At 72.7% G+C, this 54,888-nt stretch carries 58 protein-coding genes (1 of these 58 only partly in view); 29 read left to right on the forward strand and 29 right to left on the reverse strand.

Features of this window, described 5'->3' with window-relative positions; all coding sequences use genetic code 11:
* The 3 genes from BGO91_RS01705 to BGO91_RS01715 all read left to right on the forward strand — a co-directional run.
* Positions 1–720 (forward strand): glycine--tRNA ligase (locus BGO91_RS01705; RefSeq protein ID WP_290471152.1); only part of this gene is annotated, 720 nt, incomplete at its 5' end.
* Positions 721–836: 116 nt separating this feature from the next.
* Entirely contained in the window at positions 837–3,413 is a 2,577-nt protein-coding gene (locus tag BGO91_RS01710) for a bifunctional lysylphosphatidylglycerol flippase/synthetase MprF (RefSeq protein WP_021757986.1), read from the forward strand.
* 47 nt (positions 3,414–3,460) lie between these two features.
* Positions 3,461–4,519: an NAD-dependent epimerase/dehydratase family protein gene (locus BGO91_RS01715; RefSeq protein WP_290471153.1), complete on the forward strand. Its 1,059-nt coding sequence runs from the start codon at positions 3,461–3,463 to the stop codon at positions 4,517–4,519.
* 16 nt (positions 4,520–4,535) lie between these two features.
* On the opposite strand, the gene BGO91_RS01720 is transcribed toward BGO91_RS01715, so the two are convergent.
* The 11 genes from BGO91_RS01720 to BGO91_RS01770 all read right to left on the reverse strand — a co-directional run bounded on the left by BGO91_RS01720 (position 4,536) and on the right by BGO91_RS01770 (position 14,710).
* Complete coding sequence (locus tag BGO91_RS01720; protein ID WP_290471322.1) at positions 4,536–5,441, reverse strand: serine hydrolase; 906 nt, start codon at positions 5,439–5,441, stop codon at positions 4,536–4,538.
* 129 nt (positions 5,442–5,570) lie between these two features.
* Entirely contained in the window at positions 5,571–7,544 is a 1,974-nt protein-coding gene (locus BGO91_RS01725) for a M13-type metalloendopeptidase (RefSeq protein WP_290471154.1), read from the reverse strand.
* Between the two features lie 16 nt (positions 7,545–7,560).
* Complete coding sequence (locus BGO91_RS01730; protein ID WP_290471155.1) at positions 7,561–7,962, reverse strand: hypothetical protein; 402 nt, start codon at positions 7,960–7,962, stop codon at positions 7,561–7,563.
* Between the two features lie 123 nt (positions 7,963–8,085).
* Positions 8,086–8,562, reverse strand: a complete 477-nt coding sequence (locus BGO91_RS01735) for a MarR family transcriptional regulator (protein WP_290471156.1) — start codon at positions 8,560–8,562, stop codon at positions 8,086–8,088.
* 9 nt (positions 8,563–8,571) lie between these two features.
* On the reverse strand, positions 8,572–10,275 hold the full coding sequence (locus BGO91_RS01740; protein WP_290471157.1) for an ABC transporter permease subunit: 1,704 nt from the start codon (positions 10,273–10,275) through the stop codon (positions 8,572–8,574).
* On the reverse strand, positions 10,272–11,189 hold the full coding sequence (locus BGO91_RS01745; RefSeq protein WP_290471158.1) for an ABC transporter ATP-binding protein: 918 nt from the start codon (positions 11,187–11,189) through the stop codon (positions 10,272–10,274). Before BGO91_RS01745 ends, BGO91_RS01740 begins: the two co-directional genes overlap by 4 nt.
* A gap of 85 nt (positions 11,190–11,274) precedes the next feature.
* The gene (locus BGO91_RS01750) at positions 11,275–12,162 is read right to left on the reverse strand and encodes a hypothetical protein (protein ID WP_290471159.1); all 888 of its coding nucleotides are present in this window, start codon (positions 12,160–12,162) and stop codon (positions 11,275–11,277) included.
* Between the two features lie 9 nt (positions 12,163–12,171).
* Positions 12,172–12,489, reverse strand: coding sequence for a hypothetical protein (locus BGO91_RS01755; protein ID WP_290471160.1), 318 nt, complete (start codon positions 12,487–12,489; stop codon positions 12,172–12,174).
* Positions 12,490–12,564: 75 nt separating this feature from the next.
* A complete protein-coding gene (locus BGO91_RS01760; protein ID WP_290471161.1) occupies positions 12,565–13,332 on the reverse strand; it encodes an HNH endonuclease family protein in 768 nt (255 codons plus the stop codon).
* Positions 13,329–13,940: a hypothetical protein gene (locus BGO91_RS01765; protein WP_290471162.1), complete on the reverse strand. Its 612-nt coding sequence runs from the start codon at positions 13,938–13,940 to the stop codon at positions 13,329–13,331. The genes BGO91_RS01760 and BGO91_RS01765 overlap by 4 nt, the downstream gene beginning before the upstream one ends.
* Entirely contained in the window at positions 13,937–14,710 is a 774-nt protein-coding gene (locus BGO91_RS01770; RefSeq protein WP_290471163.1) for an MBL fold metallo-hydrolase, read from the reverse strand. The genes BGO91_RS01765 and BGO91_RS01770 overlap by 4 nt, the downstream gene beginning before the upstream one ends.
* 63 nt (positions 14,711–14,773) lie before the next feature.
* On the opposite strand from BGO91_RS01770, the gene BGO91_RS01775 reads away from it, so the two are divergent.
* Entirely contained in the window at positions 14,774–16,108 is a 1,335-nt protein-coding gene (locus BGO91_RS01775; RefSeq protein WP_290471164.1) for an MATE family efflux transporter, read from the forward strand.
* A 200-nt stretch (positions 16,109–16,308) separates the two neighbouring features.
* Here the strand turns inward: BGO91_RS01775 and BGO91_RS01780 are convergent, their stop codons facing one another.
* Both BGO91_RS01780 and BGO91_RS01785 read right to left on the reverse strand, forming a co-directional pair.
* Positions 16,309–17,517, reverse strand: a complete 1,209-nt coding sequence (locus BGO91_RS01780; protein ID WP_290471165.1) for an amidohydrolase — start codon at positions 17,515–17,517, stop codon at positions 16,309–16,311.
* 198 nt (positions 17,518–17,715) lie between these two features.
* Complete coding sequence (locus BGO91_RS01785; RefSeq protein ID WP_290471166.1) at positions 17,716–18,786, reverse strand: LacI family DNA-binding transcriptional regulator; 1,071 nt, start codon at positions 18,784–18,786, stop codon at positions 17,716–17,718.
* 86 nt (positions 18,787–18,872) lie between these two features.
* On the opposite strand from BGO91_RS01785, the gene BGO91_RS01790 reads away from it, so the two are divergent.
* On the forward strand, positions 18,873–20,126 hold the full coding sequence (locus BGO91_RS01790; protein WP_290471167.1) for an MFS transporter: 1,254 nt from the start codon (positions 18,873–18,875) through the stop codon (positions 20,124–20,126).
* Positions 20,127–20,395: 269 nt separating this feature from the next.
* Here the strand turns inward: BGO91_RS01790 and BGO91_RS01795 are convergent, their stop codons facing one another.
* A complete protein-coding gene (locus tag BGO91_RS01795) occupies positions 20,396–21,442 on the reverse strand; it encodes a lactonase family protein (protein WP_290471168.1) in 1,047 nt (348 codons plus the stop codon).
* Between the two features lie 38 nt (positions 21,443–21,480).
* On the opposite strand from BGO91_RS01795, the gene nucS reads away from it, so the two are divergent.
* From nucS to BGO91_RS01810, 3 genes are read left to right on the forward strand one after another with little or no spacing between them, the layout of a single operon-like run.
* Positions 21,481–22,176 (forward strand): endonuclease NucS, encoded by a 696-nt coding sequence (gene nucS, locus BGO91_RS01800; protein ID WP_290471169.1) that lies wholly within the window; start codon positions 21,481–21,483, stop codon positions 22,174–22,176.
* Entirely contained in the window at positions 22,176–22,598 is a 423-nt protein-coding gene (locus tag BGO91_RS01805) for an SseB family protein (RefSeq protein ID WP_290471170.1), read from the forward strand. Before nucS ends, BGO91_RS01805 begins: the two co-directional genes overlap by 1 nt.
* Before the next feature lie 37 nt (positions 22,599–22,635).
* Positions 22,636–23,316, forward strand: coding sequence for an HAD family hydrolase (locus BGO91_RS01810; protein WP_290471171.1), 681 nt, complete (start codon positions 22,636–22,638; stop codon positions 23,314–23,316).
* Positions 23,317–23,396: 80 nt separating this feature from the next.
* Here BGO91_RS01810 and BGO91_RS01815 read toward each other — a convergent pair whose 3' ends face one another.
* Entirely contained in the window at positions 23,397–25,298 is a 1,902-nt protein-coding gene (locus BGO91_RS01815) for a PRD domain-containing protein (RefSeq protein ID WP_290471172.1), read from the reverse strand.
* A gap of 225 nt (positions 25,299–25,523) precedes the next feature.
* Between BGO91_RS01815 and BGO91_RS01820 the strand changes: the two genes are divergently transcribed.
* From BGO91_RS01820 to BGO91_RS01845, 6 genes are read left to right on the forward strand one after another with little or no spacing between them, the layout of a single operon-like run.
* Positions 25,524–25,832 carry a PTS IIB subunit gene (locus BGO91_RS01820; RefSeq protein WP_290471173.1) on the forward strand — a complete coding sequence of 103 codons (309 nt, stop codon included), beginning with the start codon at positions 25,524–25,526 and terminating at the stop codon, positions 25,830–25,832.
* A 57-nt stretch (positions 25,833–25,889) separates the two neighbouring features.
* On the forward strand, positions 25,890–26,156 hold the full coding sequence (locus BGO91_RS01825) for an HPr family phosphocarrier protein (protein WP_290471174.1): 267 nt from the start codon (positions 25,890–25,892) through the stop codon (positions 26,154–26,156).
* 2 nt (positions 26,157–26,158) lie between these two features.
* The gene (gene ptsP, locus BGO91_RS01830) at positions 26,159–27,835 is read left to right on the forward strand and encodes a phosphoenolpyruvate--protein phosphotransferase (RefSeq protein WP_290471175.1); all 1,677 of its coding nucleotides are present in this window, start codon (positions 26,159–26,161) and stop codon (positions 27,833–27,835) included.
* A 39-nt stretch (positions 27,836–27,874) separates the two neighbouring features.
* Positions 27,875–29,401 (forward strand): PTS mannitol transporter subunit IICB, encoded by a 1,527-nt coding sequence (locus BGO91_RS01835; RefSeq protein ID WP_290471176.1) that lies wholly within the window; start codon positions 27,875–27,877, stop codon positions 29,399–29,401.
* Positions 29,398–29,835, forward strand: a complete 438-nt coding sequence (locus tag BGO91_RS01840; RefSeq protein ID WP_021763896.1) for a PTS sugar transporter subunit IIA — start codon at positions 29,398–29,400, stop codon at positions 29,833–29,835. Before BGO91_RS01835 ends, BGO91_RS01840 begins: the two co-directional genes overlap by 4 nt.
* 13 nt (positions 29,836–29,848) lie before the next feature.
* A complete protein-coding gene (locus tag BGO91_RS01845) occupies positions 29,849–31,000 on the forward strand; it encodes a mannitol-1-phosphate 5-dehydrogenase (RefSeq protein ID WP_290471323.1) in 1,152 nt (383 codons plus the stop codon).
* A gap of 16 nt (positions 31,001–31,016) precedes the next feature.
* On the opposite strand, the gene BGO91_RS01850 is transcribed toward BGO91_RS01845, so the two are convergent.
* Genes BGO91_RS01850 through BGO91_RS01865 form a run of 4 tightly spaced genes read right to left on the reverse strand, consistent with a single transcriptional unit; the run spans position 31,017 to position 35,058 of the window.
* Positions 31,017–31,580: an alpha/beta hydrolase gene (locus BGO91_RS01850; RefSeq protein WP_290471177.1), complete on the reverse strand. Its 564-nt coding sequence runs from the start codon at positions 31,578–31,580 to the stop codon at positions 31,017–31,019.
* Entirely contained in the window at positions 31,565–33,178 is a 1,614-nt protein-coding gene (locus tag BGO91_RS01855; protein WP_290471178.1) for an amidohydrolase family protein, read from the reverse strand. The genes BGO91_RS01850 and BGO91_RS01855 overlap by 16 nt, the downstream gene beginning before the upstream one ends.
* Positions 33,175–33,798: a bifunctional 4-hydroxy-2-oxoglutarate aldolase/2-dehydro-3-deoxy-phosphogluconate aldolase gene (locus tag BGO91_RS01860; RefSeq protein WP_290471179.1), complete on the reverse strand. Its 624-nt coding sequence runs from the start codon at positions 33,796–33,798 to the stop codon at positions 33,175–33,177. The genes BGO91_RS01855 and BGO91_RS01860 overlap by 4 nt, the downstream gene beginning before the upstream one ends.
* A 12-nt stretch (positions 33,799–33,810) precedes the next feature.
* Entirely contained in the window at positions 33,811–35,058 is a 1,248-nt protein-coding gene (locus tag BGO91_RS01865; RefSeq protein ID WP_290471180.1) for an alanine racemase, read from the reverse strand.
* Between the two features lie 192 nt (positions 35,059–35,250).
* Between BGO91_RS01865 and BGO91_RS01870 the strand changes: the two genes are divergently transcribed.
* The 7 genes from BGO91_RS01870 to BGO91_RS01900 all read left to right on the forward strand — a co-directional run bounded on the left by BGO91_RS01870 (position 35,251) and on the right by BGO91_RS01900 (position 40,749).
* Positions 35,251–36,258 (forward strand): sugar kinase, encoded by a 1,008-nt coding sequence (locus BGO91_RS01870; protein WP_290471181.1) that lies wholly within the window; start codon positions 35,251–35,253, stop codon positions 36,256–36,258.
* On the forward strand, positions 36,255–37,061 hold the full coding sequence (locus tag BGO91_RS01875; protein ID WP_290471182.1) for an IclR family transcriptional regulator: 807 nt from the start codon (positions 36,255–36,257) through the stop codon (positions 37,059–37,061). Before BGO91_RS01870 ends, BGO91_RS01875 begins: the two co-directional genes overlap by 4 nt.
* Positions 37,058–37,462, forward strand: a complete 405-nt coding sequence (locus BGO91_RS01880; protein ID WP_290471183.1) for a RidA family protein — start codon at positions 37,058–37,060, stop codon at positions 37,460–37,462. The genes BGO91_RS01875 and BGO91_RS01880 overlap by 4 nt, the downstream gene beginning before the upstream one ends.
* A 158-nt stretch (positions 37,463–37,620) precedes the next feature.
* A complete protein-coding gene (locus BGO91_RS01885; RefSeq protein WP_290471184.1) occupies positions 37,621–38,724 on the forward strand; it encodes a 3-oxoacyl-[acyl-carrier-protein] synthase III C-terminal domain-containing protein in 1,104 nt (367 codons plus the stop codon).
* A 30-nt stretch (positions 38,725–38,754) separates the two neighbouring features.
* On the forward strand, positions 38,755–39,279 hold the full coding sequence (locus tag BGO91_RS01890; RefSeq protein WP_290471185.1) for an isoprenylcysteine carboxyl methyltransferase family protein: 525 nt from the start codon (positions 38,755–38,757) through the stop codon (positions 39,277–39,279).
* Complete coding sequence (locus BGO91_RS01895) at positions 39,276–40,319, forward strand: NAD(P)/FAD-dependent oxidoreductase (RefSeq protein ID WP_290471186.1); 1,044 nt, start codon at positions 39,276–39,278, stop codon at positions 40,317–40,319. The genes BGO91_RS01890 and BGO91_RS01895 overlap by 4 nt, the downstream gene beginning before the upstream one ends.
* A gap of 100 nt (positions 40,320–40,419) precedes the next feature.
* A complete protein-coding gene (locus tag BGO91_RS01900; protein WP_290471187.1) occupies positions 40,420–40,749 on the forward strand; it encodes a hypothetical protein in 330 nt (109 codons plus the stop codon).
* Between the two features lie 78 nt (positions 40,750–40,827).
* On the opposite strand, the gene BGO91_RS01905 is transcribed toward BGO91_RS01900, so the two are convergent.
* From BGO91_RS01905 to BGO91_RS01920, 4 genes are all read right to left on the reverse strand, one after another.
* Positions 40,828–41,196, reverse strand: coding sequence for an META domain-containing protein (locus BGO91_RS01905; RefSeq protein WP_290471188.1), 369 nt, complete (start codon positions 41,194–41,196; stop codon positions 40,828–40,830).
* A gap of 133 nt (positions 41,197–41,329) precedes the next feature.
* The gene (locus tag BGO91_RS01910; RefSeq protein WP_290471189.1) at positions 41,330–43,126 is read right to left on the reverse strand and encodes a hypothetical protein; all 1,797 of its coding nucleotides are present in this window, start codon (positions 43,124–43,126) and stop codon (positions 41,330–41,332) included.
* Positions 43,127–43,206: 80 nt separating this feature from the next.
* Complete coding sequence (locus tag BGO91_RS01915) at positions 43,207–44,190, reverse strand: hypothetical protein (protein ID WP_290471190.1); 984 nt, start codon at positions 44,188–44,190, stop codon at positions 43,207–43,209.
* Between the two features lie 96 nt (positions 44,191–44,286).
* Complete coding sequence (locus BGO91_RS01920; protein ID WP_290471191.1) at positions 44,287–45,480, reverse strand: MFS transporter; 1,194 nt, start codon at positions 45,478–45,480, stop codon at positions 44,287–44,289.
* A 133-nt stretch (positions 45,481–45,613) separates the two neighbouring features.
* On the opposite strand from BGO91_RS01920, the gene BGO91_RS01925 reads away from it, so the two are divergent.
* Both BGO91_RS01925 and panD read left to right on the forward strand, forming a co-directional pair.
* Positions 45,614–46,066, forward strand: coding sequence for a MarR family transcriptional regulator (locus BGO91_RS01925; protein WP_290471192.1), 453 nt, complete (start codon positions 45,614–45,616; stop codon positions 46,064–46,066).
* Positions 46,067–46,077: 11 nt separating this feature from the next.
* The gene (panD, locus tag BGO91_RS01930) at positions 46,078–46,491 is read left to right on the forward strand and encodes an aspartate 1-decarboxylase (RefSeq protein ID WP_290471193.1); all 414 of its coding nucleotides are present in this window, start codon (positions 46,078–46,080) and stop codon (positions 46,489–46,491) included.
* Positions 46,492–46,507: 16 nt separating this feature from the next.
* On the opposite strand, the gene BGO91_RS01935 is transcribed toward panD, so the two are convergent.
* Entirely contained in the window at positions 46,508–47,008 is a 501-nt protein-coding gene (locus BGO91_RS01935) for a hypothetical protein (protein WP_290471194.1), read from the reverse strand.
* Between the two features lie 69 nt (positions 47,009–47,077).
* Here BGO91_RS01935 and BGO91_RS01940 point away from each other — a divergent pair, with 69 nt between their 5' ends.
* The gene (locus BGO91_RS01940) at positions 47,078–47,440 is read left to right on the forward strand and encodes a nuclear transport factor 2 family protein (protein ID WP_290471195.1); all 363 of its coding nucleotides are present in this window, start codon (positions 47,078–47,080) and stop codon (positions 47,438–47,440) included.
* 30 nt (positions 47,441–47,470) lie between these two features.
* On the opposite strand, the gene crcB is transcribed toward BGO91_RS01940, so the two are convergent.
* From crcB to BGO91_RS01955, 3 genes are read right to left on the reverse strand one after another with little or no spacing between them, the layout of a single operon-like run.
* On the reverse strand, positions 47,471–47,845 hold the full coding sequence (crcB, locus tag BGO91_RS01945) for a fluoride efflux transporter CrcB (protein WP_290471196.1): 375 nt from the start codon (positions 47,843–47,845) through the stop codon (positions 47,471–47,473).
* Positions 47,842–48,300, reverse strand: coding sequence for a CrcB family protein (locus BGO91_RS01950; protein WP_290471197.1), 459 nt, complete (start codon positions 48,298–48,300; stop codon positions 47,842–47,844). The genes crcB and BGO91_RS01950 overlap by 4 nt, the downstream gene beginning before the upstream one ends.
* Positions 48,297–48,824, reverse strand: a complete 528-nt coding sequence (locus BGO91_RS01955; RefSeq protein WP_290471198.1) for a universal stress protein — start codon at positions 48,822–48,824, stop codon at positions 48,297–48,299. Before BGO91_RS01955 ends, BGO91_RS01950 begins: the two co-directional genes overlap by 4 nt.
* A 66-nt stretch (positions 48,825–48,890) precedes the next feature.
* On the opposite strand from BGO91_RS01955, the gene BGO91_RS01960 reads away from it, so the two are divergent.
* From BGO91_RS01960 to BGO91_RS01980, 5 genes are all read left to right on the forward strand, one after another.
* The gene (locus BGO91_RS01960) at positions 48,891–49,349 is read left to right on the forward strand and encodes a phage holin family protein (protein WP_290471199.1); all 459 of its coding nucleotides are present in this window, start codon (positions 48,891–48,893) and stop codon (positions 49,347–49,349) included.
* Positions 49,346–49,591: a hypothetical protein gene (locus tag BGO91_RS01965; RefSeq protein WP_290471200.1), complete on the forward strand. Its 246-nt coding sequence runs from the start codon at positions 49,346–49,348 to the stop codon at positions 49,589–49,591. Before BGO91_RS01960 ends, BGO91_RS01965 begins: the two co-directional genes overlap by 4 nt.
* The gene (locus BGO91_RS01970) at positions 49,581–50,585 is read left to right on the forward strand and encodes a YihY/virulence factor BrkB family protein (protein WP_290471201.1); all 1,005 of its coding nucleotides are present in this window, start codon (positions 49,581–49,583) and stop codon (positions 50,583–50,585) included. The genes BGO91_RS01965 and BGO91_RS01970 overlap by 11 nt, the downstream gene beginning before the upstream one ends.
* Positions 50,586–50,648: 63 nt before the next feature.
* On the forward strand, positions 50,649–51,320 hold the full coding sequence (locus BGO91_RS01975; protein ID WP_290471202.1) for an NUDIX domain-containing protein: 672 nt from the start codon (positions 50,649–50,651) through the stop codon (positions 51,318–51,320).
* 309 nt (positions 51,321–51,629) lie between these two features.
* Positions 51,630–52,811, forward strand: coding sequence for an RtcB family protein (locus BGO91_RS01980; protein ID WP_290471203.1), 1,182 nt, complete (start codon positions 51,630–51,632; stop codon positions 52,809–52,811).
* Positions 52,812–52,847: 36 nt separating this feature from the next.
* Here BGO91_RS01980 and BGO91_RS01985 read toward each other — a convergent pair whose 3' ends face one another.
* Both BGO91_RS01985 and BGO91_RS01990 read right to left on the reverse strand, forming a co-directional pair.
* Positions 52,848–53,894 carry a hypothetical protein gene (locus tag BGO91_RS01985; RefSeq protein ID WP_290471204.1) on the reverse strand — a complete coding sequence of 349 codons (1,047 nt, stop codon included), beginning with the start codon at positions 53,892–53,894 and terminating at the stop codon, positions 52,848–52,850.
* 309 nt (positions 53,895–54,203) lie between these two features.
* On the reverse strand, positions 54,204–54,888 hold the final stretch of the coding sequence (locus BGO91_RS01990) for a hypothetical protein (RefSeq protein ID WP_290471205.1). Its footprint extends 1,004 nt past the window's final position; the window shows 685 of its 1,689 coding nt (coding positions 1,005–1,689); its start codon lies beyond the right edge, outside the window — the gene reads right to left on this strand; its stop codon occupies positions 54,204–54,206.

The following is a 54,888-nucleotide window of genomic DNA, read 5'->3' on the forward strand; positions in this document are numbered from 1 at the left end:
ACCGACGAGGAGTGGTTCCAGACCTGGATCGACCTCTGCTGGGACTGGTTCGTCGACCTCGGAATCGACCCGGCCAACATCCGCCGGCTCGAGCACCCGAAGGACAAGCTCGCGCACTACTCGAAGCGCACCATCGACATCGAGTACAAGTTCCAGTTCGCGGGCAGCGAGTGGGGCGAGCTCATGGGCGTCGCCAACCGCACCGACTACGACCTCAAGACCCACATCGAGAACTCCGGCAAGGACCTCAGCTACTTCGACCAGAACAAGAACGAGCGCTACGTGCCGTTCGTGATCGAGCCGTCCTTCGGCCTCACGCGCGCGCTGATGGCCTTCCTGGTCGACGCGTACGACGAGGAGGAGGTGCCGAACGCCAAGGGCGGCACCGACAAGCGCACCGTGCTGCACCTCGACCCGCGCCTCGCGCCGGTCAAGGTCGCCGTGCTGCCGCTCTCGCGCAACGAGGCCCTGTCGCCGCTCGCCCGCTCCCTGGCCGACCGGCTCCGCCAGCGCCGCAACGTCGACTTCGACGACTCGGGCGCGATCGGCCGCCGCTACCGCCGCCAGGACGAGATCGGCACGCCGCTCGCGGTGACGGTCGACTTCGACTCCCTCGAGGACGACGCCGTGACCGTGCGCGACCGCGACACGATGAAGCAGGAGCGCATCCCGCTGGAGGGCCTCGACCGCTACCTCGCCGAGCGCCTGCGCGAGTTCTGAGGCGTCCCGCGGCGACACGCTCCGCCGCGCCTGTCGGGTAGGTGGGCGCGCGTCCCCGGGCCATACTCGTCTTCAGAGATCCGCACGGACCTCCCCGCCGACGACCGGAACCGAGCATGAGCAGCGCACCCACCGCGAACGAGCGACGCGCGGACGCCGACCCGGCGGACCCGCAGCCGGGACGCGGGCGCAGACCTCCGGCCGCCTTCTGGGTCGCGCTCGGCCGGTTCGCCCGCGTGGCCCCGGCGAGCATCGTGCTGGCGCTCGTCGTCATCGCCACCTCCGTCGTGACGGCGACGATGTGGAGCCCCGCGACCGAGAGCGGGACGGCCCTGGTCTGGGCGGCCGGGGTGACGACGACCATCCAGGGCGGGTTCTGGTGGACGCCGCTGACGGCGCTGTTCATACCGGAGAACGCCGTGCAACTGGTCGTGGGCGTGCTCCTGGCGCTCACCCTGATGGCGGTCGCCGAGCGGCTGCTCGGCACGCTGCGCGCGTCGATCGCCTTCGTCGCGACCGGAGTGCTCGGGATCACGATCGGCGTCGTGGGGCAGTGGGCCGCCGCGAGCATCGGCGAGCTGTGGGCCTCGGCCACCGAGTACGACTTCACCCTCGACCCGACCATCGGCATCGTCGGCGCCCTGATCACGGCGAGCGCCTTCGCCTCGGCGCTCTGGCGCCGGCGCATCCGCCTCCTGACGTTCGCGACCCTCCTGGCCTTCGTGCTCTACAACGGCGACCAGAACAACGTGTACCGGCTCTTCGCCGCCCTCCTCGGCCTCGCTCTGGGCGCGCTCCTGCGCGGCGGCCGCATCCAGCGCATCCGGCGCAGCTCGCACGGCGAGACCCGCAACCTCGTCGCGGCGATCGTCGCGATCACGGCCCTCGGACCGCTGGTGGCGCTGCTGCCGCCCGGCGGCCTGGGACCGTTCTCGTTCATCGCCACCCTGTTCCAGCACCAGCAGCTGGACACCGCGAGCGTGCTGCAGCAGTGCGACCAGGTCTACACCTCGAACTGCCGGCTGGAGCTCGCGGTCGTCTCGGTGCAGGGGCTCGGCCCGCTGCTGCTGACGCTGCTGCCCCTGGTCCTGCTGCTGGTGACCGCGATCGGCCTGCGCCGCGGGCGGCACTTCGCGCTCATCCTGGGCATCGTGGTGAACGCCGGGATGATGGTCCTGCCCTTCACGGCCCTCCCCGACGGCGACCTGCGCATCGACGTGGACGGCATCGACGCCCTCGCCCCCGCGATCGAGGCGCTCGCCTGGCTGCTGGCCGTCGTCGTGGTGCCGCTGGCCTCGATCATCCTGCTGCTGCTCACCCGCCGGCAGTTCCAGATCCGTGCACCCCGGGAGGCCGTGGTGCGGTTCACGCTGCTCGCGGTCTCCTCGTTCGTGCTGCTGGGCGTGGCGTACCTCGTCGCCGCGCTGGCCTCCCTGGTCGAGTTCGTGCCGGACGCGACGATCGGCGACGTCTTCGCCTCCACCCTCCGGCGGTTCGTGCCGTCCGGTTTCGAGTCGGTGCTCGGGCAGGTCATCGTGCCCACCACGCCGATCGTCATCGTGCTCTACCAGTGGGTCGGTCCGGTGTTCTGGCTGATCTTCGTGCTCGCCACGCTGCGGCTCTACCGCGCCACGTCGACCGGGCGCACCGTCGGCGACGAGCTGCACTTCCGCGAGCTGCTGCGGGCGGGCGGAGGCGGCACGCTCGGCTTCATGGGCACCTGGCCGGGCAACGTCTACTGGTTCAGCGAGGAGAACGACGCCGCGGTCGCCTACCGGGTGATCAACGGCATCGCCATCACCCTCTCCGACCCGGTGTGCCGGCCGGAGCGGGCCGAGCGCACGATCATCGAGTTCATCGGGTTCTGCGACGCGAACGGCTGGACGCCGGTCTTCTACAGCGTCCACGGGGAGTACCTGCCGGTCTTCGAGTCGCTGGGCTGGCAGTCCGTCTCCGTGGGCGAGGAGACGCTCATGCACCCGCAGACCTTCGACATGCAGGGCAAGCCGTGGCAGAAGGTGCGCCAGGCCCACAACCGCGGTCTCAAGGAGGGCATCACGACGGTGTGGTCCACCTGGGACGACCTGCCCCCGCTCTACCAGACCCAGATCGCCGCGATCAGCGAGCAGTGGGTGGCCGAGAAGGAGCTGCCCGAGATGGGCTTCACCCTCGGCGGGATGGCCGAGCTCAAGGATCCGGACGTGCAGCTCTACCTCGCGTTCGACCCGTCCGGAGCACTCCAGGCGGTCACCAGCTGGATGCCCAGCTGGCGCGACGGCCGGGTGGTCGCCTACACGATCGACTTCATGCGCCGGGCCGACGGCAGCATCCCGGGCATCATGGAGTTCATCATCGCGTCGGCCGCCCTGCGCATGAGGGAGGAGGGCGTGGAGGTGCTGAGCCTGTCGGGCGCACCCCTCGCCAGCAAGCCGGTGGCGCCCGGTGAGGAGCCCGGAGAGCCCGACACCATGGACCGGCTCCTCGGCTTTCTCGCGAAGACGCTGGAGCCCGCGTACGGCTTCGCGTCGCTGTTCAAGTTCAAGAGCAAGTTCAACCCGACGTACGAGACCATCTACATGACGTACGCGGACCCGCTGGCCCTGCCGGCGATCGGCAGCGCCATCGGCAAGGCGTACCTGCCCGACGCCAACGCACGCGAGTACGTGGCGCTGGCGCGCACCCTTCTTCGCTGACGGCAGACACCGCCGCCCCTTCCCCGGTCCCGGCGTACGGTGGGGCCATGTCGGACACCACGCGCACGGCCATGCTCATCGGCGGCACCGGGCAGATCGGCTCCGCCGTCGCCAGGCGGCTCGCGGCGGACGGCTGGTCCGTCCTCGTCGCGCACCGGGGCGAGCACCACGGCGACACCGAGCTGTCGGAGCTGGACGTCACCAGCATCCGGCTCGACCGCGACGACACCGACGCGCTCATCGAGCGGGCGCGCGGCCACGACCTCGTGCTCGACACGGTGGCGTACGAGCCCCGTCACGGCGAGCAGCTCGCCCGGCTCGCCGGGGAGGTGGGCTCGCTCGTCGTGATCTCCACCGGGTCGGTCTACACCGGCCGCGACGGCGGCTACCTCGACATCGTGACCGGCCCCGACGACTTCCCCGACTATCCCGTGCCGCTGCGCGAGACCGACCCCACGGTCGACAACGCCGAGCGCACCTACTCGCCCCTCAAGGCCGCGCTGGAGCGCACCCTGCTCGCCGTCGACGACCTGCCGGTCAGCATCCTGCGCCCCGGCGCCGTGTACGGGCCGTTCAGCCCCGCGCTGCGGGAGTGGTACTTCATCAAGCGCGCGCTCGACGGCCGCGACCGCGTCGTGCTCTCCGACGACGGCGCCAACCGGTTCAGCACCTCCTCGACCGTCAACATCGCCGAACTGGTGGCTCTGTGCGCCGACCAGCCGGGCAAGCGCGTCCTGAACGCCGTCGACACGGACGACCTCAGCGTCGCGGACATCGCCGGAGCCGTCTACCGCGCGCTCGACCGCGACCTGGAGGTCGTCGCCTTCCCCGGCCCGCCCGTGGACGGGGTCGGCAGCACGCCCTGGACCGTCGGGCATCCCCTGCTCCTCAGCATGGCCGGCGCCGCGGTCGAGGTCGGCTACCGCCAGCAGGTGCACTACGAGGAGGCCGTCGCGGCCGCCGTCGACTGGGCTGTGCGCGAGGTGAAGGCGGCGGAGCTGCGCCAGGAGGACTGGACCGCGGCGTTCCCGGGGCTCGCGAAGCGGGCGGAGGCCGACCGGTGGTTCGACTACGCGGCCGAGGACGCGTTCGTGGCGGCACGCTGAGCCGCCACGGCGGTGCTCAGAACACGTACTCCAGCAGGTCGATGCCGACCGTGCGCATGCCTTCGATGACCGCGAGGCGCTCGGGCAGCTCGGTGTCGTCGAAGTAGGTCGAGACCGCGTAGGTCACACCGGCGTTCGGGCCACGCAGCACGCCGACCTCGCTGCGCACCCCGGCGTCGATGCCGGTCTTGTTGACGAGCAGGATGCCGTGCTCCGCGTGGCGGTGCGAGTGCGGGTCGAGCCCGAACGCGCTCGAGACCAGCGAGAAGTCGCTGTTCAGGGAGAGCCAGGAGATGACGCGCTGGCTGGTGGCCGCATCCACGACCTCCCCGCGCGCGAGCGCCGAGAACAGCCAGGTGAGCTCGTTGGCGCTGCCGACGGAGAGCTGCGGGGCGTCGTCCGGTCCGCGGTGGTCGCGGGCGAGGTCGAGCAGGCCCGTGCGGGTGAGGCCGAGCGCCTCGGTGCGGGCGCTGACGGCCTCCAGACCCACGCGGCGCAGGAGCACGTTCGTGGCGAGGTTGTCGCTGGAGGCGCCGACGAGGGCCGCGAGATCGGCGACCGGCAGGGCTGGGACCTGGAGGTGCTGCCAGATGCCGGAATCGCCGGCGGCGTCCTTCGGCAGACGGTCGAGCTGCACGAGCGGGCTGAGCTGGCCCGACTCCAGGCGCGCCGCCACCTCCACGAGCAGGAGCACCTTGCCGATGCTCGCCGTCGGCATGACGACGTGGTCGTCGACCGAGAAGAGCACGGCCCCCGTGCTGAGATCCGTCGCACGGGCCGAGACCTGCACGCCCTGGAGGGCGAGCTGGCCCAGGCTGTTGAAGCTGCGCGCGAAGGCGTCGTCCGGTGCGGCCGGCCCGCGGTGGCGGGCACGGCGGGCCGTGGCATGGCGCCGGCGGCGCTCGGACTCCTGGGTCTGCATCGTCACGTGGTTCGGGTCTCTCCTGCGAGCGTTCTTCGGGTGCGCGCGGTCCCCCCGAACACGCGTGGGGTCGATGCTACCCCGATCGGGGGCCACGTGCGTCGCCGATCGCGACGCACGCGGCGCACCTCACCAGATCGTGACGCGGGACTCCGGGTCGAGCCAGAGCGCATCGCCCTCCGTGACGCCGAACGTGTCGTAGAACGCGTCGATGTTGCGCACGATCTGGTTGCACCGGAACTCGTTGGGCGAGTGCGGGTCGATCGCGAGCAGGCGGATCACCTCGGCGTCCCGGCCCTTCTGCTGCCACGCCTGCGCCCAGGAGAGGAAGAACCGCTCGGCGCCGGTGAGCCCGTCGACCACCGGAGGCTCCTGGCCGTCGAGCGACAGCAGGTACGCCTTCCAGGCGATGCCGAGGCCGCCCAGGTCGCCGATGTTCTCGCCGATGGTGAGCGCGCCGTTCACGTGGTGGTCGGGCACCTGCTCGGGGGCGAGCGCGTTGTACTGCTCGATCAGGCTGGCCGTGCGCTTCTCGAACGCGGCGCGGTCGGCGGCCGTCCACCAGTCCTGGAGCCGGCCGTCGCCGTCGAACTTCGAGCCCTGGTCGTCGAAGCCGTGACCGATCTCGTGCCCGATGACCGCGCCGATCGCGCCGTAGTTGGCGGCCGCATCCCGGCCCGCGTCGAAGAACGGGTACTGCAGGATGGCGGCAGGGAAGACGATCTCGTTGAAGCCGGGGTTGTAGTACGCGTTGATCGTCTGCGGGGTCATGAACCACTCGTCGCGGTCCAGCGGCTTGCCGATCTTGCCCAGCTCGCGGTCGAACTCGAACAGCGCGGCGGCGCGCACGTTGCCGACGAGGTCCGTCGGGTCGATCTGCAGGGCCGAGTAGTCGCGCCACTTCACCGGGTAGCCGATCTTGGGCGTGAACTTCTCGAGCTTGTCGAGGGCGCGGTCGCGGGTGTCCTCGCCCATCCATTCGAGGGTGCGGATGCTCTGCCGGTAGGCCTCGATGAGGTTCGCGACCAGGGCGTCCATCGCGTGCTTCGCGGCGGGCGGGAAGTGCTTCTCGACGTAGATGCGGCCGACGGCCTCCCCCATCGCGCCCTCCACCAGCGAGACGCCGCGCTTCCAGCGGGCCCGCATCTGCGGCGTGCCGGTGAGGGTGCGGCCGTAGAAGTCGAAGTTCGCGTCGACGAAGTCGCCCGGGAGGTACGGGGCCGCACCGTGGATGATCTGCCACGCGAGCCAGTCCTTCCACGCGTCCAGGCGGGACTCGGTGAGCAGACCGGCGAGGCCGGAGGTGAACGACGGCTGACGCAGCACGACCTCGGCGAGCGCACCCTCCGGAGCGCCCAGGGCGGTGGCCCACACGTCGAGGCTCGCCGCGGGGTCGCCGGCGCCTCCCGAGAACAGCGCGTCGGCGTCGGCCCAGCTGTAGAGGTTGTAGGTCTTCTCGGAGTCGCGGGAGGTCACGTTGTCCCAGTGCTGGGCCGCGATCTCGGTCTCGAGGTCGAAGACGCGCTGCGCGCGCTCCGGGGCGCCCTCCAGCCCGGCCAGCTCGAACAGGCGCTGGATGTGCGCGACGAACGCCTCGCGGATGGGGGCGAAGCGCTCCTCGCGGAAGTAGGACTCGTCGGGCAGCGAGATGCCGCCCTGCTCGGCGAACACCAGGTAGCGCTCGGGGTCGCCCGGGTCGTTGTCGACGAACAGCTGGTAGAAGCCGCCGACGCCGTGGCGCTCCAGCTTGCCGAGGGTCTGCAGCAGCTCGGTGACCGAGCTCACGTCGCTCGCGAGGGCGAGCTGCGCCTCGATCGGGCGGATGCCGAGCGCGTCCACGCGCTCCTCGTCCATGAAGCTCGCGAACAGGTCGCCGAACTTGCGCTCCTCGGTGCCCTCAGGCGCCGTCTGCGCGGCTTCGATGATCTCGCGCACCGCCGCCTCCGACTGCTCGGCGAGGACCATGAACGAGCCCCAGCGGGCCTTGTCGTCGGGGATCTCGGTGCGGGCGATCCACTTGCCGTTCACGTGGCGGAACAGGTCGTCCTGCGGGCGGATCGTGGGGTCGAGTTCGTCGGAGGCGATACCGGAGGCGAGCGTCATGCCCCCAGCCTACGGCTCAGGCCGGGACGCGGGCCAGGGCGCGCAACCGGCTGGCCGAGGTGAGGAAGAGCGCCGCGAGCCCGGCCTGCGCGAGGATCGACACCCAGCCGGAGAGGCTCCCGTAACCGGCGACCGAGAACACCGCGTTCGCCAGCGCCGACACCGCGTAGACGGCGCCGAGCACGGCCGACAGCAGCCACCGGTTCGTCATCCGCCACCAGGGCCGTGCAACCTCCGGCGACTCCCCGGGACCCCGGAACATCCGGGTGGCGAGATACCAGCCGAGCACCTGCAGCACGGTCAGGATGACGGACCCGACCTCCGAGTGCAGCGCGTCGAAGAGGAGGACGAGCACGATGTCGACCGCGACCAGGACGGCGATGACGATCGCCTTCTGCGTGGGCGTGGTGAAGCGCATGGGTCCCCCTGGCGGTGCGTGTGGTGCGTGGTGCGTGCGGTGCGGTGGTGCGGTGGTGCTCGGAGCCTGGTGATGCTCCACGCCCAGTCTCGCCGACGAACGGCCCGGGGCTGTGGAGGCGGATCAGCGTGGGGCGGAACCGGCCCGCAGGCTCTCCCACTCGGCGATCATCTCGGGCAGGCGGCTCTGGAGGAAGCGGTAGAAGCCCGCCATGTCGCGCAGACGCTCGGTGGCCGGCGAGTCCGGGTCGCCGACGGCGGCGAGGCCGAGGTCGGCCTGGTCGGCGAGGGCGGCGTAGATCGGGCTGTTGCGGACCATGAGCGCGTACCAGTCGGACGGCAGCTCGTAGCGGTCGCGGCGGCTGGTGGACTGCGAGACGCGGCGGATGATGCCGAGCGTCTGGAGGTAGCGGACGGCGCCCGAGATCGCGGCGGCGCTCGCGGAGAGGGTCTCTGCGAGCTCGGCGGCGGTGAGGCCCGGCTGCTCGGTGACCGTGAGCGCCATCAGCACGCGGGCCGGCATCTTGGGGAAGCCGGCCGCGGTGAGGATCGCCGACGAGTGCTCCCGCACATCGCCGAGCGCGATCGGGTCCTTCGCCATGCCTGCTCCCTATCCGATCGCGACGTCTCGGCGGCGGATGAGCGCCGCCGCAGCGGCCAGGGCGACGACCGCGATGCCGAGCATCCAGTATCCCCCGGTCCAGTCCACGTGGCCGACGACGACCGGGACGTCGGCGAACGGCGAGAGGTGACGGATCGGGTCGGGCAGGTCGATCAGGCCGCCGAAGATGCCGATGAAGGCGCCGAGGCCGAGCGTCGCCCAGCCGACCGCGACGGTCCAGCTCGGCAGGAGCACGAAGACGAGCGTGAGGACCCCGAGGTAGACGAGCGCGACCGGGAGCTGCGCCGACGCCGCGACGAACGAGTCGCCGATACGGGCCGCGTCCTCCCCCGCCGCGACTGCCGAGAGCCCCGACGCGAGCGCCGCCGCGACGAGCACGAGCAGCACCGCGACGATGCCGACGACGACGAATCCGAAGAGCCAGCGGACCCGCGACACGGGCGTCGTGAGCATGACCTCCGCGGTTCCCGCCGCCTCCTCCTGCCGCAGCCGGATGACGGCCTGCACGGCGCACGCCGCCGCGAGCACGCCGACGATCGAGAAGATCGCCGCGATGAAGAGCTGCGTGAGCGGACCGCTGCCGCCCGCGCCGATCCGGCCGATGGCGGAGCGGATGTCGGAGAGGTTCGGGTCGTTCGCGATCGAGCTGCTGACCACGCTGCCGAGGGCGCCCGCCAGCGCACCGGTCGCGGCGCCGCCGATCGTCCAGCCGAGGATGGTGGGCCACTGCAGCCGCCAGGCGAGACCGAGGGGACCGCGCAGGGTGGGCAGCGCATCCCGTCGGCCCGCGCGCTCCGGGATGACGCCGGCGCCGGAGTCGCGCACGGTCTGGATCCAGAAGGTCACGGCGATCAGCACCGCGGCGAAGCCGAGCTGCAGCAGCAGCGGCCACCAGTCCGCGCCCGAGTACGGCGAGAACTGCTCGCCCCAGCCGATCGGGCTCAGCCAGCTGATCCAGCCCGTCACCATGTGGGTGCCGTCGCCCGTCGTCCGACCCGTCGCGTCGCCGATGCCGCGCAGCACGTACGCGACCACGACGAGGGCGGCGGCGAACCCGTTGGCGCCGCGGGAGGTGCTCATGATCTGCGCGAGCAGCAGACCGACCGCGACGAAGGCGATCCCGACGCCGCCGACGGCCGCGCCCGCCGCGAGGGATCCGCCCGCCGGCAGCCCCGCCGCGATGAATCCCAGAGCGGTCACGAGGGCGAGGGCGACGTTCGCGAGCACGCCGTGCACGACGGTCGCGACCGTGGGCAGCAGACGCCCGGCCGGCGTCGAGCCGACGAGCTCGGCGCGGCCCGACTCCTCCTCCGCGCGCGAGTGCCGCACGGCGAGGAACGTGCTCATCAGACCGGCGAGCAGGGCGAGGAAGGTGAAGATCTCGAAGAAGGTGACCGCGGCGAGCCCGGTGCCGTCGGGCAGGCCGCGCAGCAGCAGCACGGTCGGGTTGGCGATCGCGAGGCGCAGGAGCTCGGCGCGGCTGGCCTCGTCCCCGTAGGTCTGCTTGATGGCCGCCGCCGAGAACAGGGCCAGGACCGCGATGCTGACGAGCCAGATGACCAGCTGCCAGCGGTCGCGGCGCAGACGCTGGCGGAGCAGCGCGCCCAGCGTTCCTCCCGCACCACCGGAACGGGCGGGCGAGGCGGCGGCGTGATGACCGGCCGGGCGGCCGGTCGCGGTGGTGGCGCTCATCGCGGCGTCGCCTCCTCGGCGTCGTAGTGCCGGAGGAACAGCTCCTCCAGCGACGGCGGCGCGACCGTCAGGCTCTTCGCATCCAGTGCGGCCAGGGCGGTGAGCACCGGCGGGAGCGCGTCACTGTCGGCCGTGAAGGTCACGCGACCGTTCTGGACCCGCAGGTCGTGCGCGTCCGGGATGCTCGCCAGCGCCGCCTCCGCGACGCCGTCGGCCGCGAACGAGACCTCGGTGCGCGTCAGGTGCCGCAGCTGGCCGAGCGTTCCGGTCTCGACCGTCTTACCCGCGCGGATGATGCTGACGCGGTCGCAGAGCTGCTCGACCTCGGAGAGGATGTGGCTCGAGAGCAGCACGGTCGCGCCCTCCCGGGCGATGCGCGCGATCTCGGCGTCGAACGTCGCCTCCATCAGCGGGTCGAGACCGCTGGTCGGCTCGTCGAGGATGTAGAGGTCGGCGGGGGTGGCGAACGCCGCGACCAGGGCGACCTTCTGCCGGTTGCCCTTGGAGTAGGCGCGCCCCTTCTTGGTCGGATCGAGCTGGAAGACGTCGATCAGCCGCTTCTTGCGCTCGGCGTAGGCGGCCCGATCGGCCGAGCCTCCGCGCAGCCGGGAGAGCAGATCGATGGCCTCCCCGCCGGAGAGGTTCGGCCAGAGGTTCACGTCGCCCGGCACGTACGCGATGCGGCGGTGGAGGTCCACCGCGTCCGTCCAGGGGTCGCGTCCGAACACGGTCGCGCTGCCGCCCGACGAGCGGGCGAGGCCGAGCAGGATGCGGATGGTGGTCGACTTGCCCGCGCCGTTCGGGCCGAGGAAGCCGTGCACCTCTCCCGCGGCGACGGAGAGGTCCAGCCCGTCGAGGGCGCGCACGCGCCCGAACCGCTTCTCGAGGCCGGAGGCCTCAATCACTGTGTCCATGCGCGGGACTCTACGCTTTTCAGTAATTTGTGAAAAATTCTTACGAGATCCTTACGGCCGATCCGCTGCCGACGCGTCGGCCGTCTCAGGTGCCGCAGTCGATGGCGTCGATGCTCGCGTACTGCATGTCCGACGCCTCGTAGGGCACCGAGTAGACGTGCGGCTGTCCCGCCTCGAGCGCGACCGTGTCGGTGAAGTGCTCCTGGGCGGGTCCACTCTCCTCATCGCTGAAGCCGACGGTCACGCTGGCGGCCGGGCAGTCGCGCGGCGAGGTGAGCGTGAAGTCCCAGTCCTCGCCGTCGTACTCGACCTGCACGCCGTCGACGACGTACGACCCCGAGGCCGGGTCGCTGTAGCCGCCACCGGCGTCCGTGTACGGATCCTGCGACCGGACGGAGCCCACGATCGCGACGACCGCCACCAGCACCACGACGAGCAGCACCGCGAAACCGCCGAGCACCCAGCCGATGATCGCCCCGGTGGAGGGACCGCGGCGCAGGGGTGCGTAGGCGGGGTACGGCTGCGGTGCGTAGCCGGGATGCGGGGTCGCGGGGTACGAGGGCTGCGGGTAGGGGTGCTGCTGTGGGTACAGCGGCTGCGGCTGCGCGTACGGATGTTGCTGCGGGTACGGCGGCTGCTGCGGGTACGGCGGCTGCTGCGGATGCGGCTGTCCGTGAGGCGGCGCGGCCTGCTGCGGATAGGACTGCCCCTGCTGCGGGTACGACTGCCCCTGCGGAGAGTGCGGCTGCGTCGCGGGCGCCGCCTGCTGGCCCAGCGGCGCTCCGGGCACGCCCGGAGCCTGCCACCGCGAGGCCGCGACCAGCGCATCGCGGGCGGCGGTGAGGCGGTCACGGGTCTCGACATCGGCGTCGGGCACGGCGTTCAGCCGTGCGAGGTAGGCGCTCTCGACGTCGGGGGAGGCGGCGGACGGGCTCACTCCGAGGAGCGCCGCGGCCTCGACAGGGCTCAGCATGGCTCGATGCTAGTGCTCGGGATGGAGCAGCGACCCGCGCCGCGCGACCACGATCCCGACGGCGACGACGGCCGCACCGATGACGGCGACGGCGATCCCGATCCAGAGGCCGGCGTAGTCCGGTGCGAGCACGCGCTGGGTGAACTGCGTGTACTGGTGGACCGGAAGCGTGGGCATGGTGTCGGTGAACGTCGACGGGTGGTCGATGGACGACTTCACCACGAGTGCGCGCACCGCGCCCCCGATCACCAACGCCGCACCGAGCCCCAGCAGGAGCAGGACGGCGGCGGGGCTCCAGCGCCCGCGGGCACGAGGCGCATCGGTCATGAGACGAAGCTAGACGATCGGCCGGGCCAGGCGCATCCCCGAAAAGTCACATCCCGCCCGCATGGAACCGCGCACTCAGCAGGCCGCGAGGATGCGGTCGAGCGCCGCCCGCTCGGCGGGCACGACCCAGAGGCCGTAGGCCGACTTCACCGCGACCTGCCGCGCCGCGTAGGTGCAGCGGTAGGCCTTCGCGGGTGGCAGCCAGGTGGCGGCGTCCCCCGCCCCCTTCTGCTGGTTGGTCGGGCCGTCGACGGCGATGAGGTTGAGCGGGTCGTTGGCGAGCCGCACGCGGTCCTCCTGGGTGAGCGTCTGCGCGCCCGTGCGCCACGCATCCATCAGCGCCACGACGTGGTCGATCTGCACCCGCGCCGAGGTATCGGCACCGCGCTCGAACGCGATCCGGGTGCCGGTGTAGGGATCGTCGAGCGTGCCTGAGAGCACCGTGCAGCTGCCCCGGCGCACGACATCGGCGAGGTCGCGGGCGAGGATGTCGTCGCGGGTGCCGCAGCCGTTGCCGTCGACGTCCAGCCACGCCTCGCCGAACCGTGCGACGCGGTCGTAGCCGGTCTTCGGCGCGCTGCCCTTGACGGGCAGGGCGGTGAGCAGGGCGCGGGCCTCCGCCGCCGTCGGGACGCCGGCATCCCGTGCACCCGCCGCGGGAGGCAGGTCCTCGCTGGTCGCGCCCGCAGACGGGGTCGCCTCCGGGTCGAGCGCGCCCGCGCCATCCGCGCCTCCTGCCCCTCCGCCGGACACCACCGCGTAGCCGCAGAGCGCGAGCACGGCGGCGAGCGCCATCCCCGCCAGGGTCGTCACGAGCCGGGCGGGGGAACGCCTCCGCGTCACCGGATGCTGTCGCTCGGGATGCCGCGGTGCAGCCCGCGTCCGCCCAGGTGCACGCCCGGGCGCTCACTGGTGGAGATCTCGCCGAGTTCGCGCATCACCCGGCCGTAGTACGGGCTGGCGGTGGAGTTGCGGTACGCGCCCGGGTGCAGGTCGGCCTCATTGCGGAGGCGGATCTCGGCCCGCGCGGCCTCGACCGGGTCGATGATCTTGGCGCCGTTGCGGTAGCGGATGAGCCGGTGCACCCACTGGTCGAGCATCTCGGGCAGGCCGGAGGGGACACGGTCGTGCTCGGCCGCGAGGGAGACCCGGCCGCGGTCGGTCGACGCGATCGGCGCGTCGTCGCCCTCGCGGCGGCGACGCTCCGTCGAGAGCACGGAGAGCAGGTCGTCGCGGCGGTTCTGCTGCTGGGCGAGCACCTGCAGCGCGTCGAGCGCGGCGGTGTACTCCTCGTCGTAGTCGGCGTAGGCCTCCGGCTGGGCTGCGCGGTCGTTGACGAGGTCGGACCGGGCGGTGGACGCCTGCGAGCGGCTCAGGATGGTGCGCCCGCTGCGCACGCGCTCCAGACGCCAGGTCCAGGTGGCGAGGAGCTGCGGCATGAGGGTGCTCATGTGTCCACTGTAGGAAGGACCACCGACATCGGCGACCCCGACACGACCGCGGCCTCCACCGGGCCGTCGAAGCGCGCGGACGCGCGGCGCACGGCCTCCGCGGCGTCGAGCCCCAGCGCGAGGTGCGTCAGCAGCAGGCGCCGCGCCCCGGACCGCTGGGCCAGCTCTCCGGCCTCCTCCGGAGTGAGGTGCACGGGAGGCTCGCCGGGCTCGCGCCGGTCGGTCCCGGCCTCGCTCACCAGCAGATCGCAGCCGCGCGCGAGCTGGTCGAGGGCGGCGCACGGAGCGGAGTCGCCGGTGTAGACGAGGGACGCTCCGCCCGCCTCCACCCGCAGCGCGAACGCGGGGACGTCGTGCCGCACGGCCGCCCAGCGGAGGTCCATCCCGCCGAACCTCCGCCTCCCGCCGTCGCCCAGCGCGTCGAAGGCGAAGACCCGGTCGAGCTCGGGACCGGAGGCCGGGCCGAGGAACCCGGTCAGCCTCCCGCGCACCTCCTCCGGCGCCAGGACGGTGACGGCCGCGGGAGCGCCCACGTGGCCGTACCGGTACGCGTAGAAGGTGGGCAGCAGGTCCGCCGCGTGGTCGGCGTGCCCGTGCGAGATCCAGACGGCCGACACGTCGGCGAGCGCGAGGTGTCGCTGAAGCTCGGCGAGGGTGCCCGGACCGGCGTCGACCCAGACGGAGACGGCGCCGTGCTCGACCAGCATCCCGGTGCACGGCGCGCCCGGCACGGGATAGTGACTGGAGACGCCGAGGGTGGTGAGCCGCATCCGGCGATCGTAGCGGGCGCCCCGGGCCGTGTGTCGGCGTTCCGCGCTACCGTTGACCTCGCCGTGAAAGCCCTCCTCCGCCGCCCGGTCGACCGGGAGATCCTCCGCCTCGCCGTCCCCGCGCTCGGGTCGCTGATCGCGGAGCCCGTCTTCCTGCTCGCCGACTCGGCGATGGTCGGGCACCTGGGCGTCGCCCCGCTCGCCGGGCTCGGCATCGCCAGCGCGGTGCTACAGACGATCGTCGGGCTGATGGTGTTCCTGGCGTACTCCACGACGCCCGCCGTCGCCCGCCGGCTCGGCGCCGGGGACGAACGCGGTGCGGTCGCAGCGGGTGTCGACGGCACGTGGCTGGCGCTGGGTCTCGGCGTGGTGCTCGCGGCGGCGGGATGGTTCGCGGCCCCGGCGCTCGTGGGTCTCTTCGGCGCCTCCGCCGAGATCTCCGCGCAGGCGACGCGCTATCTCGAGCTCTCGATGCTCGGGCTGCCGGCCATGCTGATCGTCTTCGCCGCCACCGGTCTGCTGCGCGGCCTCCAGGACACGCGCACGCCCCTGGCGGTCGCCGTCGCCGGGTTCGCCGCCAACATCGTCCTCAACTACCTCTTCATCTACGTCGCCGGCTGGGGCATCGCGGGATCGGCCGCGGGCACCGTCGCCGCCCAATGGGGCATGGTGCTGGTCTACGTGATCGTCGTGGCGCGGCACGCGCGGCGGGTGGGCGCGCCGCTCCTCCCCCACCACTCCGGGATCGGCCGGAGCGCGCGGGCGGGCGGCTGGCTGCTGCTGCGCACCGCGAGCCTGCGCGCCGCCATGCTGCTCGCGGTGTTCGCGGCCACCCGGCTCGGCCCGGACGAGCTGGCGGCGTTCCAGGTGACGATGACGATCTTCGCCACCCTCGCCTTCGCGCTCGACGCCCTCGCGATCGCCGCGCAGGCGCTGATCGGCAAGGGACTCGGCGCGGGCAACCTCGAGCAGGTGCGCGCCGTCCTGCGCCGCTGCCTGCAGTGGGGCGTCGGCGCGGGCGTCGTGCTCGGAGCGGTGACCGTGCTGCTCAGCCCCGTCGCCGCCGGGCTGTTCACGAGCGACGCGACCGTCGCCTCCCTGCTCCCGGTCGGCCTGGCCCTCGTCGGGATCAGCGCGCCGCTCGGCGGGTACGTGTTCGTGCTCGACGGGGTGCTGATCGGCGCGGGTGACGCCCGCTACCTGGCGCTCACCGGGATCGCGAACGTCGCCGTGTTCGTGCCGCTCGCCCTCGCGGTGGTCGCCTGGGGCGGCCACGATGCGGCCGAGCTGGCGTGGCTGACCGCGGCGTTCGTGTTCGGGTACCTGGGGGCGCGTGCGGTCACGCTCGGGCTCCGTGCGCGCGGGCGGGTGTGGATGCGCGCGGGGGCGGAGTTGTAGCGGGGGCAGAGGTGTAGTGGGCCCAGGGTCAGGCCGGCCGGTCTGGCGCCGCACCTACGTCAGGCGCAGGCTCCGGGCGCAGCGGGACTCAGCCTGTCACTCCCGCGTCGCCCGGACTCCACACGCAGCGCTCGCGCAGCGCGGGCTCAGCCCGGCCCGGCGCCGCCCGGACTCCACGCGCAGCGCTGGCGCAGCGCGGCTCAGCCCAGCCACTCCCGCGCCGCCACCACGAGGGCGCGCACGCCGGTCGGGATGGTCGGCTGCGCGAGCGGAGCGAAGTACGGGGAGTGGTTCGACGGGATGTCAGTGTCGACCGTGCCCGCGGCGATCGCGGCCTGCACGACCTGCGGGTCGCCGCCTCCCAGCATCCAGTAAACCAGCGGGGCGCCGGCCGCGGTCGCGAGGTTGCCGACGTCCTCGCTGCCCGAGAGCGCGCCCGGGTCGAAGATGCGGTCGGCGCCGAACTCGGCGGTGAAGGCGGACGTCACGCGGGCGGTCGCCTCGGGCTCGTTCACGGTGACCGGGTAGCGCTCGCCCCACACCACATCCGGAGCCTGCGGCGCGCCGGACGCCTCCGACTCGGCGCGCAGGATGCGGTCGACGCCGCCGAGCACGCGCTCGCGCACGTCCTCATTGAAGCTGCGCACGCTGATCCCGAGCGTCGCCTCCGCCGCGATGATGTTGTTCTTGGTGCCGGCGTGCAGGGTGCCGACGGTGACGACCGCGGTGTCCTGCGGCGCGATCTCGCGCGACACGACGGTCTGCAGGCGCATGACGGCCGAGGCCGCCATGACGACCGGGTCGATGGTCGTCTCGGGGCGCGAGCCGTGACCGCCGCGGCCGTGGAGGGTGACCTCCATCGTGTCGACGGCCGCCATCGCGGCGCCGGAGTGCGCGCCGAGCATCCCGGCGGGCAGCGGGGTGACGTGCTGGCCGAGCACGACGTCCGGGGCCGGGACGATGTCATACAGACCGCTGTCCACCATGACCTGTGCGCCGCCGCCGTGCTCCTCGGCGGGCTGGAAGACCGCGACCACGGTGCCGGACCAGGCGTCGCGGGAGCCGACCAGCTCCTCCACCGCGCCCAGCAGGCAGGTGATGTGGATGTCGTGGCCGCACGCGTGCATGACCGGGACCGGGTGACCCGTCTCGTCCTCGGTGGTGACGGTGGAGGCCCAGGGCAGGTCGGTCAGCTCGCGGACGGGCAGCGCGTCCATGTCGGCGCGGAGGAGCACGGTCGGCCCCTCGCCGTTGCGGAGCACGCCGGCGACGCCGGTGCCGGCGATGCCCGTGTGCACCTCCACCCCCAGCGCGGTCAGCTGGTCGGCGACGATGCCGGCCGTGCGGTGCTCGGCGAACGAGAGCTCGGGGTGGGCGTGGAGATCGCGGTAGAGGGCCTCAAGATCCATACCCCTCACCCTACGCACACCGGCGCGCGCCGCGTCAGGCGACATCGCTTGACGCGGATTCGGCACGAATGCAGGGATACGGCGGCGCTTTCCCGACATTCGTGACGAATGCGCGGGCGCGCATTCGTGCCAAATGTGGGGATAGGGGCGCGCTTTCGCGAGATTTGGCACAAATGTCAGGGGGGGAGGTGGGGCGGGTCAGCGGTGGGCGGGGGCGGCGGTGGTGTTGCCCTGGTGGAATTCGGAGGTGAAGGATTCGGGGGTGATCTCGCGGCCCTCCAGCATGTCCACGACGGCGCGGCCGGCGGCGCGGCCCTTGTCGACGGCGGGCTGCACGAGGGTGGTGAGGTCGTAAGGCCAGAGGCCGTCGACGCGCACGCCGTCGAATCCGACGACGCTGACGTCCCACGGGACCTCGAGCCCGAGCTCCTCGGCGGCCCTGATGACGCCGGCGGCCAGGAGGTCGCTCTGCGCGACGATCGCGGTGGGGCGCCCCTGCGCCTGCTCGAGCAGCGCGGTTCCGGCGAGCCGGCCCTCCTCGACGAACGAGCCGCGGGTGACCCATCCCCCGACGCCCGGGAAGACGTCCTGCACCCCGGCGAGCCGGTCGACGGCTGTGGTGGAGCTGGCGGTGCGGGCCGACTCCGTGGTGAACCGGCCGCGGTTGCGGTCGCGGGTGAGCGGCAGCGCCACGACGGCCACGTCGCGGTGGCCGAGGTCGTGGAGGTGCTGCGCGGCGATGCGCGACGCCTCCCGGTTGTCCTGGCCGATGACGGGCACGCCGACGGCCGGGTCGCCCTCGATGGCGATCAGCGGGATGCCGCGCTGGCGGAGCATCCCGACCGACTCGTCGAGGCGCGGGCTGCAGCCGACCAGCACGACGGCGTCCATCGGGGCGTCCTCGATGCGCTGGGCGGCGTCGCCGGCGTCGGTGAGGATGAGGAGGCCCGCGTCGATCGCGCCGATCTCCTCGGTGATGCCGTCGAGCAGGGCGATCTTGATCGGGTCGCGGAAGGCGTCGCCGACCCGCTCCTCCATCACCACGCCGACGATGCCGGAGCGGCCGCGGCGCAAGGAGCGCGCCCGCGGGTCGGGCCCGGCGTAGTTGAGCTGCTTCGCCGCGGCGAGCACGCGGTCGCGCGTCGCGTCGGAGACCGGGCCGGTTCCCGAGAAGGCGAGCGAGGCCGTCGAGTTGGAGACGCCGGCGAGTCGGGCGACCGCGGCCAGCGTCGGCCGGACGGTCGCAGGGGCTGTGCTGCTGTCGTTCACGTGTGCTAGCTTAGTCGAATCGTTTCGATCGAAACGATTCGATGACCAAAATCCACCCGCCGCCCGCTCGATCACCAGGACAGCCGATGTCACAGCCGACCCCGACCTCTTCCACCTCCGTGCCGGCGCGCAGCCGCCGCCAACTCGTCGCCTGGCGCAACGCGGTCTTCGCCGTGTTCGTGCTGAGCGGACTCGCCACCGCCACGTGGGTCGCCCGCATCCCGGGCGTCCGCGACGACCTCGGGCTTGGCAAGGACCCGTCGGCCATCGGCCTCCTCATCCTGGGCATGTCGGCCGGCGCTGTCCTCGGGCTCGTCCTCTCCTCCCCGGTGCTCGTCCGCTTCGGGCCGCACAAGGGGATGTTCGGCTCGCTGACCATCGCCGCGGTCGGCACCGTGCTGCTCGGGCTCGGCTCGACCGTCTTCCACGCGGTGCCCCTGGTCGCGATCGGGCTCATCCTGCTCGGCCTCGGCAACGGGATGCTCGACGTCATGATGAACGTCGAGGGCACAGCCGTCGAGCGCGAGATCGGCAAGACCCTCATGCCGCTGATGCACGCGTGCTTCAGCCTCGGCACCGTGATCGGCGCGGGCGTCGGCGCCGCGGCCGCCGCCCTCCACATCGGCGTCGCCTGGCACCTGATCGGCATCGCCGTCGTGCTCGTCGTGGGCATCGCCGTCGCCATCCGCTTCATCCCGCGCGAGGCCGACCTCGGCGACGAGGGGGTGGAGACCGTGCGCATCCCCTTCGGCGAGCGCATGCGCGCCGCCCTCGCCGTCTGGGCCGACTGGCGCCTCATCCTCATCGGCGTCGTCATGCTCGGCATGGCGTTCGGCGAGGGATCGGCCAACGACTGGATCTCGCTCGCGGTGGTCGACGGTCACGGCCAGGCCAACTCGACGGGCGCCGTCGTGTTCGGCTGCTTCGTGGCGGCCATGACCGTCGGGCGCGTCGCCGGCGGCCCGATCGTGGACCGCATCGGCCGCGTCAACGCCATCCGCATCACCGCGGGGATGGGCGTCGCCGGCCTCCTGCTCTTCATCCTCGGCGGCCCGATGTGGGTCGTCGTGATCGGCACGGTGCTCTGGGGCTTCGGCGTCTCGCTCGGCTTCCCGCTCGGGATGTCGGCGGCGGCCGACGGTGCGAAGAACCCGGCCGCGCGCGTCTCCGCAGTGGCGATCATCGGCTACTGCGCGTTCCTGGTCGGGCCGCCGGTCATCGGCTTCCTCGGCAAGGACTTCGGCCTCCTGAACGCGCTCTACCTCATCCTGGTGCTGCTGCTCGCGTCGTTCCTCGCGGCTCCGGCGGTTCGCCCGCAGAAGGAGCGCGCGGCGGCCTGAGTGCGGCAGCGCGGCGGTATCCCGCTCGCTTCGTCCGGATCGTCGACGCGTTCTGGCGCAGATCTCCGTGTGAACGGCGCGACACGCCGTGCCGACCCCGCGTCCACCGTACGAACGGCGACGGCGCACGATGCGTCGCCCATCCGGTGGGCGGGTCCCGCAACTCCGGCACTCATGGCCGACGCGCCGCTCAGTTCACCGTCGGAACGGCGATCTGCGGCTCGGGAGGCCAAACCTCCGGAGTTGCCGGGCGCGGAGGCCAGGTGGGGTCAGATGAAGGCCAGGCAGACGGGGGTGGGGACGGGCGAGGCGGCGAGGAAGCGGAGGGCGCGCGTGCGCGCGTCGAAGGCGAAGACGGTGACTTCGTCGCTGTCCTGGCAGGCGGCGAGCACGCGGTCGCCCTCGGGGGCGATCACGAGGTCGCGCGGGGAGCGCCCGCGCGCCGGCTCGGTCGCGACGAGCGCCGCGCGCGAGACGTCGGGGTCGAACGAGAAGACCGCGATCGTGTCGTCGCCGCGGTTGGTCACGAAGACGGTGCCGCCGTCGTCGCTGACGCGCACGGCGGCCGGGGAGTTCTCGCCGGTCGCGCCCGCCTTGCGGGTGGAGACGGTGGAGACGCGCACGAAGCGGTCGCCGTCGCGACGCAGTACGTCCAGGGTGCTGTCGAGCTCGTTGACGACGACGGCGTGGCGGCCGTCCGGGTGGAACGCGAGGTGGCGCGGGCCGGCCGCGCCCGAGGACAGCGTGGCGTCGGGTCGGAGGACGAGGCCGCCCTCCTCGTCGAGCGCGTACCAGCGCACCTCGCCGAGGCCGAGGTCGACCACCACGATGTCGCCGCTCACCGGATCGACGCTCAGCTGGTGGACGTGGGGCGCCTCCTGGCGCGCGTCGTCGGGGCCGCGGCCCTCGTGCTGCACGAAGCCGGTGCGGGCGCCGATGGAGCCGTCGCCGTTCAGGGAGAAGACGGAGACCGACCCGCCGCTGTAGGTGCCGGCGATCAGCTGTCGACCCGAAGGGTGCACGGCCAGATGCGCGGGGTCAGCGCCTCCGCTCGACACCTCGCCGAGCCGGGCGAGCACACCGTCGCCGGAGCGGGAGAAAGCGACGAGGCCGCCGTCCGGCCCGGTCTCGGACACGGCGTACACGCGGGTGCCGTCGGGTGTCACGGCCACCCAGGAGGGGTTGCGCACGCGGGCGGCGACGGACACGCCCGTCACGTCCGACCCGTCGAAACGCGCGGCGAGGACGCCCTCCGCGTGACCGTCGACGTGCGGGAGCTGCTCGGTGTACGTGCCGATGACGAGATCGTGAGGCATGCCCCCATCCTGCCAGGGCGCCCCCGTAGGATGTTCCGGTGCGTCTCGTCATTGCCAACTGCTCCGTGGACTACGCCGGACGCCTGAGCGCGCATCTGCCGCTGGCGAAGCGGCTGCTCATGCTCAAGTCCGACGGCAGCCTGCTCGTCCACTCCGATGGCGGCTCGTACAAGCCGCTCAACTGGATGAGCCCGCCCTGCACCCTCGCCGTCAGCGAGCCGGACGAGCTGCAGCGGGAGGCCGGCATCACCGAGGTCTGGCGCGTCACCCAGGCGAAGACGGCCGACATGCTGATCGTCTCCATCCACGAGGTGCTGCACGACTCGGCGCACGAGCTCGGCATCGACCCCGGCCTGCAGAAGGACGGCGTGGAGGCGCACCTGCAGAAGCTGCTCGCCGAGCAGATCCACCTGCTGGGCGACGGGCACGTGCTCGTCCGCCGCGAGTACATGACCGCGATCGGGCCGGTCGACATCCTCGCCCGCGACGCCGCCGGGGCCTCCGTCGCCGTCGAGCTCAAGCGCCGCGGCGACATCGACGGCGTCGAGCAGCTGACCCGCTACCTCGAGCTGATGAACCGCGACCCCCTCCTCGCCCCCGTCTCCGGCGTCTTCGCCGCGCAGGAGATCAAGCCCCAGGCGCGCACGCTCGCCGAGGACCGCGGCATCCGCTGCCTCGTGCTCGACTACGACGCGATGCGCGGCCTCGACGACAGCGACAGCAGGCTCTTCTGATGGCACCCTCCCCCCGCTTCCCGCAGACCTACGAGAACGTGCCCGTGCGCAAGGCGCTCGCGGACATCGCGGCCGAGCCGACCCTCCCGAACCTGGAGGCCCTGCTCGCCGCCGCGATGAAGGGCGGCCTGGTGGTCGACGTCACCGGGTCCACCCCGGAGGACACCCGCCTGCGCACGATCAGCTCCACCGCCGGCGAGCCGGTGCTGCCCCTCTTCACCTCGATGAAGGCGCTGCGCTCGGCCGTCGGCCAGACCGCGGAGGGGGCGGGCACGAAGGTGCAGGCCGTCATCGTGCCGGCCATCGAGGCGCTCGGGTTCGTGCGCACCGCGGAGTTCGTCGCCGTGCAGTTCGATCCGGGATCCGAGCAGACGATGGTCGTGGCCCGCTCGCACATCGAGACGGCGCTCGGCGACCGCTGAGCGAACGTTCACAAACGCCGCATACGATGGGTGGGCTATGACCACCCCCATCACCCCCACCGTCACCCGGACGTGGACGTGCGTGCTGTTCGATCTCGACGGCACCCTCACCGACTCCGCACCGGGCATCACCGGCTCCCTCGTCAGCATGTTCGAGGACCTCGGCCGCCCCGTCCCCTCCCCCGCCGAGCTCGTCGAGTACGTCGGCCCGCCGCTGCTGGACTCCCTCGTGAAGTTCGCCGGCATGAACGAGGACGAGGCGCGTGCCGCCCTCGCGGTCTACCGCACCCACTACGCCCAGCACGGCGCGTTCGACAGCGCGGTGTTCCCCGGCATCCGCGGCCTGCTCGAGCGGCTGCACGCCTCCGGCATCCCGCTCGCCATCGCGACCAGCAAGCCCGAGTCGCAGGCGACCCGCATCCTGGAGCACTTCGGCCTGGCGAAGTACTTCACCGTGATCACCGGTGCCAGCGAGGACGAGTCCCGCAGCGCCAAGGCCGACGTGGTCGAGGAGGCCATGCGCCGCCTCACCGCCCAGAGCGTCGACCTCGACCACACCGTCATGGTGGGCGACCGCCAGTACGACGTGGAGGGCGCGGGAGCGCACGGACTGCCGACGATCCTCGTCGAGTGGGGCTACGGCTCCCCCGCCGAGGCCGCCGGCGCGATCGCCGTCGTGCACTCGGCCGACCAGCTGCGCAGCCTGCTGCTCGGCTGAGCCGCCCGGCGCCGGGCGAGCAGAGCACCCGGGCGAGCAGAGCACCCGGGCGAGCAGAGCACCCGAGCACGCGGCGCGCGCTAGGAGTCGATGATGCGGACCAGCTCGTCGATGAAGGCGGTGAAGGTGTCGGCGCGGCGGATCAGGCCGAGCACGGCCTCCCGGTCGCCGAAGACCTCCACGAACTGGTCGAACACGGTCTGGAACGACGCGCGGCCGCCTGCGTCGAAGGCGATGAACGCGATGACGTTGACGCGCGCGTCGCCCCAGTCCATCGCCGTGTCGTTGACGACGATCGCGATCGCCGTCCGCTTCGCGCTCATCGTCATGGCGTGGGGCACCGCGAGCGAGTCGGTGAACGCCGTGGACGACATCTGCTCGCGCTCGATCGTCTGATCGACGTAGTCCTGGTCGATGGCGCCGACCGCGATCATCCGGTCGCCCAGCGCACGGATCATCGTGAGCGCGTCGCGGGCGTAGAAGTTGCGCAGGAACAGGCGCTCGTCGAAGTACTCCAGGAGGTCGTTCTTGATCCGGGCGCGACGGCGCTGCCGGCGGATGCGCGCGACGGCCTGCCGGATGTGCTCCACATCCGTCTCGGTCACGAACGGCTGCACGATCACCGCGTTCTCGCGCCGCCCGCGGGGGTCGATCGTCGTGAGCACGAGGTCGGCGTCGAGGGCGGCCCAGTCGACGTCGGTCGAGGTGATCACGCTCGTGACGTCGAGCTCGTCGCCGAGGGCGCTCTCGAGCCGCTCCCGCAGCAGGATGTGCATGTCGTAGTAGTTCGGGCAGACGACGGCGCAGGTCACCGCATCCCGTCGGCGCGACTGCTGCTCCAGGTAGGCGCCGACGTGCATGGCGATGTAGGCGATCTCGTCCTCGTTGACCTCGATGCCCTCGGCGGTCTGCAGCCGGCTGGCGATGTAGACCGCCAGCTCGTAGATCATCGGGTACGAGCTCTTGATCGAGCGGGTCAGCGGATTGCGCGAGTAGGTCTTCTCGTGGGCGCGCGCGACGAGGTTCTGCACGTGCAGGGTGAGCCGCACGATGAAGTTCTCGTCGCGCAGGTCGACGAGGTACTCGGTGGAGGCGCGCGCCACGATGCCGCGCACGACCTCCAGATCGTGCTCGCTGACGAACTCCTCGACGGGGTCCCGGCCGGCGCCGGGTGCGATGACCCGGGTGCGGAGCAGGATGGCGAGGTAGCGCAGCTCGGTCGGGTCCAGCGCCACGTCGAAGTGCGTGTCGATCAGGCCGCCGAGGTCGTCGGCGAGCGCGCGGATCCCCTCACTGACCTCCGGATCGCCGGCGGCGGGCAGCACCCGGTCCTTGGCGACGCGGTCGAGGGCGACGGCCATGTGCAGCAGGACGTCGTTGATCCCGTACTCGTTGACGAAGAAGCCGCGGGCGTCGAGCATCCCGACCAGGTCGGACTTGAACTCGGCCAGGCCGCGCGACGCGAACGCCTCCTGGATGCGCGCCACGTCGACCACGCCCTGCCGCATCTCGTCGCGGAACAGGCGGCTGATCAGCTTGCGGCGCGCGATCTCCGGCCCGGTCAGCTGCACGACCGGACCCTGCCGCTGCAGCGCGAGCTCGGTGTCGGCGAGGATGCCGCGCAGGCGGGTCAGGTCGGACTCGATGGTGGATTCACTGACGAACAGGCTCTCGGCCGCCTCGTAGACGTCGACGCCCTCCGGCTCGTCCAGCAGGCGTCGGGCGAGGAACACGAGACGCTCCTGCGGTGAGCCGACGCTCGGCTCCGCGGCCTCCGTGTCGTCGAGGTGGGCGGCGTACGCCTCGGACCGCACCCGGTACCCGTTGGCGCCGGACTCGACCAGGTCCCCCAGGGCGGCGGCGTAGGTGCGGATGCTGCGCGTCGTCACGCCCAGATCGTGCGCGAGCTCGGCGGCGGTCACCCAGGCAGCACGGCGCGCCAGGATGTCCAGCATCCTCGTCTGCTGTGCCGAGAGCGCCACCCGCACCACCTTCCGCTACGAGTCAATCACCTACCGTGCCCGGGACCGAGGCGCATCCCACCGATCTTCCGCTCCCCCCGGAAGAGGAGCCGGACGGCGGCGGCTTCCGCTCCCCCGGAAGAAACGCTGCTGGAGCGACGCACGCAACGGGACGAGCATGGCAGACGATCCATCAGATCCATCCGCTCCACCCAGCAACTCCGCGTTACCGAAAGGCACAGGTCGATGAAGATCGTGGTCGTCTGCGGCGCGGGTGCCTCGAGCACCTTCGTCGCCGTCAAGCTCCGCAACGCGGCTGCCGCGCGCGGAGTCCCGGTGACCGTGGAGGCGGGGAGCGTCTCCCAGCTCGACGCGCTCGCGGGCATCGACGTGATCCTCGTCGGCGCGCACCTCGAAGCCTCCGTCCCCGCCCTGCGCGAGCGCGCCGCCGCCTCCGGCACCGCGGTCGCCGTGCTCCCGCCCATCTCCCCGGCCGCGCTCGACGGCGCCCAGGCGCTGGATCTGGCTCTCGGCAGCCGGACGACGGCACTATGAGAGCACGAGCCACTCGCCCGGGACCCCGGGGCATCGAAACATCGAAGGAGAACACACATGGCTGAGCGGATCATCACCGTCGGATCGACCCACGGACTGCACGCGCGACCGGCGAAGCTCTTCGTCGAGGCCGTCAAGAGCTCCGGCGCCACGGTGAAGCTGTCGAAGGAGGGCGGCAAGACCGTCGACGCCGGCAGCATCCTCGGCGTGATCTCGCTGGGCATCGACCACGGCGACAAGATCGTCCTCACCACCGACGCGGCGGACGCGGACGCGGTGCTCGACGACCTCGCCGACATCCTCACCACCGACCACGACGCCTGATCATGACCGGGACAACGACTCAGCTCACCGGCGCCGGCATCGGCCAGGGCGTCGCCCTCGGCCGCGTGCTCCGCATGTCCGACCCGCTCCCCGAGCCGGCCGAGACCCCCAGCACCCGCACGCCCGACGAGGAGAAGGCACGCGTCTCGGCGGCCGTCGCCGCCGTCGCGGAGGATCTGCGGTCCCGTGCCGCGAAGGTCACCGGCATCGCCGCCGACGTGCTCGAGGCGCAGTCGATGATGGCGGAGGACTCCACCCTCGCCGACGACGTGGCCACCCGGATCGACGGCGGCACCACCGCCGAGCGCGCCGTGTTCGAGGGCTTCGCGGTCTTCCGCGACATGCTCATCGGCCTCGGCGGCTACATGGGCGAGCGCGCCACCGACCTCGACGACGTCGCGCAGCGCGTGATCGCCGCTCTCGCGGGCCGCCCCGCCCCCGGCGTCCCGGAGTCGGACGAGCCGTACGTGCTCGTCGCGCACGACCTCGCGCCCGCCGACACCGCCCTGCTCGACCTGACCAAGGTGCTCGGCCTGGTCACGCGCGAGGGAGGCCCGACCTCCCACACCGCGATCCTCGCCCGCGAGAAGGCCATCGTCGCCATCGTCGGCGTGGCCGGCGCGGACGCGCTCGCCGACGGCACCGAGGTCATCGTGGATGCGGCCTCCGGCACGGTCACGGTCGCCCCCGCCGACGAGCAGCGCGCCGACGCGCAGCACCGCATCGAGGAGCGCGCGGCCGCCCTGGCCGGCGGCCTCGAGCCCGGCGCCCTCGCCGACGGCACGCCCATCCCGCTGCTCGCGAACCTCGGATCGGCCGACGGCACGCAGAAGGCCCTCGACGCCGGAGCCGAAGGCGTCGGACTGTTCCGCACCGAGTTCCTCTTCCTCGACCAGCGCATGGCCCCGACGGTGGAGCAGCAGCGCGAGCACTACATCGCCCTCCTCTCGGCCTTCCCGGGCCAGAAGGTGGTCGTGCGCGTGCTCGACGCCGGCGCCGACAAGCCGCTCGCGTTCCTCAACGACGCCCACGAGGACAACCCGGCGCTCGGCCTGCGCGGCCTGCGCGCGCTGCGGGCCAACGAGGACCTCCTCCGCGAGCAGCTCACCGCCCTCGCCGAGGCCGACGCGGTCACCGAGGCCGACCTCTGGGTCATGGCGCCGATGGTGTCGACCGTCGAGGAGACGCGCTACTTCGTCGAGCTGGCGACCGGGTACGGCCTGAAGACCGTCGGCGTGATGGTGGAGGTCCCCTCCGCCGCCCTGCTCGCCGACCGCGTGCTGCAGACGGCCGCGTTCGCCTCCATCGGCACGAACGACCTCACCCAGTACACGCTCGCCGCCGACCGTCTGCTCGGCTCGGTCGCCGGCTTCCAGGACCCGTGGCACCCCGCCGTCCTCCGCCTCATCGGCGAGGTCGGCGCCGCGGGCGCGGCCCACGGCAAGCCGGTCGGCATCTGCGGCGAGGCCGCGGCCGACCCCCTGCTCGCGGTCGTGCTCGTGGGCCTCGGCGCCACCACCCTCTCGATGTCGCCGGCGGCCCTCGCCGACGTGCGGCTCTCCCTCACCCGTTACACCCTCGACCAGGCACGAGCCCTGGCCGAGGTCGCCCTGGCCGCCGACGGCGCGGCCGAAGCCCGGGACGCGGTCCGTGCGGCCGCGGCCGCCTACCCACAGTGACACCCGCTGGGTGATCACCGACAGAAACGAGGCCCCAACATGACATCGGCGACAGAGACGTCGGCGACGGCGTCGACACCGAAGAAGCCCGGAGGCGCACGCGTCGCCGTCCAGCGCTTCGGCACGTTCCTCTCCAGCATGGTGATGCCGAACATCCCGGCATTCATCGCCTGGGGCATCATCACCGCCCTGTTCATCCCCGAGGGGCCCTTCCCGAACAAGGCGATCGGCGGCCTCGTCGGCCCGATGATCACGTACCTCCTGCCGCTCCTGCTGGCCAACACCGGTGGACGCCTCGTCTACGGCGTCCGCGGCGGCGTGGTCGGCACGATCGCGGCGATGGGCGTCATCGTCGGCTCCGACATCCCGATGTTCATCGGCGCGATGATCATGGGACCGCTCGGCGGCTACCTGATGAAGCTGATCGACAAGATCTGGGAGGGGAAGATCAAGGCGGGCTTCGAGATGCTCGTCAACAACTTCTCCGCCGGCATCCTCGGCTTCCTCCTCGCGATCGGCGCCTTCTTCGGCATCGCGCCGCTGGTGGAGGGGCTGAGCAAGGCGCTCGAGGCCGGAGTGAACTGGCTGGTGTCGGTGCACCTGCTGCCGCTGGTCAGCATCCTGGTCGAGCCGGGCAAGGTGCTCTTCCTCAACAACGCGATCAACCACGGCGTCTTCACCCCGATCGGAACGCTCGAGGCGCAGCAGACCGGCAAGTCGATCCTGTTCCTCATCGAGACGAACCCCGGCCCCGGCGCGGGCATCCTCCTGGCCTGGGCGATCTTCGGTCTGGGCGCGGCGCGCGCCAGCGCTCCCGGCGCGTTCATCATCCAGTTCTTCGGCGGCATCCACGAGATCTACTTCCCGTACGTGCTGATGAAGCCGATCCTGATCATCGGCGCCGTCCTCGGCGGCATGACCGGTGTGGCGGTGAACGTCGCCTTCCAGACCGGCCTGCGGGCGCCGGCCGCGCCGGGATCGGTGTTCGCGATCTTCGCCCAGGCACCCGTCGACAACATGTTCGGCATCGCCGTGTCGATCGTGGCCGCCGCCGCCGTCTCGTTCGCCTTCAGCGCGATCGTCCTGAGGGCGACCCGCAAGCGCGACCTCGCCGCCGGCAACGCGGGCGACCTCTCGGCCGCCGTCGCGCAGACCGAGGCGAACAAGGGCAAGTCCTCGTCCGTCCTGGGCAGCCTGGTCGACGAGGGCGAGCACGACGCCGGCGACGCCCAGGGCGACGGCACCGATCGACTGGTGCGCAACATCGTGTTCGCGTGCGACGCTGGGATGGGCTCGAGCGCGATGGGCGCCTCGGTCCTGCGCAACAAGATCAAGAAGGCCGGCGTGGAGGGGGTCACGGTGACGAACCAGGCCATCGCGAACCTCGACGGCACCGCCGACCTCGTGATCACCCAGCAGCAGCTCACCGACCGCGCCAAAGGCCAGTCGCCTGCCTCGGTCCACGTGTCCGTGGACAACTTCATGAACAGCCCGCGGTACGACGAGGTCGTCGATCTCGTCAAGAGCCAGCAGGCCCAAGCAGCACCGGAGGACGCCAGCAAATGACCGACACGATTCTCGACCGGGCGAACGTCGTGGCCGCGGGTTCCGCGACCACGCGGGAGGACGCGATCCGCGAGGCGGGTGCGCTGCTGGTGAACGCCGGCGCCGTCCTCCCCGGCTACGTCGACTCGATGCAGGACCGCGAGAACACGGTCTCCACCTTCATGGGGAACGGGCTCGCCATCCCGCACGGCACCAACGAGTCCAAGGACGAGATCACCCGTTCGGCGCTCTCTTTCATCCGCTACTCCTCGCCGCTCGACTGGGGCGGCGAGGAGGTGCGGTTCGTCGTGGGCATCGCCGGGCAGAACAACGAGCACCTCGAGATCCTGTCCAAGATCGCCATCCTCTTCTCGGAGGAGGACGACGTGCAGAAGCTCATCGACGCCCCGGACGCGGACGCCCTGTTCGCGCTCCTCGGCGACGTGAACGAGTGAGGTGACCGAACGCATGAAGGCCGTCCATTTCGGTGCGGGCAACATCGGCCGCGGCTTCGTGGGGCTCCTGCTCCACGAAGCCGGGTACGAGGTCGTGTTCGCCGACGTCAACGCCGAGCTGATCGACGCGCTGGCCGCGGCCGACTCGTACGACGTGCACCTCGTCGGCGAGGAGTCGGAGACCAAGACGGTCACCGGGTTCCGCGCGATCAACAGCGCGACCGACGAGGCCGCGCTGGTGGCCGAGATCGCCACGGCGGACGTGGTGACCACGGCCGTCGGCCCGCGCATCCTGCGCTTCGTCGCGCCGGTGATCGCGAAGGGCCTCGCCGCCCGGGCGGACGACGCCCCTCGCCTCGCCGTGATGGCGTGCGAGAACGCGATCGGCGCGACCGACCTGCTGGCCGCCGAGCTGATGGACGGCCTGCCGGACGACGAGACGCGGGAGGCGCTGGGCGCCAAGGCGGTCTTCGCCGACACCGCGGTCGACCGGATCGTGCCCGCGCAGGACCCCGGGTCGGGCGTGGACGTGACCGTGGAGACGTTCTACGAGTGGGTCGTCGACCGCAGCCCGTTCGCCGGCCACGAGCCCGTCATCCCGGGTGCGCACTTCGTCGACTCCCTGGCTCCGTACATCGAGCGCAAGCTCTTCACGGTGAACACGGGGCACGCGACGGTGGCGTACACCGGCTTCCTGCAGGGCGCGAAGACCATCAGCGAGGCCATCGCGATCCCGCTCGTGCGCGAGGCCGCCGAGGACGCGCTGCGCGAGACGTCGGCGGCGCTCGTCGCCAAGCACGGGCTCGACGAGGAGGAGATGGCCGCGTACCGCGCGAAGATCCTCGACCGCTTCACGAACCCGCACCTGGTGGACGAGGTGACCCGCGTCGGCCGCGAGCCGCTGCGCAAGCTCGGCCGCAACGACCGGTTCATCGGGCCGGCCATCGACCACGTCGCCTACGTCGGCACCGTGCCGCAGGCGCTGCTCGCCGCGGTCGGCGCTGCGCTGCGCTTCGACGTTCCGGAGGACACCCAGAGCGTGGAGCTGCGGCACCTGCTCGAGGAGGCCACCCCGGAGGACATCGTCACCGAGATCACCGGGGTCGTGCCGGGCGAGGCGCTCTACGAGCCGCTCGTGGCGGTCGTGCGCGAGGTGCAGGGCTGAGCTCCGGCTCCTCTGCTCAGCGCGGCTGCAGCGTCGTGGTCGGGTCGAAGCACCACGCGAGCATCGACGGCCACTCGCCGTAGCCCGCGCTGAGCTCCAGATGGCCGCCGCCGGGGATGACCTGGACCGGGATGCCCAGCGGCGCACCGTAGGCGGCCTGGGCGCCCTCGGGGCAGTACGGGTCGTCGTCGGAGGCGACGATGGTCGTCGCGTATGCGGGCCGGGCCGGCTCGGGCGACGCGAAGGCGGCGATCTCGGGGATGCCGGCCACGACCTCCCGCGACGGCGGAGCGACGAGCATGACGCGGTCCACGACCGTGTCGAGCGGGCGGGCGCCCAGCCAGAGCAGGCAAGCGAGGCTGTGGCAGATCACGGTGACGTCGGCGTCGTCCGCCGCCGCCGCGCGCAGCGACTGGGCTGCCGCATCCCGCCACGCCGCGAGGGACGGCGCCGACGCGCTCGGGAGCTGCGGGTACTCCACCCGCTCGCCGCGCGAACGCAGCGCGGTGGCGAGCTCGTGCTGCCAGTGCCCGGGCGGTCGGTGGTTGTCCCAGCCGTGCAGGATCAGGAAGCTGCGCATGCCGTCGAGCGTAGCGCGCGGCCCGGGCGGCTCCCGGTCCGCTCCCCGTCGGCGATGACCGCCTCGCCCGCCACGAACACCCACGGGATGCCGGCCGCCTGCCGTCGCGGCGCGGCGAACGTCGCGCGATCGGCCACGGTCGCCGGGTCGAACAGCACGACGTCGGCGACCATCCCGGGCGCGATGCGACCGCGGTCGGCGAGGCCGAGCAGGGCCGCCGGGCGCGCGGAGAGGTGCACGATCGCGTCCTCGAGGCGCAGCACGCCCTCCTCGCGCACGTAGTGCCCGAGGTAGCGCGGGAAGGTGCCCCAGGCGCGGGGATGCGGCTTGTCGCCGACGAGGATGCCGTCGCTGCCGCCGGTGTGGCGCGGGTGGGCCATCATCGTGCGCACGTTGGCCTCGTCGCCGACGTGCTGCAGGATGCCGGTGCCCAGACGATCGGCCACGAGCAGCTCGAGGGCGACGGTCGACGCGGGCCGCCCGGCCTCGACGGCGAGGGCGGCGACGGTGCGGCCGACCCGGCCGGCGAGCGCGGGATCGCGGACGCCGGAGATCTCGATGGTCTCCCACTCCACGGGGACGCCGTGGCAGCCGTCCGTGCCGACGACGTCGAGCTCGTGGGCGATGCGCGCCCGGGAGGCGGGGTCGCGCAGGCGGTCGAGCGTGGCCGCAGGACCACCGGCCGCGGCCCACGACGGCAGCAGCGCGGCGAGGGTCGTCGAGCCCGGGAGGTACGGGTACGTGTCGAAGGTGAGGTCGACACCGGAGGCCAGGGCCGCATCCAGCAGCGCCACCAGTTCGGCCGCCCGCCCGCGGTTGACGCCGAAGTTCATGGTGGCGTGCGCGAGGTGCAGCGCGACCCCGGAGCGGCGGGCCACCTCGATCATCTCGGCGTACGCCTCCAGCGCCCCCGCGCCGTAGGAGCGCTGGTGCGGGACGTAGACGCCGCCGTGGCGCGCGACCACCTCGCAGAGGGCGACGAGCTCGTCCGTGCCGGCGAACATCCCGGGCACGTAGGTGAGGCCGGAGGACATGCCGAACGCGCCGTCGCGCATCCCGCGGTCGACGAGGGCGCGCATCGCGGCGATCTCGGCATCGGTGGCGGGGCGATCGGCGGCGCCCACCACATCCAGCCGCACGGTGCCCTGCGGGACGAGCGCGGCGACGTTGGCGGCCGGACGCGCGGCGTCGACCGCGGCGAGGTAGTCGCCGATCGTCTCCCAGCCGAGGGAGAGGCCGGCCGGCACGCCGTTCCAGCCGGCGAGCTGCTCGCGCAGCACGTCGACCGCGGCGGGGGTCGCCGGCGCGTACGAGAGGCCGTCCTGGCCGACGACCTCGGTGGTCACGCCCTGCGAGACCTTCGCCAGATGGACCGGGTCGGTCAGCACGGCGAGGTCGGAGTGGGCGTGCATGTCGATGAAACCGGGGGCGAGCGCGAGGCCGTCGGCGTCGACGACCCGTGCACCGGGCGCGTCGATCCGGCCGCCGACCTGCCGGATGCGTCCGTCGGCGAGCAGCGCGTCCCCGGTCTCCCCCGGCCGGCCGGTGCCGTCGAGCACCAGCGCGCCGCGGAGGAGCGTCGGCGCCGGCCCGGTCATGCGCCCGTCGCGGCGGCGCCGAACTCCCGCGCGCGCTCGGTCACGGCGGCCCAGGAGGCGGCGGCGATGTCGGCCGCGCTGACCACGCTCGAACCGGCGGTGACCGCGAGGGCCCCCGCCTCCATCCACTCGCGCGCGTTTCCGGCGTCGAGACCGCCGGACGGCACGAACGCCGTGCCGGGGAACGGCCCGCCGAGATCGCGCAGATAGCGCGGGCCGACGAGCGAGGCCGGGAAGACCTTCACGGCGGCGGCACCCAGCTCGACGGCGCGCATCACCTCGGTCGGGCTGAGCGCGCCGAGCAGGATGGGCACGCCCGCCTCCCGCGCGACGGCCGCCGCGCTCTCGCTGAGCCCGGGCGTCACCAGGAACCGCGCGCCCGCGGCGATGGCCGCTTCGGCGGTGCGCGCGTCGGTCACGGTGCCGGCGCCGACGAGGGCGTCGTGCTCCCCCGCGGTCGCTTCGGCGATCACGTCTTCGACGCCAGGAGTCGTGAAGGTGAACTCCACCGTGCGGATGCCGCCCGCGGCGAGCGCGCGGCAGAGGCCGACCGGGTCGTCGATGCGGGGCGCGCGCACGACGGCGAGCGCGCGGTCGTGGCGGAGGGTGTCGAGGAGCATCCGGGGGTCCGTTCAGCCGAAGGCGGTCTCGAGCAGGCCGGTGACGCGCGGCTCGGGGGCGAGCGCGTCGTCGACGACCGCGAGCGCGCGCCACTTGTCGAAGGTCGTGCAGGGGTGCGAGAGACCGAAGCGGATCACGTCGCCGACCTCGACCCTGGCGTAGGAGGGCAGCCGCACGAAGGTGTGCTGGTCGTTCATCGCCGTGACCACGGCGCCGTCGAGCGGGATGGCCCGGTCGGCCCCGAGCGCGCGGATCGCCTGCGGCACGGGCATCCCCTCGTCGTACGGGAAGTCGCGCTTGCCCGCGTCGACGAGCGCGAGACCCGACTCGGGGCGCGAGACGACCGTCGCCCAGCCGTGGATGGCGGAGCGGAACTCGCCGCCGCCCACCCGGCCGAGCGGGGTGATGACACTGTAGAACCCGTCGTCGTGCGTGATGTACGCGCCGGAGCGCAGCAGCACGTCGACGACGCGGCCGCCGGTGCCGTCGAGGTCGCGGCGGGGCGCTAGCACCTCGGCGACGACGTCGAAGTACGCACTGCCCCCCGCCGTGATGATCGCCGGTGCACCGGCGGGATACAGGCCGCCGGCCTCGAACGCGTCGTGCAGTTCGCCGAGCGCGCGGAGGTAGGCGCGCACGGTCGCCAGGGACTCCGGACGGGCGTCGTGCGCGAGTGCTCCCTCGTATCCCGCGACGCCCGCGAGCCGCAGCGCCGGGGAGGCGGCGACGGCGCGGGCGATGGCGAGCGCGTCCTCCGCCGTGCGGGCACCGGTGCGGCCACCGGGCGCGCCCAGCTCGACCAGCACGGCGAGCGGCTCCGGGAGGTCGAGGCCGGCGAGCGCGTCCGTCATGATCTCGACGGCCCGCGGGGAGTCGGCCCAGACGGTCAGCCGGTCGGTGTCGGCAGCGAGGGCACGCAGCGCAGCGGGCTGGACGAGCGCGTTGGCGAGCAGCACCCGCGGCATCCCCCAGCCGAGCGCGACGGAGGCCTGCCACGGCGTCGCCACCGTGATGCCCCAGGCGCCCGCGTCGAGCTGGCGCTGCCAGAGCTCGCGGCTCATCGTGGTCTTGCCGTGCGGCGCGAGGCCGACTCCCGCGGCGCGGCACCAGTCCGCCATCGTCGCGAGGTTGTGCGCGACCGCGCTCTCGCTGAGGGTGACGAGCGGGGTCGGGAAGTCGCGGAGCGCGGGGCGTGTGTCGCCGAGCGCGGCGACATCCGCGGCGGCGTAGCCGAGGGGTACGGCCTTGTACTCTCTCACGTCGGTCCTCCGGGATGGGGCGTGGATGTGGGTGGGCTGAACCAGTGCGTTGCGTATTTTGCAACGCGCGTTGCAGTGTGTGCTCGTTCTGTTCTAGCATGCCTCTGGGCGTCCGCCAAGACCGGCGCCCACCGCCGAGCGTCACCGAAAGCCACCGAGCGTCACCGAGAGCCACCGCAGAGAGGAGGGGCAATGCCGTCGCCCCTGCTCGTCACCCTCGGCGAGGCCATGGTCGTCTTCTACCCCGAGGCGCACCGGCCGCTCGCCGAGGCGACGGCCTTCGGCTCCGACGTCGGCGGCGCCGAGTTCAACGTCGCCACCTCCCTCGCCCGGCTCGGCCTGCCGACCGCGTGGGTCTCCCGGCTCGGCGCGGACGGCTTCGGCGAGCGCATCCTGCACGTCGCGGCGGACGCCGGACTCGACACGCAGGCGGTCGAGCTCGACGAGCAGCGCCCGACCGGTCTCTACGTCAAGGAGTCCACGCCCGGGCCCGGCGGCGTCGCGACCCGGATGCACTACTACCGCCGCGATTCCGCCGCGTCCGCCCTCGGTCTGGAGCAGCTGCACGCCGCTCCGGCCGCCGACCTGCTGCGCCGCGCCTCCCACCTCCACACCAGCGGCATCACGGCGGCCCTCTCGCCGAGCGCCGCGGAGGCGACCGCCGGCCTGCGGGAGGCCGTCGGCCCGGAGACGCTCATCAGCGTGGACCTCAACTTCCGCCCCCGGCTCTGGCACGACCGCGACACCGCCCCGCTCGACGCGCTCGTCGCCCAGGCCGACCTGCTCTTCTCCGGCCACGACGAGGCCCGGGCCCACTTCGGCCACACCGACCCCGCGCGCCTGTTCGCCGCCTTCCCGCACCTCGACGCGGTGGTGCTCAAGGAGGACGCGCACCGCGCCTCCGTGCACCGCCGGGAAGGCAGCGAGAAGCACGTCCCCTGCCTGACCGTGGAGGTCGTGGAGCCGGTGGGCGCGGGCGACGCGTTCGCCGCCGGCTTCTTGGCCGGGCTCGCCGAGGGTCGCGACGACGCGGCCTCCCTGCGCCTCGGGCATGCCCTGGCGGCGCTCACCCTGATCGGGCACGGCGACCGGCCGCTCTCGGTGCCGACCGCGGCCGAGCGCGAGACGATCGCCGGGGCCGGCGACGAGTGGTCCGGGTGGCGCGTGCACCCCGGCGAGATCCCCTGGAGGTCCGCATGAGTCAGTCCCTCGCCCGCGCGCTCGACGTGCTCGACCTCGTCTCCCGCGGCATCGCGACCCTCGACGCGCTGGCCGAGGAGGTCGGCGTGCACAAGACGACCGTGCTCCGCCTCCTGCAGACCCTCGAGCAGCGCGGCTTCGTCGGCCGCGACAGCTCGCACCGCTACCACCTCGGCCCGGCGGTCTTCGCCCTGGCCGAGAGCGCGCTCGACGCCCGGGATGTGCGCACCGCCGCGGCCCCGGCCCTGCGCGACCTCGCCGCCGAGACCGGTCAGACCGTGCACCTGGCGACCTACCAGGACGGCGTCGTCACCTACATCGACAAGGTGGAGTCGCGGCAGCCGCTGCGCATGTACTCCCGCGTCGGCCTCCCCGCCGCCCTGCACGCGACCGCCGTCGGCAAGGTGCTGCTGGGCGCGCTGGATGCCGCGGAGCTCGACCGCATCGTCTCCGCGGTGCCGTTCGAGCGCTACACCGAGCGCACCATCGGCAGCGCCGCCGAGCTCGTGACCGAAGTCCGCCGCAGCGCCGACCGCGGCTGGGCCGAGGACCACGAGGAGCACGAGACGTTCATGAACTGCGTCGGGGCTCCGGTCTTCGGAGCCGACGGGCGCATCGCAGCGGCCGTCTCGGTCTCGGTGCCGAACGTCGTGCTGCCCTACGAGGGCGTGCTCGGCCTCCTCCCGTCGCTGCTCGCCGCCACCGCGCGCATCTCCGCCGAGCTGGGGGCACCCGCCTCCGGCATCCCGACCGCCACCCTGCCGGGCGCGAGTGCGCCCGCCGTCCCGAAAGGCTCCGCATGACCGACCGCATCGCCGTCTCCACCACCGACGCGCCGCCGCCCGCCCACACCTTCTCGCAGGGCGTCCGCCGCGGACCGTTCCTCCAGGTCTCCGGCCAGGGGCCGGTCGACCCCGCCACCAGCGAGTACCTGCACGCGGGTGACGTGAAGGCGCAGACCATCCGCACCCTCCAGAATGTGGAGGCCATCCTCGCCGCCGGGGGCGCCACCTTCGACGACGTGATGATGCTGCGCGTCTACCTGACGACGCGCGACGACTTCGGCCTGATGAACGAGGCGTACGGCGAGTTCGTCGGCGCACGCGTCGCGTCGGGCGTCCTCCCGGCCCGCACCACGGTCTTCACCGGCCTCCCGCGCGAAGAGATGCTCGTCGAGATCGACGCCCTCGCCGTCCTGGCCTGACGCGCCGCCCCTCGCCCTCCGCTCCTCCCTCCCCACATTCGTGCCGAATGTCGTGAATGGGCGCCGCTAACACCGCATTCGTGCCGAATGTCGGGAGTGGGGAGACTGCCCCGTGCCCTCCCTGTGGCGCACGGAGCCGCGGGGTGTACGTTGCGCTTGTGAGCCGAATCGTGTCGGTGGCGCCGGTGCTCCCGGCCCGCAGCTACCCCCAGCAGGAGATCACGACCGCGCTTCTGGGGATGATCACACCGGACCCGAAGCGCCAGGCCGTGATGCGCCGCATCCACGCCTCCAGCGGGGTCGAGACGCGCAGCCTGGTCATGCCGCTGGAGCGGTACAGCTCGATCGCGTCGTTCCAGGAGTCGAACGACTTCTTCATCGCGGAGGGAACGACGCTCGCCGAGCGCGCCATCACCGGGGCGCTCGCCTCGGCCGGGCTCGAACCGGCCGACGTCGACTTCCTGCTCTTCACCTCGGTGACCGGCATCGCCGCCCCGTCGATCGACGCGCAGCTCGTCGCGCGGCTGGGGCTGCGTCCCGACGTCAAGCGACTGCCGAGCTTCGGGCTCGGCTGCGTGGCCGGTGCCGCAGGCATCGCCCGCGTGCACGACTACCTGGCCGGGCATCCCGGGGAGGTCGCGGTGCTGCTCTCGGTGGAGCTCTGCTCCCTCACAGTGCAGGCCAGCGACGACTCGATGGCCAACATCGTCGCGAGCGGCCTCTTCGGCGACGGCGCCGCGGCGGTCGTCATGGTCGGCGACGAGCGGGCGCAGGCTCTGGGCCTCCCGGGCCCCGAGGTCGTCGACACCCGCAGCCACATCTACCCCGACACCGCCGACGTCATCGGCTGGGACATCGGCGGCACGGGATTCCGGATCGTCCTGAGCGCGGGCGTGCCCGAGGTGATCGAGCGCAACTTCGCCGGGGACGCCCGCGGGATCCTCGCCGCTCACGGCCTCGAGGTCTCCGACGTCGGGGCGTGGGCCGCGCATCCCGGCGGCCCGAAGGTGCTGGAGGCGTTCGCCCAGGCGCTCGACCTGCCCGAAGGCGCCCTGGACGCGAGCTGGCGGTCGCTGGCCCGGGTCGGCAACCTGTCGTCGGCGGCGGTGCTGCACGTGCTCGCGGAGCAGCTGGACGCCCACGAACCCGGGACGGTCGGGCTGCTGTTCGCCCTCGGCCCCGGCGTGACGAGCGAGCTCGTGCTGCTGCGCTGGGCGGCCGGTGCGTCGGAGGCGCCCGCGGCGATCGGCGCGGCCGCGTGATCCGGGCAGCGTCGTGATCTGGGCAGCGTCGTGATCTGGTACGTAGTGCTCGTGCTGGCGACCGGCGGCGAGCGCATCGCCGAGCTGGTCGTCTCCGCCCGCAACGCCCGCTGGTCGTTCGCCCGCGGCGGCGTCGAGTTCGGCCGCGGTCACTTCCCGCCGATGGTCGCCCTCCACACCGGCCTGCTGCTCGCCTGCCTCGCCGAGGTGTGGTTCGGCGACCGGCCGTTCCTCCCGTGGCTGGGCTGGCCGATGTTCGCGCTGGTGCTCGCCAGCCAGGCCCTGCGCTGGTGGTGCATCGCCGCGCTCGGTCCGCGCTGGAACACGCGGGTCATCATCGTGCGCGATCTCCCGCTCGTCGCGGGCGGCCCGTACCGCTGGCTGAAGCACCCCAACTACGTCGCCGTGGTCGTGGAGGGTTTCGCCCTCCCCCTCGTGCACACCGCGTGGATCACCGCACTCGCCTTCACGGTGCTGAACGCGGTGCTGCTGCTGGCCGTGCGCATCCCGTGCGAGAACCGCGCGCTGGCCACCGTCGTCCCCGCCCGGGCATGAGCGGCGCCGACCTGATCGTCGTCGGCGGCGGCCCGGTCGGGCTGGCCTGCGCGATCGAGGCGCGGCTCGACGGGATGGACGTGCTCGTCGTCGAACCCCGCACCGACCCCATCGACAAGGCCTGCGGGGAGGGGCTCATGCCGGGTGCGCTCGCAGCCCTGCACCGCATCGGCGTCGACCCGTCGGGCCGGCCCCTGGCCGGCATCGCCTACATCGATCGCGACGCGCGCGTCGAGCACCGCTTCGCCGAGCGGCCGGGCCGCGGAGTGCGGCGCACCGTCCTCCAGACCGCTCTGGCCGAGCGCGCCGATGCGCTGGGCGCCAGACGGGCGGAGGGCCGGGTCACCGGCATCACGCACCAGGGCGACCGCGTGCGGCTCGAGCTCGCCGACGGGACCGCTCTCGAGTCCCCGTGGGCGATCGCGGCGGACGGCCTCCACTCCCCGCTGCGGCGCATGCTCGGGCTCGAGCGGCGCCCGCAGGCCGAGGCGCGGCGCCGGTTCGGCGTGCGCCGGCACTACGCGATCGAGCCGTGGAGCGACCTGGTCGAGGTGCACTGGTCCCCCGGCGCCGAGGCCTACGTCACCCCGGTCGACGACGGCACGGTCGGGGTCGCCGTCCTGGGGCGGCGTCCGCTGGACCAGGAGGCCGTGCTCGCGTCGCTGCCGGGTCTCGCCTCCCGTCTCGACGGCGCCGAGACGATCGGGACGGCGCGCGGCGCCGGGCCCCTGCTGCAGCGCGCCCGTTCCCGGTCGTCCGGGCGCACGCTGCTGGCCGGCGACGCGTCGGGTTATGTGGACGCCCTCACCGGCGAAGGGATGCGCGTCGGCTTCGCCCAGGCGCGGTCCGCCGTCGCCGCGGTGCGCGCGGGCGACACCGATCAGTACGAACGGGCCTGGCGGGCGACGACCCGGGACTTCCGGATGCTGACCTCGGCCCTCGTGATCGCCGCGCGCTCGCGCTTCCGGCCCCGCATCGTCCCCACCGCGGCCGCGCGCCCCGAGCTCTTCGGCTCCATCGTCGAGCGCCTCTCGCGCTGACAATGCATGCATAGGAGGGTCTAAATGGTGTGCTCGACGGGGTCTCGCGGTTAGAATGTAGAAGATCGATTATCACCTTCTGATATTCTGCGAGGTCCTCATGAGCCGACCCACCGATGAGAGCTCCCCCGCCCGTCGGCGCAAGCCTCCCGACACCTTGCCCTTCCGCGCCCAGCCCAGCGCGGTCGGCAGCACCGCAGGGTCGCGCCGCCGCACCACCATCACGTTCTACCTGACGGACACCCTGCGCAATCGCGCCCGATCCGTCTACCGGGCCACCTCGTTCGCCGAGCGCGACAGCAGCTGGTCCGAGATGCTCACCAAAGCCCTGCTCGCCGAGGTCGAACGCCGCGAGCTCGAGCACAACGACGGCGAGCCCTTCGTCATCACCGACGAACCACTGACCCCCGGCAGACCCATCGGGTTCTGACGGGCCGAGAGGGCGTCCCGCCCGGCGGATCCCCCCAACTCCCCGCGGGGCGCCCTCTCACTCCCCCGGTCGGCACGCTCAGCCCTTGGCGAGCGTGCCGACCTTCTCTCCGCCATTGGCGTAGACGACGAGGTCGCTCCCGGAGACCTTCGCCGTGTTCGCGCGACTCAGCCACGGGTTCACGCCCTCGCACGCCTTCAAGGTGGAGGCGAAGGGGCCGAAGGTGAACGTGTCCCCCTTCACCGTCCCCTTGCCGGACATGGCGTTGCAGCCGTCGTTGCCGCTGAACGTCCCGTCGTCCTTGATCGTCAGGTTCGGCTGGCCGGCCGCCGACGATCCCCAGGTGCCGGTGAAGGACGACCCGGGCGAGGAGCACCCGCTGAGGGCGACGACCGCGGCGACAGCGGCGAGGGCGAGGGCGGCGCGGGCGGGTCTCAGGCTCATCATGACTCACACCGTAGTGGTCGGGCCGAGCGGCGGAAAGATGCATTCGCCGCACGGCCCGGAGCCGTCGGCGGGCACGGCGAAGCGGGCCGTCGATGCACGATCGACCGACGGCCCGCGCGCCGTGCTCACGCGACTAGCGCGTGCGGTGGTGGCGACGCTCCCGGCTGGCCGCCGTGAAGAGCGCCAGCACTCCGAAGAGCGCCAGGAGAGCCGCGAGCGCGCCCAGGGCCAGCTCGTTCGAGCCGGTCGAGGCGAGCATCGCCGCACCGCCGGAGCCGAGCGCCATCGCGGCGCCGACCGAGGCCGTCGTCGTCCCTGCACCCGCGCCGGCCCCGCCGTCACCCGGGACGACCGGGGTCGTCGGCGTGGTCGGAGTGGTCGGCGTGGTCGGAGTGGTCGGCGTGGTGGGTGTGGTCGGCGTCGTCGGGGTGGTCGGCGTCGTCGGGGTCGTGGTCGACCCGGTCGTGCCGCTGTCGCCGATGACGCTGATGGCGTTGCCGCCGACCGTCACGGGCACATCCAGCCCGATCGGCAGCTCGACGGGGAGCAGACCGCCCAGGAGGCCGGTGCCGGGGTCGCCGGCGCCCGTTCCACCCGTGACGGTGGTGCCGCCGCCGGTGGTGGGTGCCGTGACCGTGGAGGAGGCGCTGGACGAGTCGCCCACGACGCTCACCGCGTTGCCGCCGGCGGTCACCGGGATCCCGGCGTCGACCGGCAGCTGGACGCCGCCGACCAGGCCGCCGAGGAGGCCGCCGTCCGTCCCTGTTCCGGCGCCGCCGCTGGTGACGGTGGTGCCGGTGCCGGAGCCGGCCGGGGCGGTGGTGGAGGAACCGGCCGACGAGGAGTCGCCGACCACGCTGATCGCGTTGCCGCCCGCCGTCACGGGGACGCCCGCGTTCACCGGCGCCTGCACGTCGCCGAGCAGACCGCCGAGAAGACCGGAGTCACCCGAGCCCGAACCCGAACCGGAGCCGCTGGTCACCGTGGCACCCGATCCCGCCGCCGGAGCGGTGGTCGTCGAGCCTGCCGTGGTGGAGTCGCCGAGCACGCTGATCGCGTTGCCGCCCGCCGTCACAGGCAGTGCCGCATCCACCGGCGCCTGCACGTTGCCGAGCAGACCGCCCAGGAGACCGGAGTCACCCGAGCCCGAACCCGAGCCGGAGCCGCTGGTCACCGTGGCACCCGATCCCGCCGCCGGAGCGGTGGTGTGCGAGCCGGCCGACGAGGAGTCGCCCAGCACGCTGATCGCGTTGCCGCCGACCGTCACCGGCACGGCCGCGCTCACGGGCGCCTGGACATCGCCGAGCACTCCGCCCAGCAGGCCGTCGCCGGATCCGCTGCCGGTCGACGTCACGGTCGACCCGGGCGCGGCCGCGGGAGCCGCTGCCGTCGAGCCGGTCGACGACGAGTCGCCCAGCACGCTGATCGCGTTGCCGCCGACCGTCACCGGCACGGCCGCGCTCACGGGCGCCTGGACGTTCCCGACCAGGCCGCCGTCACCGGACGAGTCGGTCGTGGTCGCCGCCGGCGCCGGGGCCGCGGCGGCGGGTGCCGTCTGCGACTGGGCGCTGCCGGCATCGCCCGCGACGCTGATCGCGTTGCCGGTGACCGTCACCGGAACGGAGACGTCGGCGACGGCCTGGGTGCCGCCGAGGACGCCGCCGATGGCGGAGGGGTCGATCGTCACGGTCGGGGCCGCGGCGGGCGCCGGAGCGCTCGTCGTCGACCCGGCCGAGGAGGAGTCGCCCACGACCGAGACCCCGTTGCCGGAGATCGTGACCGGGACGGAGATTCCGACCACCGCTTGGGTGCCGGAGCCGGCGCTGTCGGCGGTCGGGGCCTCCGCGGCGTTCGCCGCCGCAGTCCCCGCCAGCCACAGCCCGCCGGCGCAGAGGGTGATCCACAACCCTCGCGAGACGTACTTGTTCATGGTTCAGCCTTTCGAATGAGTGATGTCGCCTCCGCGCGGGAGGCATGGTCGCGTTCTGCCCGCGGGCAGACGGGACCCACTCAGTCGGGGCTGGTGTCGTGGTCGGCGACGGGGGACGCCGGGATGCGGTCGTCCGATGACGTGCTGGTCGCGCCGCCGAGGGCGCAGGAGGGCAGGGCGATGCCGTCGGCGACCGCCGAGGGCGCGGTTCCGCCGCCGCCTGCCGAGTTCGAACCCGCGCCGGCGCTACCGGACGGCACGCCGGGCGGTGGCGCCTGGCCGTCCCAGCCCGGGTGGCCAGGGAACGGGGACGTCGGATCGGCCGATGAGCTCGCACCGGCGCCGTTCAGGAGCGCGGCTCCCGCGCCGGCGACACCGGATGCACCGAAGCCCGGAAGGGCGGCGGGCGCGCTGGAGGCGGGCGCAGCGATCGCTGCGGACCCGGGCCCCGAGAGGGCGACCGGCGCGTTGACGTCCGCACCGCCCGCGCTTCCGGCAGGCGGCTGCGACACCACCGGCGGTCCGGAGGTGCCGGGCGCGCCCGGCGTGAGCGGGGTGACGGTATCGGTCACGACGCCCGCGACGCCGGCGACCGTCTGGTCGACGAGGCCGGTCACGGGGGCGGTCACCGACTGCACCGGAGTGCTTCCGAGCAGCCCGGTCACCACGTCGCCGACGACCGGCGTCGAGCCGACGGCCGTGTCGACCGCGGTCGCCACGGGCTGCACGACGGCGCTGACCGGAGCGGAGTCCGCGATGCCCGACACCGCCGAGGTCACGGGGGTCACGACCGCCGAGACGACCTCCTTCACCGGCTCCGGGAGGACCGGAGCGACGCTGGAGGTGACCGCCCCGACCGTCTGGCCGAGGCCGCTCGTCAGCCCCGAGACGACGCCGCCGAGCCCGGAGGACGCAGCGGGAGGAGGCGGGGGCGGCGCGGTCTCGTCGGCGTGGGCGGAACCTCCGCCGAACAGCAGGCCGAGGCCGACCAGGGCGGCGGCGCCGATCATCGAACCGAGGAGGATGCGGAGGCGCAGGCGTGATGGGAGCAGCTCATCAGCCACATCAACCATCACGATCACCCCCTGATCGTCACGTTCCCAGGTACTTCGGGGTTGTCCAGTTCGTTCGAGACACGGCTGAGTGTACCCCTCCGTCTACTAGACGGGAAGGATCTCTTCTGAGACGTCGGTCCGGCCCCGGCGCGACGCGGCCCGCGCCGCAGATGCGGCGACGGCGACCACGACCAGAGCCCCCACGGTCATGGCGGCGCCGACCCAGAGCGGCGATGTGTAGCCTAGGCCGGCCGCGATGGTCACACCGCCGAGCCACGCCCCGATCGCGTTGCCGACGTTGAAGGCGGCGATGTTCGCGCCCGACGCCAGGGTCGGCGCGTGTTCGGCGTAGGTCAGCACCCGCAGCTGCAGGGCGGGGACCGTCGCGAAGCCGGCGGCTCCCATCAGCACCAGCGCGATCACGGCCGGGACGGGCATCCCGGCGACGAGCGCGAACCCGACCAGCACCACCGCGAGGACGGCGAGCAGCACCAGGAGGGTCCGGTCGATCGATCGATCGGCGAGGCGCCCGCCCACCCAGTTGCCCGCGAACAGTCCGAGGCCGAACAGGATGAGCAGCCACGGCACCGCGCCGGCGGCGAAACCCGAGACGCCGGTGAGCGTGTACGCAATGTAGGTGAAGGCGCCGAACATCCCGCCGAAGCCGAGCACCGTCGCCACGAGGGAGAGCCACACCTGCCCGGAACGGAAGGCGCTCAGCTCGCGGCGGAGGCTGGTGGCGCCGGAGTCCGCCGCCTCACGCGGCACCAGGACGGCCACGCCGATCAGGGCGATGACGCCGATCCCGGTGATGGCCCAGAAGGTGGAGCGCCAGCCCGCCGCCTGCCCGAGCAGCGTGCCGAGCGGCACGCCGAGCACGTTGGCGGCGGTCAGGCCCGTGAACATGATCGCGATCGCGCGGGCGCGCTTCTCGGGGCCGACCAGCCCGGCCGCGACGACCGAGCCGATGCCGAAGAACGCGCCGTGGCAGAGCGCGGCGACGACGCGGCCGCCGAGCATCACCGCGTAGGTCGGGGCGAGGGCCGAGAGGAGGTTGCCGACGATGAACAGCACCATCAGCCCGAGCAGGGCGGCCTTGCGCGGGATGCGCGTGGCGGCGGCGGTCAGCGCGATGGCGCCGACGGCCACGGCGAGCGCGTAACCGGAGATGAGCCACCCCGCGGCGGCCTCGTCGACCCGGAAGTCGGCGGCCACCTCGGGCAGCAGCCCGGCGATGACGAACTCGGTCAAGCCGATGCCGAATCCGCCGAGGGCGAGGGCGATCAGGCCAGCAGGCATGTGAAGACTCCGTGAGTGAGGGGGTGGATGGGGTGGGCGCGTTATCCTGTTATTTGCAGACGCGCTATAAATAGTTGCACGTGCAATTACTTTGCGCAACCCGGCGCCTCTGCGCGACCAGACAGGAGACCCCGTGGGGATCGGAGACGACGCCGTCGAGGTGCGGGCGCAGGGCTGGCGCACGCTCGCCGCGCTGCACAACTTCATCGAGACCGAGCTCGAGCGCGCCCTGACCCGCGACGCGGGGCTCTCCGTGGTCGAATACACCGTGCTCGACGCCCTCAACCGTCAGGACGGCTGGCACATGCGCATGCAGCAGCTGGCCCGCGCGAGCGCTCTGAGCCCGAGCGCCACGACCCGGCTCGTCAACCGGCTCGAGGAGCGCGGTCTGCTCACGCGCGTCGACTGCCTCGACGACCGCCGCGGCACCTACACCGAACTGACCCGGCCCGGCCACGCACTGCTCGACCGGGCGCGGCCCGTGCACGACGCCGCGCTCGAGCGCGCCCTCGCCGAGGCGACCGAGGTGCCCGAGCTGGCCGCGCTCGTGGCCGCCCTGCCGCAGCTCACGCTCGCGACCGCCTGAGGAGGCCCGCCATGCTCCGCACCATGTTCACGTCCAAGATCCACCGCGCGACCGTGACGCACGCCGACCTGCACTACGTCGGCTCCCTCACCGTCGACCAGGACCTCCTCGACGCCGCCGACCTGCTGCCCGGTCAGCAGGTCTCGGTCGTCGACATCGCCAACGGCAGCCGGTTCGAGACGTACCTCATCCCGGGTGAGCGCGGCAGCGGCGTCATCGGCGTGAACGGCGCGGCGGCGCACCTCGCCCACGTCGGCGACCTGGTGATCGTGATGGCGTACGGCCAGATGGACGACACCGAGGCCCGCTCCTACGTGCCGCGCGTCGTCCACGTCGACGAGCGCAACCGCATCGTCGCGCTCGGCTCCGACCCGGCCGAGGCGCTCACCCCCGGCGTCGAGACGCCGCCGTTCGCGGTGCGCTGAGCCGCCCGCCGACCCCTCAGCGCAGCACCTCGATCAGCGCCACCCACGAGAACAGCACCGTGGCGACGATCGCCAGGATGCTCGCGACCGCGACGACCACCAGCCCGACGGCCGGTTGCGCGATCAGCAGGAGCACGCCCCCGGCGAGATAGGCCAGCACCGGGATCACGAACGGGACGATCTGCGACGCGTCGTACTGGTGGAAGCCGGCCCGTGTCTCGTCCTGGCGGATGGCACGCGCCGCGAGCGCGGCCACCACGGCGACCGCGAGCCCGCCGACCAGCACCTGGATCGCGTAGCCCACCGCCTCCTGGCCCGGGATGAGCGCGAGGCAGCAGAGCACGACGCCGAGGATGAGGGAGGCGATGGAGGCTCCCGCCCGCGCGGCCAGGCCGCGCGACTCGGCGATCTGCTTGATGTTGACCGACAGGGCCACGATGAGGAGGCCGCCGAGGGCCGCGCCGGCGCCCGCGACGGCGGTGTTGAAGGGCGCCCATTCCTCGAACAGCGGACTCATGGCGCATATCGTATCGGCCGCCCGCGCACCAGGCTGGTGGCCGGTGGGGCCAGGGCGTATAACGGGGACATGGCCGACGCGATCACCCGCTGGATCGACGACTACCGACGAGCCTGGGAGTCGAACGACCCGGACGACATCCGGGCCCTCTTCACCGAGGACGCGAGCTACCGCACGGAGCCGTTCGCCGAACCGTGGGACGGCCACATCGAGATCGTGGAGGGCTGGCTCGACGCCCGCGACGACCCCGGTGCCGCGTCGTTCGAGTGGCGTGTGGTCGGCCAGGACGGCCCCCAGTACTTCGTCGAGGGCGTCACCGACTATCGCGAAGGCCCCACCTACAGCAACCTGTGGATCATCCTGCTGGCGCCCGACGGGCGGGCGCAGGAGTTCACCGAGTGGTGGATGGAGCAGGACGCCGACGACGAGTGAGCGTGCCGGTGCGCCATCCGGCGCCCGCTCTCAGAGCTGGCCGAGCCACAGGCCGAGCCCGGCCGCGGCGAGCGCGAGCAGCAGCATCCCGACGCCGTTGAACGCCGCTGCCCGGTAGCGGCGCTGCTGGGCGAGCCGCACCGTCTCGAAGCTGGCCGTGCTGAACGTCGTGTAGCCGCCGAGGAAGCCCGTGCCGAGGATGGCGCGCCACTCCGCCGGCAGTCCGTTCGCGAGCGCCAGGCCGGTGACGAGCCCCAGCAGGAACGAGCCCGTCACGTTGATGACCGTGGTGCCGAGCGGGAAGTTCACCCGCACGAGGCTGCGGGTGACCCCGTCGAGCACGAGCCGCGCGACGGCGCCGAGGCCGCCCGCCACCGCGACGGCGAGCACGAGGAGGGGCGTCACGAGGCGTCCCCGTCGCTGCGCCTGCGCCCGGCTCGGCGGCGGCCGAGGGCGGCTCCGAGCGCGATGCCCGCGAGGGAGGCGAGCGCCCCGACGGCGATCGTGGCGACCGCGTACAGGATGCTGCCGCCGACGTTCTGCGCCGCGATCAGGCCGTCCGCGTCCACGGCGAACGCGCTGTAGGTGGTGAACCCGCCCAGGATGCCGGTGCCGACGAAGAGGCGCACCGACCGGCGGCGGCCCTCGTCCGGCCCGCGCAGGGCGAGCGCCTCGAGCAGCCAGCCCAGCACGAACGCGCCCACGACGTTGATCCCGAAGGTCGCGACCGGCAGCCCGTACACGGGAGGCACGACGCTGGAGATCAGGTACCGCACGGTCGTGCCGAGCGCACCGCCCACGAACACCAGCAGCACGGAGCGCCAGTGGAGATGGACGGGGAGGGGAGGGCGGGCCGTCACTTCTCCGTGGGGTCTTCCCACGGCAGCGACTCGGCGCCGGCCACCGGCGCCAGCGGCACCACGATCACCGGCCGGTGCTGGCGGTGCGCCAGGTGCACCGCCACCGACCCGTTGAAGAACTCGCGCAGGCTGCCGCGCAGTCCCGCCTCCCGGGTGCCCACCACGATGTACCGCGCGTCCACCTCGTCGGCGAGCCTGGTCAGCGCCCAGGCCGGGTCGCCGGCGAGTTGCTTGAAGCCGAACGGGATGCCGCGCCCGGCGAGCACCGCGCGGACGCGCTCCTCCAGCTCGGCGTCGAACTCCTCCTCGGCCGCCTCCGGCAGATCGGGGTCGTACGGCAGGGCGACGACCGTGCCGTCGACGTAGTTCGAGACCAGGTAACGGTTCGGGTCGACCGTGGCGCACACCAGCGGGACCCCGAGATCGCCGGCCAGACGGGCCGCCTGCTCGAGCACCGCCACCGGCTGTCCGGCGACCACCGCGACCAGCACGCCGCCACGCCCGAGGGAGTCGTTGCCGCTCATGTCCCTAGTGTGCACCATCCCATCGGGGTACGGTCGCGGTACACGCGAAAGGTGAGACGGCACAGGATGAGTCACGACAGCACGAGCACCGGTACCCCCACCGCGGGGTCCGCCATCCCCCGAGAGCGTCGGCGCACGACGCGCGGGCTGCGCCCCCTGCCCGAGTTGACCCGGGATCTGGTCGCGCAGCTCAAGCGCCTGGTCAGCTCCGAGCTCGCCCTCTTCAAGGCCGAGATGTCGGCGAAGGCCAAGGCCGCCGGGATCGGCGCGGGCTTGCTCGTGGGCGCGCTCGTCTTCGTCTTCTTCGCCCTCTGCGTGCTGGTGACCGCCGCGGTGCTCGGGTTCGCCCTCATCGTGCCGGCCTGGCTCGCCGCCCTGATCGTCGCGGGCATCCTCATCGTCCTGGCGATCATCGCCGCCCTGATCGGCCGCGCCAGCCTCAAGCGCGGCGTCCCGCCGATCCCCGACGACCTCGGCTCCGAACTGCGGGCCGACGCCCACGCCCTGAAGGGGGAGCAGCCGTGACCGCGCCGACCACCACCCGCCCGCCCCTGCCGAAGGGCGCCGGGATGAACACCATCCAGCTCGACCTCGAGGTCACCCGCAGCGAGCTCGCGCACACCCTCGACGACATCTTCGCGACCTTCAACCCGCGCATCCAGATCCGCTCGCACCCGGTCGCCGCCGGGAGCGTGCTCCTCGGGGTGGCCGCAGCGGCGGCGGGCATCGCGACCCTGCTCATCCGGAAGCGCCGGCGTGACGGCTGAGCGCACCGCGGTCCCCTGGGTCCGGCTCCCCTGGGGCTTCATCCTGAAGGGAACGCTGCGCGGCTTCTCCCGCGACGCCTGCACCGACCTCGCCGCCGGACTGACCTACTTCGGCGTGCTCTCGCTGTTCCCGGCGATGATCGCGCTCGTCAGCATCCTGGGCCTCGTCGGCCAGAGCAAGTCGGGCATCGACGCGCTGTTCGGGATGGTGAACCAGCTCGCGCCCGGAATGCTCGATGTGGTGCGCGGCCCGATCGAGGCGCTGGCCGACTCCCCCGCGACCGGGCTGGCGCTGGCCATCGGAATCGTCGGCTCCGTCTGGTCGGCCTCGGGATACGTCGGCGGGTTCGGCCGGGCCCTCAACCGCATCTATCGCGTGCAGGAGGGGCGCACGGCGTTCGCGCTGCGCCCCGCGCAGCTCCTCGTCACCATCGCCGCCCTCGCCCTCGTGGCGATCGTCGCGATCCTGCTGGTCGTGTCCGGGCCCATCGCGAAGGCGATCGGAGACGCCATCGGGCTCGGCGACGCCGCGCAGACGACCTGGTCGATCGTCCGCTGGCCCGTCGTCGTCATCGCGCTGGTCGTCCTCGTCGCACTGCTCTACGGCGTCTCGCCCAACGTGCGCTACCCGCGCCTGCGCTGGCTGACGACCGGGGCCATCGCCGCGATCGTCGTCATCGGCATCGCGTCGACCGGGTTCGCGTTCTACGTCGCCAACTTCGGCAGCTACGACAAGACCTACGGCGCCCTCGCCGGCATCATCGTCTTCCTCCTCTGGATCTGGATCGCGAACGTCGCCCTGCTGCTCGGCGCCGAGCTCGACCGCGAGATCGAGCGCGCCCGCGAGATCCTCGCCGGCGAGGAGGCGGAGCACGGCCTGAGCCTCCCGCTCAAGTCCGACGCAGCGATCGTGAAGGCGCGCGACGCCGAGGCCGGCGTCATCCTCGCGGCTCGCAAGCTCCGCAAGGAGCACGCCGCCCGAGACGGCGAGTAGTCCGCCCTCTCGGCGCTTTTCGCGGCACATCGTGCCGTCTCGGCGGCCGGTAGGCTCGCGAGGGTGAGCGATGAGCAGGGTGCACGGGACGAACGGGTGGGGCACGACCGGGCGGACGGGCGCGGGCGCACCGGCCTGCACCTGGCCGGGCGCGACCTGACCGGCAACCCGGACGTCCGGGTGCGGGATGTCGAGGTCACCTCCGACGGCTGGCATGTGCTGCGCCGCACCACCTTCGACTACCGCGGCCGCGACGGCGAGTGGACCACCCAGTCCCGCGAGACCTACGACCGCGGCAACGGCGCGACCGTGCTGCTCTACGACCCCGAGGCGCGCACGGTGCTGCTGACGCGCCAGTTCCGCTTCCCGGTCTACGTCAACGGGCACCCCGACGGGATGCTGGTGGAGGCCGCCGCCGGCCTGCTCGACGGCGACGCCCCCGACGAGGCCATCCGCCGCGAGGCCGCCGAGGAGCTCGGCGTGCGCATCGGCGAGCTCGAGCACCTCTTCGACCTCTACATGAGCCCCGGCTCGGTGACCGAACGCGTCCACTTCTACGCGGCGCCCTACCGCCCGGCCGACATCGACGGCGGCGGCGGAGTGGAGGCCGAGGGCGAGGAGATCGAGCCGGTCGTCGTCCCCTACGGCGACGCCCTCGCGATGATCGCCGACGGCCGCATCGCCGACGGCAAGACCGTCATCCTGCTGCAGTGGGCGGCGCTGAATCTGTTCTGACGCCCGCCGCCGGTAGACAGCGACACGCCCGGGCCGGTATGGTCGATCTCCTGCGCCGACCGGCGCAGACGCCCCGATTCCACGGAATCAGCCGCCCGGAGAGGAAAGCAGCGATGGACAGCACGCCCGCACTGCTGCGCGAACAGCGCGCCTACCGGACGCTCGAGACCGTTCGGGGACTGTAGAGACCGCATCCGCCCGGATGCCGCAGCCCCGTTCCTCGAGGACCGGGGCTTCTTCTCTGTGTGCCGTCATCGTGCGGGATGCGTGAGCCGCCCCGGCCGCACCCTCACGAGAGACGAAAGGATCATGGAGAGAATCTCGAACCGCCTGCTCAACTGGGCCTCCCTGCTGGAGGACTCCACGCGCGCGCAGGCGGTCACCACATCGACGATGCCGTTCATCCACCCGCACGTCGCCCTCATGCCGGACGCCCACCTGGGCCTCGGTGCGACGGTCGGATCCGTCATCCCCACCCTCGGCGCGATCATGCCCGCCGCCGTGGGGGTCGACATCGGCTGCGGGATGATCGCGGTGAAGACCGGGTTCACGCGGGAGGACGTCGCGGCCCGTTCCGCCGTCGCACCGCTCAGCGAGCTGCGCCGGCAGATCGAGCGCGCCATCCCCCTGTCGGCCGGCGGCCGCAACCGGAAGGTCGTGGCGACCGCCGAGCCGCGCGTGGCCGAGCTGACCCGGATGGCCGACGCGATCGGCCTCGACCCGGCGGCGCACGCCAAGGCCTGGGAGCTGCAGCTGGGATCGCTCGGTTCGGGCAACCACTTCATCGAGGTGAGCCTGGACGAGGAGGACGCGGTCTGGCTGTTCCTGCACTCCGGCTCCCGCGGGGTGGGCAACCGCATCGCCGGCCACCACATCCGGGTGGCGCAGGATCTGATGCAGAAGTGGTGGATCGCCCTGCCCGACCGCGACCTCGCCTACCTGGTCGAGGGCACGGCCGAGTTCGACGCCTACATCGCCGAGCTGCGCTGGGCGCAGCACTTCGCGCTGCTCAACCGCGAGGAGATGATGGACCGCGTGATCCGCCAGACCGCGGAGTACTTCGGCGAGCCGGTGGAGGAGAGGGAGCGCATCAACTGCCACCACAACTTCACCGAGCGCGAGCGGCACTTCGGCGAGGACGTGTGGCTGTCCCGCAAGGGCGCGATCTCGGCACGGGCCGGCCAGACCGGCCTCATCCCGGGGTCGATGGGCACGGCGTCGTACGTGGTCTCGGGCCTCGGCAACCCGCTCGCGCTGCAGTCGTCGCCGCACGGCGCCGGTCGTCAGTACTCGAGGTCGGCGGCGCGCAAGCGGTTCACGGTCGAGGAGCTGCGGGAGGCGATGACGGGCATCGAGTTCCGTGACACCGACGCGTTCCTCGACGAGATCCCGCAGGCGTACAAGCCGATCGACCAGGTCATGGCCGACGCCGCCGATCTGGTGGAGGTGCGCCACACGCTCCGGCAGATCGTCAACGTGAAGGGCGACTGAGCACGGGGTCGTGCCGCTCCGGCGGCACGGCCCCGATCAGTACTTGATCGTGGTGCCCTGCGCGTTGAGGAAGTCGATGTGCACGTGGTTGCAGGTGTCCTCGAACGGCTTGAAGTTGTCGAGGGAGATCGAGCTCCGGCAGTTGATCTGGCCGAGGCCGGTGCCGGTGGGGACGATCGGGTCGAGCAGCTGGATCAGCTGGAGGGACTTCGCGTCGCCGCCGGTGAGCGGGGAGCCGTTGAGCAGGTAGAAGTCGAGAGCGTGGCCGCCGCCGTCGGCGTAGTGCGCCGACTCGGTTCCGGCGCCCTCGATCTGACCGGTGCAGCGGCGGTTGATGTCGGAGACGCCCACCTGGCTGAAGTGCGCCAGGGCGAACGAGATGGTCTGGAGGACGCGGTAGTCGATGCCGCAGCCCGGGACGGCCTTGCCCTCGGCCAGGTTCGCGATCTCGGGGAGGTGGTTCGGCGTGGATCCGACGAGCCGGCCGGACGACACGGCGCCCATCAGCTGGATGGCGAGCGCCTGGACGGTGGGCGAGACCGAGCCGTTCATGGTCGAGTCGAGCGCCTGCGGGCTCTCCTGGATGTCCATGCCGTCGCGGGCGACGACCTGGACGGCGTCGGTGTTGCCGCCGGTGAGGGTCTGCACGGCGAGAGCGGTGCGGGCCGTGCCGATGGCCGAGCCCTCGCTGGTGGTCGCGTAGGCGGGCAGCGCGGCGGTGCCGAAGAACGCGGTGAGCGCGAGCATGACGACCACGTGGAAGCCGCGGCGGCGGTGCTCGCCGGGCCGGCCGGTCCCGCGCAGGCGGCCGAGGATGCCGCCGCGGGAGGCCGCAGCCGCGGTCGACGGACGCTCGACGGTCTTCGTCGGGGCGGTCTTCGGCGCGGCGGTGCGGGCTGCGGTGGTCGGCTTGACGACGATGCGCTCCCGCTTGCGGGGGCGCGAGCGCTCCGCTTCGAGGCGGGCGCGCCGGCTGCCGTAGGCCTGCTCGGCCGGGGCCTCCGCCGTGGTGAGGTGCTCACCGTGGGTGAAGTCCTCGACAGGATCCGCTGTGAGTTCCGACTGCTGTTCGACGTCGACCACGAGGGGTGCGCGAGAACCGCGGCGGGGCCGCGCGGAGGCAGTGGAACGGGGCAAGCTGGTCTTCCTGTGGGGCAGGGGGCGGGGGCGTACCCGATCCTTTCTACCCCATTTCGCCTGAACGTTCTATCAATGCAGACGAATGGATTCCGGTTTTTTTTGGCGCAGGCCCGCTGCTGGGGCGCATCCCGCGCGTTCGGGTAGCGCAGAAGCGCCCCGGCACTGATCGCTCGGATGCGGGGCTCCGACCGACAGAATCTAACGCCGCCCGCCCGGGCGCCGGCGGCCGGGTACGGCTGCTACGACGCGGGTTCAGGGAACGACGACGGCGAGCTCGACGCGCCCGTCGAGCTCGCGCAGCTCGACCGTCGCCTGCTCGGCGAGCTGCCGCAGCCCGATGCCGGCGGAGGCGGTCGAGAGCGTGCCGCCCGAGGCGACCACGACCGAGACGCCTCCCGCGGACACGGAGCGGACGTCCAGGGTCACGGGGCTGCCGTCGCCGTGCCGCACGGCGTTGGCGAGGCCCTCCGAGATCGCGTCGACGACCGCCTCGCAGCGTGCCGGCTGCCGCAGCCGGTCCCAGGCGTCCGGAGCCACGCTCGCCTGCAGGGCGATGGCCGACCGCCAGCTCTCCACGAGCGCACGGATGCGGGCCTCGGGGTCGGGGACCTCCGGCGGGGCGAGCAGCTCCGTGCGGATGCGTTCGACCACGGTGCGCAGTTCGCCCGACGCGTCGTCCCCGCCTCCCGCACCGAGCGCGAGGGCGGCGGCGATCAGCTCGGACTGCACCCCCGAGTGGAGCATGCGCGCGAAGGCGGCGCGCTGGTGGTCGTAGTCAGCGCGGAGCCGGGCGGCGTCGAACACGCTCGCCTGCACGGCGGCCTCGAGCCCCTGCTGGTCCTGCCGGATGCGGGCGGACAGCGAGACCACCAGCGCCACCGCGAGCGCGATCGCGGGGTACGTGCCCGCCTCGAACCAGATGAAGTGGGGATGCAGC

Origin of the sequence: Leifsonia sp. 71-9, assembly GCF_001898805.1 — a bacterium.
Taxonomy (GTDB): Bacteria; Actinomycetota; Actinomycetes; order Actinomycetales; family Microbacteriaceae; genus Leifsonia.

Excerpts from the sequence above, each read along its gene's own strand:
- BGO91_RS01710 (WP_021757986.1), top strand. The coding sequence starts at position 837 with ATGAGCAGCGCACCCACCGCGAACGAGCGACGCGCGGACGCCGACCCG.
- BGO91_RS01715 (WP_290471153.1), top strand. The coding sequence starts at position 3,461 with ATGTCGGACACCACGCGCACGGCCATGCTCATCGGCGGCACCGGGCAG.
- BGO91_RS01720 (WP_290471322.1), bottom strand. The coding sequence starts at position 5,441 with ATGCAGACCCAGGAGTCCGAGCGCCGCCGGCGCCATGCCACGGCCCGC.
- BGO91_RS01725 (WP_290471154.1), bottom strand. The coding sequence starts at position 7,544 with ATGACGCTCGCCTCCGGTATCGCCTCCGACGAACTCGACCCCACGATC.
- BGO91_RS01730 (WP_290471155.1), bottom strand. The coding sequence starts at position 7,962 with ATGCGCTTCACCACGCCCACGCAGAAGGCGATCGTCATCGCCGTCCTG.
- BGO91_RS01735 (WP_290471156.1), bottom strand. The coding sequence starts at position 8,562 with ATGGCGAAGGACCCGATCGCGCTCGGCGATGTGCGGGAGCACTCGTCG.
- BGO91_RS01740 (WP_290471157.1), bottom strand. The coding sequence starts at position 10,275 with ATGAGCGCCACCACCGCGACCGGCCGCCCGGCCGGTCATCACGCCGCC.
- BGO91_RS01745 (WP_290471158.1), bottom strand. The coding sequence starts at position 11,189 with ATGGACACAGTGATTGAGGCCTCCGGCCTCGAGAAGCGGTTCGGGCGC.
- BGO91_RS01750 (WP_290471159.1), bottom strand. The coding sequence starts at position 12,162 with ATGCTGAGCCCTGTCGAGGCCGCGGCGCTCCTCGGAGTGAGCCCGTCC.
- BGO91_RS01755 (WP_290471160.1), bottom strand. The coding sequence starts at position 12,489 with ATGACCGATGCGCCTCGTGCCCGCGGGCGCTGGAGCCCCGCCGCCGTC.
- BGO91_RS01765 (WP_290471162.1), bottom strand. The coding sequence starts at position 13,940 with ATGAGCACCCTCATGCCGCAGCTCCTCGCCACCTGGACCTGGCGTCTG.
- BGO91_RS01770 (WP_290471163.1), bottom strand. The coding sequence starts at position 14,710 with ATGCGGCTCACCACCCTCGGCGTCTCCAGTCACTATCCCGTGCCGGGC.
- BGO91_RS01780 (WP_290471165.1), bottom strand. The coding sequence starts at position 17,517 with ATGGATCTTGAGGCCCTCTACCGCGATCTCCACGCCCACCCCGAGCTC.
- BGO91_RS01790 (WP_290471167.1), top strand. The coding sequence starts at position 18,873 with ATGTCACAGCCGACCCCGACCTCTTCCACCTCCGTGCCGGCGCGCAGC.
- BGO91_RS01795 (WP_290471168.1), bottom strand. The coding sequence starts at position 21,442 with ATGCCTCACGATCTCGTCATCGGCACGTACACCGAGCAGCTCCCGCAC.
- BGO91_RS01805 (WP_290471170.1), top strand. The coding sequence starts at position 22,176 with ATGGCACCCTCCCCCCGCTTCCCGCAGACCTACGAGAACGTGCCCGTG.
- BGO91_RS01810 (WP_290471171.1), top strand. The coding sequence starts at position 22,636 with ATGACCACCCCCATCACCCCCACCGTCACCCGGACGTGGACGTGCGTG.
- BGO91_RS01820 (WP_290471173.1), top strand. The coding sequence starts at position 25,524 with ATGAAGATCGTGGTCGTCTGCGGCGCGGGTGCCTCGAGCACCTTCGTC.
- BGO91_RS01825 (WP_290471174.1), top strand. The coding sequence starts at position 25,890 with ATGGCTGAGCGGATCATCACCGTCGGATCGACCCACGGACTGCACGCG.
- ptsP (WP_290471175.1), top strand. The coding sequence starts at position 26,159 with ATGACCGGGACAACGACTCAGCTCACCGGCGCCGGCATCGGCCAGGGC.
- BGO91_RS01835 (WP_290471176.1), top strand. The coding sequence starts at position 27,875 with ATGACATCGGCGACAGAGACGTCGGCGACGGCGTCGACACCGAAGAAG.
- BGO91_RS01840 (WP_021763896.1), top strand. The coding sequence starts at position 29,398 with ATGACCGACACGATTCTCGACCGGGCGAACGTCGTGGCCGCGGGTTCC.
- BGO91_RS01845 (WP_290471323.1), top strand. The coding sequence starts at position 29,849 with ATGAAGGCCGTCCATTTCGGTGCGGGCAACATCGGCCGCGGCTTCGTG.
- BGO91_RS01850 (WP_290471177.1), bottom strand. The coding sequence starts at position 31,580 with ATGCGCAGCTTCCTGATCCTGCACGGCTGGGACAACCACCGACCGCCC.
- BGO91_RS01855 (WP_290471178.1), bottom strand. The coding sequence starts at position 33,178 with ATGACCGGGCCGGCGCCGACGCTCCTCCGCGGCGCGCTGGTGCTCGAC.
- BGO91_RS01860 (WP_290471179.1), bottom strand. The coding sequence starts at position 33,798 with ATGCTCCTCGACACCCTCCGCCACGACCGCGCGCTCGCCGTCGTGCGC.
- BGO91_RS01870 (WP_290471181.1), top strand. The coding sequence starts at position 35,251 with ATGCCGTCGCCCCTGCTCGTCACCCTCGGCGAGGCCATGGTCGTCTTC.
- BGO91_RS01875 (WP_290471182.1), top strand. The coding sequence starts at position 36,255 with ATGAGTCAGTCCCTCGCCCGCGCGCTCGACGTGCTCGACCTCGTCTCC.
- BGO91_RS01880 (WP_290471183.1), top strand. The coding sequence starts at position 37,058 with ATGACCGACCGCATCGCCGTCTCCACCACCGACGCGCCGCCGCCCGCC.
- BGO91_RS01895 (WP_290471186.1), top strand. The coding sequence starts at position 39,276 with ATGAGCGGCGCCGACCTGATCGTCGTCGGCGGCGGCCCGGTCGGGCTG.
- BGO91_RS01900 (WP_290471187.1), top strand. The coding sequence starts at position 40,420 with ATGAGCCGACCCACCGATGAGAGCTCCCCCGCCCGTCGGCGCAAGCCT.
- BGO91_RS01905 (WP_290471188.1), bottom strand. The coding sequence starts at position 41,196 with ATGATGAGCCTGAGACCCGCCCGCGCCGCCCTCGCCCTCGCCGCTGTC.
- BGO91_RS01910 (WP_290471189.1), bottom strand. The coding sequence starts at position 43,126 with ATGAACAAGTACGTCTCGCGAGGGTTGTGGATCACCCTCTGCGCCGGC.
- BGO91_RS01920 (WP_290471191.1), bottom strand. The coding sequence starts at position 45,480 with ATGCCTGCTGGCCTGATCGCCCTCGCCCTCGGCGGATTCGGCATCGGC.
- panD (WP_290471193.1), top strand. The coding sequence starts at position 46,078 with ATGCTCCGCACCATGTTCACGTCCAAGATCCACCGCGCGACCGTGACG.
- BGO91_RS01935 (WP_290471194.1), bottom strand. The coding sequence starts at position 47,008 with ATGAGTCCGCTGTTCGAGGAATGGGCGCCCTTCAACACCGCCGTCGCG.
- BGO91_RS01940 (WP_290471195.1), top strand. The coding sequence starts at position 47,078 with ATGGCCGACGCGATCACCCGCTGGATCGACGACTACCGACGAGCCTGG.
- BGO91_RS01955 (WP_290471198.1), bottom strand. The coding sequence starts at position 48,824 with ATGAGCGGCAACGACTCCCTCGGGCGTGGCGGCGTGCTGGTCGCGGTG.
- BGO91_RS01960 (WP_290471199.1), top strand. The coding sequence starts at position 48,891 with ATGAGTCACGACAGCACGAGCACCGGTACCCCCACCGCGGGGTCCGCC.
- BGO91_RS01980 (WP_290471203.1), top strand. The coding sequence starts at position 51,630 with ATGGAGAGAATCTCGAACCGCCTGCTCAACTGGGCCTCCCTGCTGGAG.